Consider the following 57,671-nt stretch of genomic DNA (forward strand, 5'->3'; position numbering starts at 1 on the left):
TTCCTGGCCGCGCTCGGCGGCGACGATCTCGTCAGCTTCTTCTCGCCGCGCCGCTATCTCTCCTTCGTCGTGAAGATGGCACTCGCTTTCGGCTTGGGCTTCGAGTTCCCGATCGTCCTGATGTTCGGCCAGATCACCGGCATCATCCCGACCCGCACGCTGCAGCGGATCCGCCCCTGGGCGGCCGTGGGGATCGTCGTCGTGGCAGCCGTGATCACCCCCACGGGCGACCCGTTCACCCTCCTCATCCTCTCCGGCCCGATGTACGCGTTCTACGAGCTGTCGATCCTCTTCGGGGTGCTGAGGCAGAGGCGAAAGGACCGCGAGGAGGCCGCGGAGTCGGCGCCGACCCCGAGCGAGCCGGCCGCGGACGACACCTCGTGAGCAGCGTCGAAGCCGCCACCGGCGAGTTGACCTATCCCTTCGAGTTGGATCGCTTCCAGCTCGAGGCCATCGAGGCGATCGACGGCGGCGCCTCGGTCCTCGTCGCCGCACCCACGGGGGCCGGAAAGACGGTGGTGGCCGAGCACGCCGTGCGAGTGGCGCTCGCCACCGGGCGGCGGGTCTTCTACACCGCCCCGATCAAGGCGCTCTCCAACCAGAAGTACTCCGACCTGGCAGCCGAGCACGGCCCGAAGGTCGTCGGCCTGCTGACGGGCGACAACGCCATCAACCCCTCCGCACCGGTGGTCGTGATGACCACCGAGGTGTTGCGCAACATGATCTACGCCGATTCACCGGATCTGGAGGAGTTGGCCTGGGTCATCCTGGACGAGGTGCACTACCTGCAGGACCCCTACCGCGGCCCTGTCTGGGAGGAGGTGATCATCCACGCCCCGCCGGCGGTTCGGTTCGTCTGCCTCTCCGCCACGGTCTCCAACGTCGGCGAGATCCGCTCCTGGATCAGCGAGTTGCGAGGATCGGTCCGGGCCGTCACCGAGACGCGCCGCCCGGTCAGCCTGGACAGCCTCGTGTGCTTCGGCGACAACGAGCGCGCCAACCTGCGCTTCCTGCCGGTGCTCATCGGCGACCGTCCCAACCCCGAAGGGGAGCGCATCGACCGCGACCGCCGGCGGCGGCGCGGCGCGGGGGGACGCCGCTGGCGCGCACCCGACAGGGTCGCCGTCATCGAGGCGCTGGCACGCCGGCGGATGCTGCCCGCCATCTACTTCATCTTCAGCCGGGCCGGCTGCGACGACGCCGCCCGCCTCGTCGCCGGTGCCGGTCCGGAACTGACCACCCCGGCGGAGCGGGACCTGATCGCCGAGATCGTCGAACCCTACGTGGCCGCCCTCGGCCGTCACGACCGCCGCGCCGTGGGCTACGAGGCCTGGTCGGCGCAGATTCTCAGCGGGGTGGCCGCTCATCACGCCGGAATGCTGCCGCCTTTCAAGGAGGCGACCGAGGCCTGCTTCCGGCGCGGCCTCATCAAAGTCGTGTTCGCCACCGAGACCCTGTCGCTGGGCATCAACATGCCGGCGCGCACGGTCGTGATCGAGCGGCTCACCAAGTTCTCCGGGGACGGCCACGAGCTGCTCACGCCGCTGAGCTACACCCAGCTGACCGGGCGCGCCGGGCGGCGTGGGATCGACGACCAGGGCTACGCGGTGGTGCTGTGGAGTCCCCGTCTGCGCTTCGGCGACGTGTCGGGGCTGGTCGGCAACCGCACCTTCACCCTGGTCTCGGCCTTCCGCCCCACCTACAACATGGTGGTGAACCTGATCGCGCGCCTCGCACCGGATGAGGCGCGCAGCGTGCTGGGGCGCTCCCTCGCCCAGTACCAGGCCGATCGCGAGGTCGTCACCCTGGAGCGGCAATTGCAGGAGGGCCGCCGGGCGCTGGCGGAGATCAACGCCACGGCTCGCCGGCGGGGGAGCGCGGAGGCGCAGCGCCGCTTGCGCCGCACCGCCCGCAGAGTGGAGGACCTTCGAAACCGGCTGAGAAGCAAGAAGGACACTCTGGCCGCCGAGTTCGACGAACTCACCGAGGTGCTGCGCCGGCGCGGCCACCTCGACGGTTGGGCGCCGGCTCCGAGCGGCAGGGTGCTCGCCGGCATCTACCACGAGAGCGACCTGCTCCTCACCGAGGCCCTGGTCGGCGGCCACTTCGACGGGCTCGACGAGCCCTCGTTCGCGGCGCTGCTGGCCTGTTGCACCTACGAGCAGCGCGGCGGTGACGTACCGGTGGAGCCGCACTGGCCCACGGGGTCGCTGCGGCGCAGCTGGGCGCGCCTGGGCGAGGCGCACGAATCGCTGACCGCCACCGAGGTGACGTGCCTGGGCCGCCCGCGCACCCGCCCGCCCGACGGGGGATTCGCCGCGCTCGCCTACGGGTGGGCGGCGGGCGACCCGCTGGCGCGTGTGCTGGACGGCCACACCACCCCGGGCGACTTCGTCCGCAACGTGAAGCTCGTCTGCGATCTGGCCCGCCAGATCGGCCGAGTGGCACCCGATCCGGCCACGACGGCCACCGCGGCCGCGGTGGCGAACGCCATGTTCCGCGGCGTGGTGTCCGCCTCGGTGCTCGACGCCACCGGCTGAGGGCGCCGCCGGAGCGGGCCAGCGGGGAGGGGAGCGGGCTTTGGGCATCCGCCGCGGCGGCGACTGGGGCACGCAGGGAGCGCTCCCCGAGGGCGGCGTGGTCGTCTCCGGTGACCGCGAGGCCCGCGACGTGGTGGAGGCGGCGCGGCGGCGCGGCGAGCCGCTGCCGGTGCTCGGCCTCGCCGGCGGGGACCTCTGCCGCACCCTCGGGGGGAGCGGCGACCTGGCCAGGCTGGCAGAGGGGGGCTCGCTGCTGACCTGCGATCTGGGCTCGGTGCTGCTCGACGGCAGGATCCACTGGTTCACGGCACACCTCGTCGCCCGCCACAGCTGGCTCACCGGGCGGGTCCTGGTGGTGATGAACGCCGCCTTCCTGGGGCGCTGGAACCTCGGCCCGCGCGCCCATCCCGGCGACGGGCTGCTGGACATCAGCGACGCCGACCCGGCGCTGCGCCAGCGGTTGGCAGCCTGGCGACGCCTCCCGGCCGGCACGCACCTCCCGCACCCGGCGATCGCAACGAGCCGGCGCGCCGCGTTCAGCACGAGCTTCGATCGTCCGGTGCCGGTGCTGCTGGACGGCGCGCCCGTGGGCCGTGCCAGCACGATCACCGTGCGGGTCGAGAGCGACGCCCTCGTCGTGGTGGTCTAGGCGCATACGGTCCGAAGCCGCCGGGACGACCGGTGGTAGATTCGCCCCGTGGTTCGCTCCTCGCCCGGATCCGCCGACTTCAAGGCGCGAGCCGCGGCGGCGGTGGAGGCACGCGCCGCGCAACTCACCGAGATCTCGCACCGCATCCACGAGAACCCCGAGTTGGGATTCGAGGAGCACTTCGCCCATGACCTGCTGGCCGATGCGGCCGAGGAGGCGGGGCTGGCCGTCCAGCGGCAGGCCTACGGCGTGGCGACGGCGTTCGCGGCCCGCGCCGGGACCGAAGGACCCCTCGTGGCCTTCCTCTGCGAGTACGACGCGCTGCCCGGCATCGGCCACGCCTGCGGGCACAACATCATCGCCGCCTCGGGCCTCGGGGCAGGACTTGCGGCGGCGGAGGTCGTGGAGGAGCTGGGGGGTCGCCTGCTGATCCTCGGGACGCCGGCCGAGGAGGGCGGCGGGGGCAAGCTGCATCTCATGGACGGGGGCGCCTTCGCCGGCGTGGACGCCGCCCTCATGGTGCATCCCGCCGGGTTGGAGCTCTCCGAGATGCAGACGCTGGCGGTTCAGCAGCTGCACGCCCGCTACCGCGGCCGTCCCGCGCACGCCGCCGCCGCTCCCCAGGCCGGCCGCAACGCCCTGGACGGGGCGGTGTTGGGCTATGTCGCCGCGGCCGCCCTCCGCCAGCACATCGCGCCCGACGAACGGTTCCACGGGATCTTCACCGACGGCGGCCAGAAGCCGAACATCGTTCCGACTTTCGCCGAGACCAACTGGTACGTGCGGTCGCCCACCGTCACACGGCTGGAGTTGCTGAAGGAACGCCTGGCCGACTGCCTGAACAGCGGTGCGCTGGCCGCGGGCGTGGGTCTCGAGTTGGCGTGGGCGGAGTATTTCTTCGCCGAGGTGCGCAGCAACGGCCCCCTCCTGGAGCTCTGGAAGTCCAACGCCGCCGCCGTCGGCAGGCAGCCGCAACGGCCCGCCCCGGGCCGCACCGTGATCGGCAGCACCGACATGGGCAACGTCAGCCAGGCGGTGCCGTCGATCCACCCCATGATCGCGGTCGGCCCGCCGGATGTGGCCATCCACACCGAGGAGTTCGCCAGATGCGCCCGGGGGCCCGATGGCGACCGCGGCGTCGTCGACGGCGCCAAGACGCTGGCCGCGGTGGCGATCGACTACTGGAGCGACGCCTCGGTGCGCGCCGCGGTGACTGCCGACTTCACCGGCGGGGGCAGCGCCCCGGCGTCGGGCTGAGGGCTCGGCCCCCGCAGCCGGCGACGACAGATCATGTACGTCGCTGAGACCTTCACGGCCGCCGAGGCCGACATCCTGCGCCGCTACTTCACGAACCTCGACCAGCCCGTATTCGCCCTGGTGAACTTGCCCGAGGTCGTGAAGGGAGCGCTGTTCGCCCGGTACTCGCGGTCGGCAAAGAGCCTGCGTCGCCTCTTCCTGGACGAGTTCGTGGGCGAACTCGACGTCAGCGGTGACCTGGGCGTGGATGCCACGATCGGCCTGCGCCGCGCCGAGGAACTCTACGACCGGGTCTTCTTCGAGTACGGCGACGACTCGGTGGCGCAGCTCGGGGGCGTGCACCTGGCGTGCGAGCAGGCCTCCAACGTGCTGACCAAGGTGCTGGAGTGGGGGAGGCTGATGTCCTACCTCGAGCAATCCACGCGCTATGTGGCCTACGACGCACGTCTCGGCGGCCGCTACCGCTACTACCGGGATCCCGACATCCTGGGTTCGAGCCTCGGCGCCCGCTACATCGCCGACCTCGACGCCATGTTCGAGTCCTACAGCTCGACGCTGCCCGTGATGAACGAGCATTTCCGCCGCCGGTTCCCCATAGCCCCCGGGGACTCGGACTTCGTGCACCGTCAGGCCATCCGCGCCAAGTCCTTCGACTCGGTCCGGGGGATGCTGCCCGCCGCGGCCCTCTCGAACGTCGGGATCTACGGCAGCGGCCAGGGCTACGAGAACCTGCTCCTGCGGATGCGCGCCCACGCGCTGCCGGAGGTCCGCGCCTACGCCGACATGATGCTCGTCGAACTGCGCAAGGTCATCCCGTCGTTCCTGAAGCGGTTGGACGTCGAGGACAGGGGAGTGGCCTGGAGCCGGTACCTGCGCGCCACCGGCGACTCGATGCAGGCCCTTGCCCTCGAACTCTTCAGCGATGCCGAGAAGCCCTACGAGGAGGTCCCCGCAGTCCGGCTCGTGGACTTCGACCCCGACGCCGAGGTGAAACTCGTGAGCAGCGCCCTCTATTCCCACGTCGACGTCCCCGAGGAGCAGCTGCGCGCCCGCGTCGAGGACATGAGCGCGGAGGATCGCCTGCGCGTGCTGCTCGCCTACACCGGCGACCGCCGCAACAGGCGTCACAAGCCTGGGCGCGCCCTCGAGACGCCCTGCTACCGCTTCGACGTGCTGTGCGACTACGGGGCCTTCCGCGACCTGCAGCGTCACCGGATGCTGACGATCGAATGGCAGCGGCTGTCACCCGGCCACGGCTACAGCATGCCTGAGGCGGTCGCGGCGGCCGGCCTCGAAGGCCTGTTCACCGAGACGATGGCCCGGAGCGCCGAGCTGCACGACACGTTGCTGGAGCACTTCCCCGAGCAGGCCGCCTACGCGGTCGCCCTGGCCTACCGCATCCGTTTCGTCATGCAGATGAACGCCCGGGAGGCGATGCACCTCATCGAGCTGCGCAGCAGCACCCAGGGTCATCCCGCCTACCGCCACGTGGCTCAGGAGATGCACCGCCTCATCGAGACCACCGCAGGACACCGGGCGATCGCCGGAATGATGTCCTTCGCCGACCGCTCCCGCGGACCCGAGCTCGAACGACTCGCCTCCGAGCGTCGGGCCGCGACGCGCCGCCGCGACGCGGTCTAGCGCCGGAGGCTCCCCGGCCGCACCGCAGCACTACCGCATTTTGTGACGGCGTGTGTCTATGATCCGCCTCTCAGGTGATCGGTGCCCGCACGAGGCCGGAGAGACGCATGTCCGACGATGACAACTTGTTGGACCTCGACATCGAGGAAGAGGACGACGAGGCGTTCGACCCCGAATTCGACGAGGACATCGAGGAGGACGACGACGACGACCATCTCGCCGACGACGACGACGATGACCTCGAGGAGGACGATGAGGAGGAGGAGGTCCCCGAGCGCAACGCCAAGCGGCCGCCTCAGGCCGAGGGAGAGTTCGACGACGAGGTGGACCCGGACAATCTCGAGGCGGATCTCAACACCATCCTGCGAGACCGCATCGCCGCGGGCGACGACGTCGAGGACGACGAGGAGACCGGTGAGGTCGAGACCGGCCAGCCGGCGGAGTTGCTCGGCTCGGTGACACCCCGCCGCGACGACGAATGGCTCTGCGAGGGATGCTTCCTGCTGGTGTCGAAGAGCCAACTCGGCAGCCGGACGGAGCCTCGCTGCCCGTCAGGCGAGGAGATCTGCCCGTCGCTCGACAGGCTGGGCCCCTGAGAGTCGGCGTCGCCGCGGCCACAGCCGCCGACTGCACCGCCCTGGAGGCCCTCACCGGGACCGCACGGGAGGAAGCGGCGGGCCAGCGGGGCGGCGCCATGCTGCTGGCGATCCGCTACCCGGAGGCTCTCGATGCCGCCGGATTTCAGCGCCTCCTGGAGACGGGCGGCGTGCGGGCCTGGGTCGGCGACCTCGACGGTTCCACGGTCGGCTTCGCCGCGGCGCGGCTGGTGGAACTGGCGGACGGCACCTCGCTGGCCGAGATCGATGCGCTCTACGTCCTGCCCGAGGCTCGAGGGGTGGGTCTGGGCGAGGCGCTCATGGACGAGGTTCTGGCGTGGGCCGCCGGCGCAGGTGCCGCCGCGGTCGACGCGGTGGCCCTTCCCGGCGACCGGGTGACGAAGAACTTCTTCGAGCGCTACGGGATGACCGCCCGCGCTCTGCAGGTCCACCGACGGCTGGACCCTCCGCCCGCGGCAAGCGCCAGCTGATGCGTCCCGAGGTGTGCGTCGGCGCGATCGCCGTGCGCGACGGCTGCGTGCTGCTGGTGCGCCGGGGCCACGGGCCGGCGGCCGGCCAGTGGTCCGTGCCTGGGGGACGGGTGGAGTGGGGCGAGACGCTGGCCGCGGCCGTCGTCCGGGAGGTGGCCGAGGAGACGGGCCTGGAGGTCCTCTGTGAGGAGTTCGCCGACTGGGTGGAGCGGATCGGCGATCAGCACCACTACGTGATCGCCGACTTCTGGGTCACCGTGCTGAGCGATCACCCTCCGGTGGCCGGCGACGACGCCGCCGAAGCTCGCTGGGTGCCCCTGGAAGGCCTAGACGTCCTCGACCTCACCGCCGGGCTCAGAGACTTCTTCGCCCGCATCGGCGTCCTGGACCGGCTGGCCTGAGGCCTCGGCCGCCTCGTCGGCTGCCTCCTCCGACACCGGCTCCTCCACAGCTTCCAGCTCGGCGGTCTCCTCGCTGAGGTCCTCAGGCACCGGCTCCGCGGCTGAGTCCGGCTCGGCGACCTGCGCCGGAACATCGAAGTATTCCCCGAACTGTGCGCGCAGCGCCGGGAGGCGCTCCCCGAAGCGGCGCACCGTGCGGAGAAGACGCTCCGAGGGCTCCGGCGGCAAATCCTGCGCCACCAATACCAGGCGAATGGGGGACTGTGCAGCCGCTTCCAGCATCCTCACCCACAAATCGTCCTCGGTGCCGGCGTTCAACTGGGACGCGACGCCCTCCTGCAGGCTCGCGGCCAAGCTCTCCGGCAACGGGGTCCCCGCCTTGGGAGGACGCTGGCTGACGCGCAGGGCGGTCACCAGGCGACCCTTGCGGAGCAGCGAACCCAGGTCGGCGATCCAGGCCGAGTGTTCACGGTCGACCCGGGCGTCCAGCTTGCCGCGCAGTTCATCCGCCAGGGCGCGAGCCTCGTCGTCGGGGTACTTCTCGGGGATGCCGGCCACGACCGACCGCAGGTCGCGCAGATCCACCTCGTCGGTCACCTTGCGGGCTGCTTCGGCGCGGTCCCGCCAGTCCACGACGCGGTAGGCCGAGAACAACCTCTCCACGACCGCCAGGCGTGCGTCCCCGGCGTCGCCGGAGCGGCTCGCTTCCTGCCCCTCGCCCGGCTGGCCCTCGGATTGCAGGGCCTGGCGCACCGCCCGGATGCCCTCGTTGGCAAGTCTCTCCGCAATGGCTCTGTCGTCGGCGGACAGCGTTGCCAGCCAAGCGTCGCGGTGGCGGTTCTCCGGGCGCAGTCGCGGGGCGCGCGGGGGCCTGTCGCGCCCGCCGCGGTGCCCGGTGCCGTCTCGTCCGGACCGCCCACCCTCCCGGGCGCGGCCGCCGCCTCCCTTGCGTCGTCGCCCGTCACGGGGGGAGTCGATCTGGTCGGCCGACTTGCGTGCCAGGTTCGGAGCCATCGTCACACCCTCGGTGAAGCGCTTCGAGCCGAGATGCTCCAGGCGCGGCGAGGGCGGACGCTCGGTCTTTGTCGGCAGCACCTGGCGCACCGCGATGCCGTCCACGCTCACCTCGGCCTCCACCCGCAGCACATCACCCACCGCCGCGCCGGCGGGGACGAGACCCTCGGAGAGCACGCCCTTCGGCTGGCGAGCCCCTGCTGCCCGCCAGGTCCAGGTACCGTCGGGGCGCCGGCTGGTCAGCATGACCTCGAGGCGGTGCGACATGGCGTCAACGCTACCGGCGTGCCCGGACAAGGGGGAGCCGGCCAGAACCTTGCGGCCCGGTGGCGACACGTCGTACAGTGGACGGTGAAATCGGGGAGCTCGAATTCTCGGGCTGAGAGGGCGGGGCGACTCGCCGACCCGCAGAACCTGATCTGGGTAATTCCAGCGGAGGGAAGCAATGCGCATTTTCGCGAAGTCTCGTTTTCTTGTCGTCTTGGTGGGCTCAGTTGCGCTGGCGGCGCTCGTCATCGCCGGCTGCGGTGAGGACGGCGGCACGCCGACCGCACCGGCAGCCGAGACTGCGCCCGCTCCCGAACCGCCGCCGCCGGAGCCGCAACCGCCGGCAGCCCCCGAACCGCAGCCGGCTCCCGCCCCGGAGCCGCCGCCGGAACCCGCGCCCGAGCCACCACCGCCGCCCGAGCCGGCGGAGATCACGGTGGTCACCCATGACTCCTTCGCCGTCTCGGAGGGGATCATCGAGTCGTTCGAGGAGAGCACGGGTGTCACGGTGAACCTGCTCACCGGCGAGGACACGGGTTCGATGCTCAGCCAGGTCATCCTTACGAAGGACAATCCCATCGCGGATGTCGTATTCGGCATCGACAACACGTTCCTGCAGCGGGCGCTGGACGAGGACCTCTTCCTCCCGTACCGCTCACCGGCCGTCGAGTCCGTGTCCACTGAGCTGCAGCTCGATGCACAGGACCGGGTCACGCCCATCGACTACGGCGACGTCTGCGTCAACTACTGGATCGACGCCACCGACGGTGCCCCGCCGGAGACCCTCGAGGACCTGGCAGATCCCCGCCACGCCGGGTCGTTCGTGACCCAGAACCCGGAGACCTCCTCGCCGGGCCTGGCATTCCTGCTCGCCACGGTGGCGGCGTTCGGCGTCGACGGCTGGGAGGACTACTGGAGCGACTTGCGGGACGGGGGCGTGTCGGTGACCGCCGGCTGGAGCGAGGCGTACTTCGGGGAGTTCGTGGCCGGGGGAGGGGAGCGCGCTCTCGTGACCTCCTACGCCACCAGCCCGGTTGCGGAGGTGATCTTCGCCGATCCGCCCACGGACACTCCGCCCACCGGCGTGCTGACCGACGGCTGCTTCCGCCAGATCGAGTTCGCCGGCATCCTGGCGGGCACCGAGAACCTCCCCGGCGCGCAGGCTTTCATCGACTTCATGCTCTCCGACACCTTCCAGGAGGACATCCCGCTGAACATGTTCGTCTTCCCCGCCAGCAGCAGTGCGCAGGTGCCGGAGGTGTTCGCCACCCATGCGGTCGCGGTTCCCGAACCGCTGAGCCTCGATCCGGCACTCATCGCCGCCGAGCGCGACAACTGGACACGCCGCTGGGTCGAGATCGTCCTGCGCTAGGGGAGCGGCGCATGCCTCCGACACCGGTCGCGCACCTCATCCCAGCGAGGGCGCACCTCATTCCGGCACCGGCCGCGCACGTCTTTCCGGCGAAGGCCGGAATCCAGAGCCCGCTGACATCCTGATCTCCGCCACGCGGTCCGCTCGTCGGCTCGGCCCGATCGCCCTCGCGGCGGCGCCGGCGGCCTTCATCGGTGTCTTCTTCCTCTATCCCCTCGTGGGGGTGTTGACCCGCAGCTTCGACGCCGGAACCCTGCTGGAGACCTGGCGCAACCCGGTCACGACCGACGTCCTGTGGTTCACGACCTGGCAGGCACTGGCCTCCACCGGAGCGTGCCTGGCGGTGGCCCTGCCAACCGCGGCGGTCCTGGCGCGCCTGCGCTTCCGGGGCCGCAGGCTCGTGCACGCCCTGCTGGTGGTGCCGTTCGTGCTTCCCACGGTGGTGGTCGCCGCGGCCTTCCTTTCGCTGATGGATCGCTTCGGCCTGACCGACCGGTTCCACCACACCGTGTGGGCGATCCTGGCGGCGCATGTGTTCTTCAACTACGCGGTCATCGCCCGCTCGGTGGCGGCCTACTGGTCCCAACTCGATCCCGCTCCCGAACAGGCCGCCGCGGTCCTCGGAGCGAGTCCCCTTCGCGTCTTCGGAGCGGTCACGCTGCCGCGCCTGGCCCCGGCTATCGGTGCCGTGAGCGCCATCGTGCTCCTGTTCAACTTCACATCGTTCGGCGCGATCCTCATTCTCGGCGGGCCGCGCCGGGCGACGCTCGACACCGAGATCTGGCGCTTCGCCGTGCAGCGCCTGGAGTTCGACACGGCGGCGGCGCTGGCGCTGCTGCAGTTGTTGTGCGTGCTGATGCTCGTCGTGGGGGCGACGCTCTGGCAACGCCGCCGACACGTCGCCGAGCGTCTCCGCACCGACACCGCCCGGCGTGTGCGCGCCAGCGCCGACCGGGCGCTCTTGGCCGGAGCGCTCAGCGTGGCCGCTGTGGTCGTGGGATTGCCGCTGGCGATGCTGGTGGAGCGCTCGTTGCGCAGCGGGGGGGACTACACGCTCGAGAACTACCGGCGCCTGGGGCAGAGCGGTGAGCGCCTGCAGGCCCTGTTCGTGTCGCCGCTTGCGGCGATCCGTCACTCCCTGGAGTTCGCCGCGACCGCCACCGGCATCGCCACGATCGGCGGCCTGCTGGTCGCCCTGGCGGTCAGCGGCCGCCGCCGGCGGGGCGCGGCGACTCTGGAGGGCGCCTTCCTGATGCCGCTGGGCACTTCGGCGGTGATCCTGGGCTTCGGGATGCTGCTGGTGCTGGACCGCCCCCCGCTCGATCTGCGCCTGTCCTGGTGGCTGGTGCCGATCGCGCACGCGCTGATCGGCATGCCGTTCGTGATCCGCTCGGTCACGCCGGCCCTGGCCGCGGTGAGCCCGCGGCTGCGCGAGGCGGCCGCCACGCTGGGCGCCCGGCCGGCACGGGTGCGACGCGAGGTGGACCTGCCCCTGGCCCTGCGCGGTCTCGCCGTCGGCGCCGGGTTCGCCTTCGCGGTGTCGCTGGGTGAGTTCGGCGCCACCGCCTTCGTGGTCCGCCCGGAGCGACCCACGGTCCCGGTCGCCATCTTCCGCCTCCTGGGACGACCCGGTGAGACGGCGTTCGGGCAGGCCATGGCCATGAGCGTGATACTGCTGGCCATGACCGCCGCGGCCGTGCTGTTGATCGACCGGCTCCGCCCCGCCGGGGCGGCGGACTTCTGAGACGGGGACTTCTGAGATGGCTGGGCCCGACTCCGGCGCCGCGCGGCACAACGCCGGCGGGCGGCTGCCTCGCGGACAGGACGGCGGGGGGGGAGAGGGAGAGGCGGCTTACGATCGGACGGCGAATCCCGCAGCATCATCCCCGGAGCCTGCCCCTCCATCGTCTTTCCGGCGAAGGCCGGAATCCACCCCCAGACTCGATCCGGGGCCGGAATCCACTCCCGGAGAGGGACTGACGATCGGCGGCCTGACGGTGAGTCTCGAAGGCCACGAGATCCTGCGCGGCCTCGAACTCTCGGTGCGCCGTGGCGAGATCCTGGCCCTGCTGGGGCCGAGCGGCTGCGGCAAGACGACGCTGTTGCGCACGATCGCCGGCCTGCAGGCGCCCGACGGCGGCTCGGTCTCCTGGGCGGGGGAGGACCAGCGGTCGGTCCCCGCCCACCGCCGGCGCTTCGGGATGGTCTTCCAGGACCATGCCCTGCTGCCGCACCGCAACGTGGGCGCCAACGTGGCCTTCGGGCTCCGCATGCAGAAGGTCCCGGTGCCCGAGCGCCGCCGCCGCGTGGCCGGGATGCTGCACATGGTCGGGCTTCAGGGGTACGAGCGGCGCAGTGTGGCGACTCTCTCGGGCGGGGAGGCCCAGCGCGTCGCCCTGGCACGCGCCCTGGTGACCGAGCCCAAGCTGCTGCTGGCCGACGAACCGTTCGCGGCCCTGGACCGCCCCCTCCACGATCGCATCCTCGTCGACGTCAGGCGCATACTCACCGAACTGCACCAGACCGCGATCCACGTCACCCACGACCACACCGAAGCGTTCGCGCTCGCCGACACAGTGGCCCTCATGCGTGAAGGCCGCATCCACCGCACCGCCACCCCGCAGCAGTTCCGAGACGACCCCCAGGACGCCTGGACCGCCACGTTCCTCGGACTCGGAACCATATGGCACCCCCCGCCGGGAACACCAGCAATCGCCGACGCGACGATCCAGACCCCCTGGGGGCCGCTGCGTCCCGCCGCGGGCACGCCGGGACGGCTGCCGACAGGGCCGGACCCGCAGGTGGCCGGCGAGGGATCCTGCCTGCTGATCCGCCCCGAAGCGGTCCGCCCAGCCGGCGCTTGCGGCGTCACCGCCGCCGTCAGCGACGTCCGTGTCGTCGGCGACCGCACCGTCGCCACCTTCGAGGTCCCCGGCGCGCCACCCCTCGACGGCTACCTCCCCGCCGGGGCTGCTCCCGGCCGGGCCTGCACGATCAGCCTTGACCCCGCCGAGGTCGCACTGCTGCGGGGCGAGTAGCCGTCGCGCGAAGTCAGACGCAACACAGTGGCGCGCCGCGGGCGTCGTGTACTAGTGTGGCGAACGTGGCGAGGCTCGCTGGTTTCATCCGTCGGCTCCGCCCTGTCCGGGGGGGGGGGGTGTTGTGTTGGTTGCCGGGCGGGTCGATGCTGCGCGATCTGCTGTGGGAGCACCGGTGGTGGAACCGTCAGGCGCCGCGGCGTGACCGAATTTGGTGCGCTGTGCGCCAGGCCGTCGTGCTGGCAGCTCTGGGGGTGGGGCTTACGGCGGGCATCGCCGCTGCCAGCGACGACGAGGGCGGCACCGCGGATATCGGAATCAAGGTTGGCTGCGCCGACCAGCTGCGGCCCCCCGTTGACGTTGAGACGCGCTTCGGGGGGTCTGACATCGGTGCCGATTGGTACCTGATCTGCGCGCTCCGCAACACCGAGACCCGGTCCCGGTGGGTGTCGGTGGTCACATCGGGCAACATCACAGCGGACTCGGAGACGGTGGAGGGGGTCAGCCTCGGAACCGAGGCCGACGATTGCACCGTCTATGTGCCCACGGGCGCCAAGGCGGGACCCCCGCCGGTTCAGTGCGCCAACGTTCAGCTGCCCGCCGCCAAGCCGGGGGTTGTTTCAAAATTCCGCACCGCCGTCTACGTGGGCCTGCCCGAACTCCGCCGAGTGAGCCCATCGTTCCCCGCCGACAGTGCCTTTGCCTGCACCCATGCGCTCATCGACGAGCACTTCAAGGGCTGGAATGTGGGATGCGGATTCGACTTCGACGACGAAGCGGGCACCGTCGACGGGCGTTTCTACGTCCGCTGCGACACCCGCACCCTTGAGGCTTTCGACCCCGGTATCTGGACTTGCGGCACCGACGGGCTCGTGTATGGAACGCCGCTTCCGCAGGCTGCGCTAGTCCATATCCCGCTGTACTGCGACGCTGCGGTGCAGGGGACTTTCACCCTTTCGGTCACTGCCCACTCCCCTGTGCAGCGCACCGACTACAACGCGGCGTACAGCGTCACCAGCGACGTATGCCGCGTGGCGAAGGACACCAAGCGGGCCGCCGAGTTGAACGTCGCCAACGCCGTGCTCGACGCGCGGATCGACGGGCTCGAGGCCGAACTCCGAAGCAACTGCTCCGAGATCAAGCGTCTGGGCCACACTCCCGACAGCGGCCGCTGCTGAGGGCCACGGAGCCGGTTCACAGACGCCTGCGCCTCCGCGAGGCGACAGATTGTCCACCTAGCCTCGGTGGATTATCATTTGCGACATGCTGGATTGTCCACTGCAGCGTCTCGTAGGCCCGAGCCTGCGGTCTCGCCTCTCGGTGATGCCCGCGGTGGTGGTAACCGGCGCGCGGCAGACGGGCAAGAGCACCCTGGTTCAGGAACTCATGCCCGGGCCGCGCCGCTACTTCTCCTTCGACGACTTGGATGTGGTCGACGCGGCCCGCCGCGACCCTGAGGTCCTAGTGGGGGGAAGCGAGCCGGTGACGCTCGACGAGGTGCAGCGCGAACCCGGCGTCCTGAGCGCGGTGAAGCGGGCCATCGACCGTGAGCGCACACCGGGGCGGTTCCTGCTGACGGGGTCGGCCAACCTGCTGTTGATGCGGCGCGTCTCGGAGTCGCTCGCTGGCCGGGCGAGCTATCTCCTGCTCTCTCCGATGACCAGGCGCGAGCAGCGGGGGAGGGGACGGGGCGGCATCTGGAGTGAACTTCTGGACGCCGACGAGCGGCATTGGTCCGAGATCGTGGCGATGCAGCCTGAGGAACCCGAGGATTGGAAAGAACTCGCGGTCCGGGGTGGATTCCCAGTGCCAGCGTTGGAACTCGGGACGCCGGATCAGCGGGCGATCTGGTTCGGCGGCTACGTGACGACGTACCTGGAGCGCGATCTGCAGAACCTCTCGGCCGTCTCAGCGCTCCCGGACTTCCGGCGGTTGATGCGGGCCGTGTGCCTGCGACTGGGCGGGTTGGTCAACAAGACCGAGTTGGGGCGCGACGTCGCGCTGCCGCAGACGACGGTGCATCGCTACCTCAACCTGCTCGAGACGTCGCTGCTCCTAGTACGCGTCCCCGCCTACGCGGTCAACCGCACCAAGCGTCTCATCAAGTCGCCGAAGCTCTACTGTGCCGACATCGGCCTGGCGTTGCATCTGGCGCAGGTCGCCCCCAATGGCGCGCACTTGGAGAACCTCGTTCTGGCTGACCTGCTGGCCTGGCGCGCCACCCGCACCGATCACGCAGAGGTCTGCTACTGGCGCACCACGGCTGGAGAAGAGGTCGACTTCGTCGTGGAGGTGGGCGGCCGCCTGCTCCCGATCGAGGTCAAGACGACGCAACGTCCCACCCTTCGCGACATCAGGCACCTTCGGTCCTTCCGGGCGGAATACCCCGAAGCGGCGCGACCCGGCTTGCTGCTCCACACCGGCACCGCAGTCGAGTGGCTGGCCCCCGACGTCCTCGCCGCACCCTGGTGGCGGATTCTGTAGCCCGCCACCTGTGAGGTCGAGCCCCGAAGGGCCCTCCTCCCTTGGCAATTCTTGCCAACGCACTACAATCGGCGCGCATGACGACGATGAACGTCTCACTTCCCGACGAACTCAAGACATTCGTCGACTCCCAAGTCAACCTTGGCCACTACGGCTCGACGAGTGAGTATGTGCGTGATCTGATCCGACGGGACCACGACCGCCGCCGGCTCCGAGCCGCGCTCCTCGAAGGAGTTCGCACCCTCGTCGTCGGCACCGCAGACGCCGCCTACTTCGAGTCACTCCGACACCAAGCCCAGGTCGAGGCCTGAACTCAATCGGTGCAGGTCGACCTTCGCGCCCTCGCCGCCGCCGACATTGAGGCCGCGGTCGATCACTACCGAGACGAAGCCGGCCCGCAGGTAGCTCTCGACTTCGTGGACGCGCTCGCGGCCGCCATCAACCATCTCCGCAACCATCCGAACAGCGGCTCCCTCCGGTTTGCGTTCGAACTCGAGATCCCGGAGTTGCGGAGTTGGCCTCTCCCGAAGTTTCCCTACCTCATCTTCTACGTGCCTGAGGACGGCCGCGTCGACATCTGGCGCGTCCTGCATGCCAGGCGAGACATCCCGGGCCTACCTGTCGTCTGATCCTCTCCGATGAACCGGGTGCCGACAGGGGCTGGAGGCGCATGCGCCAAGGCGTGTCCCTCAGAGTGTACGATTCGTACATGAATGAGGTGGCGGTAAGCGAGGCGCGAAACCGGCTGGCCGAGGTGATCGAGGAGACCCGCCGCTCAGGCGAGCCGATCTCGGTGACGCGGCGCGGTCGGCGGGTCGCCGTGATCCTGGACTCCGACGCATTCGACCGGCTCGTCGACAGTGCGGACGACGCCGCTGATCGCCGCGAGCTCGAGGCCGCGCGGCGCGACGACGACTACGTGCCCTGGGATGAGGTGAAGGCTGCGCTGGGACTCGAGTGAGCCGCTACACCGTCGAGATCGCCCGCCGGGCGGTCAAGGCGATCGCCCAGCTTCCGCGCGTCGAGCAGCAGCGGGTTCGAGCAGCGATTGACCTGCTGGCCGACGAGCCGCGGCCTTCGGGCTGCGTCGCGCTGGCAGGCGAGGAGTCCGTGTACCGGGTACGCGTCGGCGACTACCGGATCCTCTACGAGGTCATCGACGCCCGCCTGCTGATTCACGTCGTCCGCGTCGCCCATCGCCGCGAGGCCTACCGGCGCCGCTGAACCCAATCAGAAGGCCGACGACGACTCCGAGGCCGGAGGTGCAGCCGATCGCTTCGGCCCTCAGTGTCCGGCGCAGTCGCTGGACGAGAGTTCTCCACCACGGTGGGGAACGATTCTGCGGACCGCTGGACGGGTTCAAGATCTCGCTGCTCGCGTCGGCCTGGGCGACTGCGCGGAAATCCGGCGAGGCCGCGGCCAGGCATTTCAGCACCGGCCCGAACGAGCCGTGACCCGCTTTCCGGTCACCCTTGCCGATGATGTTGGAAACGCCAGTCAGCTTCCCCTGCCGTGCAGTGGGGGAGAGGTGAGGCCCGTGTCGGCGGTTCCTGCCTCGGCGGCGGTGGAGCCCGGTCCGCACCGTCGCAGCCGCCTCTCCGCGGGCGGGGTCCTGCGGGGGCGTAGAGTGGGGTTGTGACAGTTGTAGCGCCACCGGTCGGGGGGCCTTCGCTGCGGGACGCGGGGAGGGCGGCTGAGGTGTTGGCGGACGCGGGGGTCGCGGTGGTGTTGCTGTACGGGTCGGTGGCCCGCGGCGATCAGCACGCCGACAGCGACATCGACTTGGTGGCGGTGCTCGACGATCTGGACTACTCCACGCGTTGGCAGCGGCGGTGCGAGCTGGAGGGGTTGGCGACCGGGGCCGCGGGGCGGCGGGTGGAGGTGTTCGTCACCGACCGCCCGGAGTGGGAGCACCGAACGAGCCGGGTGGCCACCTCGTTCGAGGCGGGCATCGCGGACGACGCCGTCGTGTTGTGCGACCGCCCGCCCGACGGCGTGAGGTGGACCAAGGAGATCGGCATGCCGGCCAGCGACTTCGACGAGGCCGTGGCCTCACTGCGCAACACGAACCAGGCCCTGGGCGAACTTCGCGACGACCTTGAGCCCGGTGGGAACGAACGGGATGAGCGCGCCGCCGGCGACGCGTTCGAGTATTCGGTTGCCGTGGCCATTCGCCTCCGGGGCGTGTGTTCCCGTTCGCAGTCGGCGTTGGAGAACGCTTTGAAGGCGCTGATCCACCTCTTCGGAGACGATGCGCCGGGGAAACTCCACGCCCTTGACGAACTGTTGGCGAAACTGCCCGATCCCCCCCAGCGGGCCGCCGCGGCCATCCTGGAGGGGCTGGACCTGCCGGTGGTCTCCGAGTGGCGCAAGCGGGGCACCTACCCGGCCGACTACCCGGAGATCAGCCTGCCGGACCTGGTGCTCGCCGCCGGTGCCTTCGCCTCGGTGGCCTGCGCCCTCAGCAGGCTGACTGCTCGGCACGTAGCCGAGACGGCCCCCGCCGCCGAGGCCGGCGCGTTGCCCGCTCCCGGTACCCCGGCCCGAGAGGCCGCGAGGGCGGCGAGGCGTTGCGCGGGCATCGAGCAGATCCTGGCGGGCTGGGACTTCACACGGGAGACGCCGACCGCGCAGATGGGCATCCCCGAGCCGCCCGAACTGCCTGATCCGCGGGGCTGATCCCCGCCCCCGGAGTCGACGCCGGAACTCTGACGCCGCGGGCGGCAGCCACCTCGGCGGCGACCGTGATGGCGGCCACCCGCTCCTATCGCCGGAAATGTCCGTTATGTAAACTAGGGGGCGGAAACACACACGCCGCCGGCCGGCACGTGCGGCAGCTAGTGGCCGGTAGCCGGCGGCGGGGGGAGGCCCGGACCCTGCCGCACCGCCCGCAGCGCCCGCGGCGTGCCGCGGCGTGCCCCTTTCTCACGCACATCGAGGCGGCCCTAGACTGACGCCATGGCAGTCGTTGCGCCGGTCGCCGCGCCGACGAGGGCTGATGCTGCCGTGGCGGCGGCGGTCCTGGTCGACAAGGGGGTAGCCGAGGTGCTGCTGTTCGGGTCGGTGGCCCGCGGCGTCGCCGCCGCCGACAGCGACATCGACCTGGTGGCGATCTTCGCGGATCTGGACTACTCCGAACGCGCCGCCCGCCGCCGCGAGTTGGAGGCAGCGGCCCGGGCGGTGGTCCCCTGGCCCGTGCAGGTGCATGTGACGGATCGCCCGGAGTGGCGTGCACGCGTCGAACAGGTGTCGACGTCCTTCGAGCGCCACGCCTCCAGCGAGTCGGTTTGGGTGGCGGGCGCGACCAGCGAGGGCCCTGTGGATTGGGGCAAGGAGATGGTGTTGCCCATGAGTGACCACCAAGAAGCGCTCCGCTACTTCGATGCCAGCGTCTTGCCGTGCTTGCAGGGAGTGGCAACAGCGTGCATCCGCCCCGCCATCGAGGACGTCCCGCATGAGTCGTCGGTTCCGGTGGAAAAACGCCGGCTCAATCGGATGGTGAAACTCTGCGCCGACGCCGCTCTCGCTGCGGAGACGTCGGTGAAGACCATGGCGAAGCTCTACAGCAGCCCGACGCCGACCGACAAGGAGCTAAAGCGCAACGGGCACACCATCGGCGAGGTCCTCCAGCGCCACGTTCCTGAGCCACACTGCGGCGAGATGCAGGCGGCGTTCGAGCGCCTCGGCGTCGATCTGGAGGAACTGTCGTCGTGGCGCAGCAAGGCGGCCTATGCCGACGACGCCGACGTGGTGCGCGCCGAAGCGGACCGTTTCGCCCCCTCCTACGCGTCCATGGCGTCAGAGATCACCGGCCTGGTCGCTGCGCACCTGCGCCGCTCGCTCGGCCGCGCCGCCGAGGCGGCCGTGACTGAACGAGACTCCCTGGCCGAGGTGATCGCAGGCCACGATGTACGTCTCGGCCTCCCGGCCCCAGTCGGTCTCGACATCTAGTGGGGCTCTGTCTCAACAGCCGCCGTCGGCGAACGGATTGGAGTTTCTGGGCGGCGTGAGGCTCGGATTCATGAGGAAGTCGCTCCGGCACAGGCCGCCGAACTCTCCCATCAGATTCGACATGAGTGTGAGATTCCCCACGTTGAACAGCAGATGCCAAAGCGACGCCCCGTCGGTGACGTTGTCGGTGTACCAGGCGGGCACCTCCCCGGCCAGCCCACTGCGCAGGATGCTCTTCTCCTGCTCGGTGGGCGCATCGGGAGTGCCCGCGCAGGAGGACCCCGGTCCGTAGTACGTCAAAGGGGCTTCGGGAAAACGAGGTGCATCATCGTGTCGGCGATGACCTCCTCGCCGCCTGCCCGGCAGCCGGGATAGTTGACGGCGAAGTACAGCTGAGTCGCCCCCCAGGCCCTGTTCGGTGTTAATGCGGTGGCCTGGTCGTACACGTGAGCCAACTCGTGGACGCCGACGTGCAGCAACTGTTGCATGGTGCGCTCGCCCAGGTCGGTACCGAGTGCTACCTGCGATGTCCGGCACTCGAACGTACCCGCATCGAAGAACCCACAACTGACACTGGCGACCCCACCGGATGCCGCCTCGAAAAGTCGGACATCGTCGCGGACGTGGTCCCAGGCGATGCGCAACCACGGGAACTCCCCCTCGTTCCGGCGCACGACATCATCCATGGCCTCGCGGAACGGACCGGGGTCGATCCTCCATTCCTCGCTGCTCCAGTCGGGCACGGTGAGAGTGGGGATCACCGTCGGCCGGCCATCCAGCCCCTTCGCTCCCGGTGCCAGGACTTCCGCAGGCGTCAAACGTTGCTCGGTGTCGCCGACGCCGAGTTGCCCGTAACGATTGTCGCCCCAGCACAGAACCTCGCGCTCCGCCGTGACTGCGCAGGCATGCGAGCCGTCCCAGAAAGTGCGGCTGCCGACGCTGATCGCGACCACATCGCTGACGTTTCGCAGCTGCTCAGCCCGCGATCTCTGCTCCCTCGTGCCGATGCCCAGTTCGCCCGCGGCGTTCGCTCCCCAGCAGGAGACCGTCCCGTCCCGGTGCAGCGCGCAGGAGCTGTAGTGGCCCGTGTCCACGGCCACCGCGTCGGTGATGCCGAGCACCGCGGTTGGCGAGAGTCCTCGTGCCGTCCGCCTTCCTGCACCGAGCAGTCCACTCCGGGAGACCACCGTGGCGCCCCCGTGGAAGTACGCCCTGTCGCTCCCCCAGCAGGAAATCCCGCCCGACCTCTGCACAGCACAAGTGAAAGTACTGCTCGGTGACACCGAGACCGCATCGTCGATACGGCGCACCTTCACCGGCGAGAGACGCTCCGACCTCGTTCCGTCGCCGAGTTGTCCGTCGTCGTTGTAACCCCAGCAGGAGGTGGAAGCTGCCCGCCGCGACCAGAGCAGCGCCGGGTTCCGGCGGAGGTACCTGCGGCGTCTCGGACGGACTCGCGGCGGGCGCAGGGACGGTCACCGTCAGGGTTGAACTCGCCAGCCAGGGCCCCACGCCGGCGGTGGCGGGGAAGAACCGGCGCGACGGCAACAGCCGCTCGCCCCACGAGCCGTCGGCGTCGCGCTGCTGCAAGCCGAACTCGACGCGACCATCATCCAGGCGCCGCGCCACGATGCGCACGTCCACCTCCGACGCCCCGCCGGCCGACTCCTCAACGCCCTCCTGCGCCGAACCAGCCGAAGGGATCGCACTGACGGTCAGCACGGCGATCAACACCGCGGCCGCCGGGCGGACGAACCGCTGAGCGATTGACGACCTCCGCATGCTCAGTAACCCCCTCTCGGTGCTGCAGGCAAGGGCATCGCCTGATCGACGATTGCTTCCGTGACCTCCGCCGGCTTGCCTATTGACCCTTCCGGCGGTTGGTCCAGTAGTGCTTGCGGATGTGTACGGCGACGTTGCGGGGGTTGTCGCGCCAGCACTGCAGCGGGTCGTAGCCGTCGTGCGCCAGGCACATGTTGCACGAGACGCACGCGACTCCTCCGGTGCGGCCGGCCTCCAGCTTGCGCACCAGGTCCGGTTCCCTGATGAAAGGCCGTGCTATCGCCAGGAAGTCGGCGTCGCCTGAGGCGAGGATGTCCGTCATCGTCTCTGTCGTCCGCACGCCTCCCACGAGAATTACCGGCAGCCCCGACGCCTCCTTGACGGCGCGGGCGAACGGTCGGTAGTAGGCCTCGGCGCCCGCCGGCTGCCTGGCGCGCTGGACCAGCAGGTTGCGCCACGCCTGGGCGCGGTCCACCGCCACATAGGGACGGATGTTCTCGAAGTAGCTGCGCATCACGCCGTAGGTGGTCTCGAAGCCGTCGATGCCTCGCTCGGCCAGGCCGCGGGCCCGCGCGAGCGACTCGTCGCGCTGCAGGCCCCCTGCCACCGAGTCCTCCACGCTCAGGCGGGCGGTCACGGGGAGGTCGCTGCCGACCGCGGAACGCACCGCTTCGGCCACCTCGAAGAAGAACCGGCTGCGCCGCTCGGCGTCGCCGCCCCAGCGGTCGTCGCGGGTGTTGGCGTGCGGCGAGCAGAACTCCGAGATGAGGTAGCCGTTGCCGCCGTGGATGTGGATGCCGTCGAATCCCGCCTCCGCGGCCCGACGGGCGGCCGCCCCGAACGCCTCCACGAGACTGCGGATCTCCCCGTCGCTCAACTCTTCGGGCTGGATGGTGTACATGGCGTTGGGCACCGGCGACGGCGCCACCGGCACAATGGCCGACATCATCGTCTGGCTCCCGCAGTGGCCGATCTGGGCGAAGATCCGCCCGCCGGCCTCGTGGACCGCCTCGGTCGCCCGCCGGAGGGCGGGGATGACCCGATCGTCGTGGATCCCCGTCTGGTTGGCGCTGGCCTGCCCGCGGGGGTCCACGTACATGTGCCCGGTCAGCGCCAGCCCCGCTCCCCCCTCGGCCAAGCGCCGGTACAACTCCACGAAGGAGTCGTAGATCACCCCGCTCGGCGAGGCCATCGTCTCCGAGGTGGCCCCGCGCACGATCCGGTTGGGAATATCCAAGGACCCGATCCGGCCCGGTCGGAGGTAAAGGGGCGCGGAGGTCAACGCCGTCTCAGGAGTGTGAGAAGCTTGGCATGAAGGCTGTCTATCAGTTCGTCCAGCGCCGGGCTGTTCGGGGCGATGAGCTGAGTTCGACGCATGTTCGCCCAGTCGCCGCTCAGCACATCGAGGTGGGTGTAAGTGCTGTCCAACAGGGATTCCAAGAGGTTCTCAGGCTGCGAGGCAATATCCGGAAGGTCTGAATCCGATGCCAGGAAGGAACCAAGGGCTGCCATGCAGTCGACGTCGGGTGAGTCCAATAGCCGGTCGAGGTCGTAGAGGTCGCGGGCCGCGAGCCTGCTGGGGTGGGCCAGACATGCCAGTTTGGCGGCGGTGATCGCCTCCAGGGTGATTCCCGTAACCCGGATGTCATCGCCGAGTCCGGGATACCGAGGCTGAAGCCTCCAGAGCCGGACGCCATCCCCCGGCGGAGCGTCGGGCACAGTGATGTCGATGCGCAGGCGGTGGCGCGTGTCTGCGGGCGCTTCCCACAGAATGTCCAGACGGCCAGAGCGGTCGCGGGCCCGCAGTGACCGCCCCGAGGCTCGCGACGCCTCGTCCAGGACGTTCTCAATGGTGTGGACAATCTCGTGGCGCTCCGCGGACGAGTGCCCCGACCAGTCGAAATCCAGGTCCTCCGAGTAGCGATAATCCATCTTCCAGCAGGTGCGCAACAGCGTGCCGCCTTTCAGGACAAGGCGATGCCGTCGGCGCTCCCGGGCCGCCAGAGCGGCGAGGAGAAAATGCTGAATGCGGTCGCGTTCGACCGCGCACGTTGGCGAGTCCATCCGCGGGCTAGGTAAGCAGTTCCGACGCCAACGCGTCAGGACCGTACGGCCACACGACTCTCCGGGCCGTGTCGTACCACGCCCAGCGATTCGCCCGGCGGGGACGGAAGCCGCTGAGCTGGATCCATCGATCGCCGCGGCCGGCGCGGGGTACGAGTTCGGCCCACTGCGGCGGCGGGCTGCCTTCGAGCTGTCCGCGCACGCTGCTGGCCGCCAGCCCCGCCGCAACCGAAGCCACCCTGCGCAACCCGGCCCGCAGACACAGCTCCTCGGACAGCGCAGCCACCGAATCGGGGTCGAATTCTGGAGCGCCCAGCAGGACCGCATCAGCGATGTACTCCACGGCACGGGGGACCCGGTGAGGGAACTGCGCGCACTCCAACAGCGCACGCGCCGGACTCGACATCCAGGTCCGTCGGGTGATCCGCCGCGAGCCCGCCTCGACGACATGCTCCGGTTCTGTGATCACCCGAAGCCCCGTCGGCAGCGGCCCCTTCAGTACCCGCTTCGACGACGCCACGGTGGTGCCGTGGATCAGCGCGACGCCTGCCTCACACAAGGCCGTGTCGTAGGAGATTCGCCTCGATCCCGGCCCGAGCAGGTTGTCGAGTCGCTCCTCGAGCGCCGGGCTCCAATGCATGGACGACACCTGCCGGGCCGCATCCGGAGGGCCGCCCGCAACGGGCAGGGCCGCTGCCCGCATGGTAGCCAGCGGGGCGACCGAGACCGGAACGACACTCCCCACAGTCCAAGGCTAACCCAATCCCGCCGCCGCACTCCGAACCCGGGGCACCCTGCGAGGCTCACCCCCGCGGGCAGCGACCCGTAGTCCGCGGCCAGCCACCGCGCCCGAACGGCTCGGAGGATTTTACTCTGGACGCTCGTCCTGTGTTAGCCTGCCTGGCCGCTGCGCTGCTTCTTGCGTCTTGCAGCGCTCCCCGACACTTATGGAGGATTCGATGTTCGATAAGACGAGGCGCGCGGTGACCGCGCCTGGATCGGCGGCTGCCCCCCCCCCCCCCGTTAGCTGAACGAGCGCGGCGGCGCCGTGGGGGCGTTGCTGCTGCAATCGCGCTCGCGGCGTTGATCGGCGGGCTGATCGTCCTCACTTCGCCCGCGGCGGCACAGGAGCCGACGACCGCCGAGGAGGGTTCCGAGGTCCGCATCGCGGCGCGCCGACTGGACGACGGTCGAATCGAGTTCGCGCTGCAGCAACGCCAGGGCTCATCCTGGGGACAGCGAGAGTTGCCGCGCTCGCGGTTCTTCCCCACCGACGCCGCTGCGGGCCGCTGGCTGTCCAGCACGCCGCTGGAGGTCGGCGGCACCGAGGTCCGCATCGCGGCGCGCCGACTGGACGACGGTCGAATCGAGTTCGCGCTGCAGCAACGCCAGGGCTCATCCTGGGGACAGCGAGAGTTGCCGCGCTCGCGGTTCTTCCCCACCGACGCCGCTGCGGGCCGCTGGCTGTCCAGCACGCCGCTGCGCCTCGGTGCTGCCAGCGCCGCCGACGCCCGCTTCACCGCCATCAGCATCGGCGCGCATTATTCGTGCGGGTTGCGCTCCGACGGCGCCGTCGTCTGCGTCGATGATCGCGGCTTCAAGATCGACGTGCCCGACGGGCGCTACACCGCCGTCGAGGTCCACCGCGAACTCGATGCGATGTGCGCGCTCGCCGCCGACGGCACCGCCACCTGCTGGGACCACCTCGGCGAACAGGTCGACGCGCCCGCGCCAGAGGGGGGGTTCACCGACATCAGCCTGAGCGAGGCGGTCGGCTTGTGGTCCTTCGATGACTTCGCGTGCGGACTCCGCGCCGACGGTACCGCTACCTGCTGGGAACTCGGAGAGCACGGCCAATACCACGGCCAATACGACGTCTCTGGCGGCCCGTACACGTCCATCGACGCAACTGGAAGCTGCGGGCTGGAACGCGAGGGCGCGATCTCCTGCTGGACCCCCAGCGGGGAAGTCGACTACACGGTCGAAGGGCCGTTCACCGAAGGGCCGTTCACGGTTCGCGCCGGCGAGGGCTGCGGGCTCCGCAGCGACGGCACGCTCGCCTGCTGGTCGCAAGCCTACGGCGACGGCAGGCTACCGGGCGACGACACGGAACCGCCTGAAGGATCTGAAGGGCGCTTCAGCGCCGTCAGCAGCGGTGAGGGCAGTTCCTGCGGCCTACGCCTCGACGGCACAGTCAGGTGCTGGGGCCGCTCCCGAATGGCACCCTCGGGGCGGTTCAGCGCCGTGGACGTGGGCTACCAGAACTCCTGCGGACTGCGGACCGACGGCTCAGTGGCCTGCTGGGGCTCTGACGCGGGCGGCCTCGTGAGCGACGCGCCCGAGGGCCGGTTCACCGCCATAGCCGTACACGGCGACGAGCCGAATCCTCGCGACGTCCACGGACACGGAGAGGAACACAGGGACGACCGTGCCTGCGCGCTGGCGACCAACGGCACCATCTCCTGCTGGGGCCGCATCGACAGGGGGCCATCGGACGCCGTGACCGGCCAATTCACCGAACTCGTGACTCTTGCATTCGCTAGCTGCGCTCTGAGCGTCGACGGCGAAATCGGCTGCTGGGGAACGCGCCCTGCATTATGGGCCGGGGGCGACACGCCCGTTCATGCACCTGCCGGGCGGTTCGTCGCAATCAGCATCTCAGGCGGGTTCAACGTGGACGTTCCACGGGGGCTCGGCGGCGGATCGCGCGGGATAATTGAGATTTGCGGCGTGCGCGTCGACGGGACCATCGCCTGCGAGCACGGGTTGCCTCTGGGGCTCACCAGCGACCCGCCCGACCGCAGATTCACCGACATCAACGGCGATTGCGGCCTGCGCGCCGACGGCACCGTCACCTGCTGGAACTACGGGAGCGTGAAGTCCGAGTTCGACCTGAGCGACGTCCGGCTCACGACCATCGACGGCGACTGCGGCCTGCGCGCCGACGGCACCATCATCTGCTGGGACTCCACCGGCGTGCAGCGCGACGGGCCCGCCGAAGGGCGCTTCACCGCCATCGATGGCAGCTGCGGCCTGCGCGCCGACGGCGCCATCATCTGCTGGCGATACGACGACGAGGAGACCTACGGACCGGAAGGGCGCTTCACCGCCATCGATGGCAGCTGCGGCCTGCGCGCCGACGGCGCCATCATCTGCTGGCGATACGACGACGAGGAGACCTACGGACCGGAAGGGCGCTTCACCGCCATCGATGGCAGCTGCGGCCTGCGCGCCGACGGCGCCATCATCTGCTGGCGATACGACGACGAGGAGACCTACGGACCGGAAGGGCGCTTCACCGCCATAAGCGGTAGCTGCGGCCTGCGCGCCGACGGCACCGTATCCTGCTACGACCTCGAGGCGCCCGACGGGCTGTACAGCAGCCTGACCGGTTATGGTTCCCAGGCGTGCGCCATTCGATCCGACGGGGGTGTCAGGTGCTGGGGAAGCGTCCAGGTGCTCGTCCCGGGGAGATGACAGGGAACCGGCCGGCCCGCCACCGCACTCCGACGCCGAGACCGCTCACCGAGCCGGCCGGCGTGTGCTGACGGTGGCTGAGCGTTCCCGGCCGCCGGCGACGTGCCACAGCCGCTGGCGGCGACGCGGGGCCCGCCCTGATCTGCGGCCCGCTCCCCCCTCGGCCAGCCGCCGGTACAACTCCACGTACGAGTCGTAGACCGCGCCGCTCGGCGAGCAACCGGCCCCGACACTGCCACGCCAGAGCCACTCAACAAGGTAAAGGGGTCGAATTGCGAAACGAGCGCTCAGCAGCCCCCGTCTCTGAACGGGTTGGACCTCCGCTGGGGCACCAGGGTCCAGTTCATGAGGAAGTCCGTGCGGCACAGGCCGCCGAACTCGCCCATCAGGTTCGCCAGCAGGGAAAGATTCGTCGGCAGGCCCCGGAACGTCCACCAGAACGCGGCGCCGTCGGTGAAGGTGCGCGTGTACCAGGCCGGCACCTCGCCCGCCAGGCCGCTGCGGAGGACCTCCAGGTCCTCCTCGGCCGGCGTCGGCGGTGTCCCCAGGCACGCCGATGCGGATCCGTAGTACGTCAAAGGAGCATCGGGCAACACCAAGTGCAGCATCGCGTCGGCGATGGCCTCCTCGCCGCCGGCCAGGCAGTCCGGGTAGTTCACCGCGAAGTACATCTGGGTCGCGCCCCACGGCCGATTCGGCGTCAAGGCCGTCGCTTGATCGTACACATGGGCCAACTCGTGGACCCCGACGTGCAGAAGCTCCTGCATGCTCCTCTCGCCCAGGCCGGTGCCGATCGCCATGCTGGACGTGTCGCAGCCGTATTCGCCCGGCGCTGTGAACCCGCAGCTCACGGTCGCGGTGCCTCCATCGGCCAGGTCGAACACTCGAACGTCGTCGCGTGCATGGTTCCAGGCGATCCGCAACCAGGGGAAGGCAGCCTCGTTGGCCGCGACGAGCTCGTCCATGGCGGCGCGGAACGGGCCGGCGTCTACCTGCGCATCCTCGTCGTTCCAATCGGGCACGCCGATGGCGGGAATCACCGTTCGGGGATCGTCGTCGGTGGCGGCCGGCGCGACTCGCGTCGGCTCCAAGCGCGCCTCGGTGTCGCCGACGCCCAGCTGCCCGTAGCGGTTGTCGCCCCAGCAGGCGACCTCGCTGGTCACCGTGAGGACACAGGCGTGCGAGCGCTGATAGGGGTTCTGACTGCTGACCGTCAGCGCCACCACGTCGCTCACCCCCCGGAGCCTGCGGGGTTCCCGCCGGTGCTCGGTCGTGCCGATCCCGACTTCGCCCGCCGGGTTCGCACCCCAGCAGGAGACGTCCCCGTCACGGTGCAACGCGCAGGAGCTCCATGCGCCCGTCGCGACGGCCACCGCATCGGTGATGCCGACGACCGGGGTGGGACGCGACAACGTCGAATCGCGCTTTCCGGCGCCCAGAGTGCCGAAGACGAACACCGTGTCGCCGGCCTCGTAGAAGGCGGCGTAGTTGGACCCCCAGCACGAGACTGCGCCAGAGCGCCGCACGGCGCACGAGAAACTGTGCCCGGCCGACACCGAAGCGGCGTCTTCGAGTCCGCGCACACGGACGGGCGCAAGCCGCTCGGTGCTCGTGCCGTCGCCGAGTTCCCGGTGGTCGTTGTTCCCCCAGCACGACACCGCGCCGTCGGCGTGCACGGCGCACGTGTGCCAGGCGCCGGCGCCTATCGACGTCACGTCGCCCAATCCGGAGACCCGCGCGGCTCGGGGGCGGGACTCTCCGGTGCCGTCGCCGAGCTGCCCGACCTCGTTGTCGCCCCAGCAGGAGGCGCCGCCGTCGGCATGCACCGCGCAGGCGTGCCGCGCCCCGACCGAGACGTCGACGGCATCGTTCACGCCCCGCACCCTCACCGGCGACGGGCGATCGGTCCACGTTCCGTCACCGATTCCTCCGAAGTAGTTGTCACCCCAGCACGACACGGTCCGATCACTGTGAAGGACGCACGTCGGGCCGTCCGCGGAGCCGGCGGCGGAGTCGCCGACGCTGATGGCCACGACATCGTCGAGGCCTTGCACCGGTACCGGTACGAGAGCCCGGTGCAAGGACGGATCGCCCAGCCGCAGCGACGCGCTGTTGTCGCCCCAGCAGTCCACGCCGCCGTCGGCGTTGACCGCACAAGTGTGGTAGCCGCCGGCCGCGATCAGGGCGGCGCCTCGTTCGGCCGCAATGGGCGCGTCGCCGCGTCGGGGGGCCTCGCCCGCCGAGTCGCCCCCGGCCTGCAGCCGCAGGGCCGAACTGGAAAGCCAGCGCCCCTCGGCGGCGTCGGCCGGGAAGTACCGCCGCGACGGCAACAGGCGCTCGCCCCAGTCGCTGCCGGAGCCCCGCTGCTGCAACCCGAACTCCACCCGCCCGTCGCCCAGGCGCCGAGCCACGACCCGCACCACAGTGTCCGCCGGGAGCCCTGACACCCGCAGGGCCGAACTGGAGAGCCAGCGCCCCTCGGCGGCGTCGGCCGGGAAGTACCGCCGCGACGGCAACAGGCGCTCGCCCCAGTCGCTGCCGGAGCCCCGCTGCTGCAACCCGAACTCCACCCGCCCGTCGCCCAGGCGCCGAGCCACGACCCGCACCACAGTGTCCGCCGGGAGCCCTGACACCCGCAGGGCCGAACTGGAGAGCCAGCGCCCCTCGGCGGCGTCGGCCGGGAAGTACCGCCGCGACGGCAACAGGCGCTCGCCCCAGTCGCTGCCGGAGCCCCGCTGCTGCAACCCGAACTCCACCCGCCCGTCGCCCAGGCGCCGAGCCACGACCCGCACCACAGCGTCCGCCTCCTGGCCGACCGCCGCCGAGGGAACTGCCGCGCCCAACACCGCGACGACCGACGCCGCGACCAGAGCCTTGCCGATCCGCCTCACGGCGATGGTCGCCTCCGGGTGTCACGCCGCCGGTGATCCTCACCGGGGACCGACATTGTCCGAGGACACAGGGACGCAGTGCTCACCGCTGCGAAGCTAGCGCTCAGCAGCCCCCGTCGCGGAACGGATTCGCTCCCTGCGGCGGTTGGCTCTGGCCATCGAACGGACGGCGGAGCCACTCCGCCGAACACAGGCCGCCGAACTCGTGCCGCAAGTTGGCCAAGGCCGGTGAACTCGGGGCGCTCCGCAGCACCGCCCACAGGTCGGCGCCGCTCTTGATGTGCTCCGTGTACCACTGAGGAACTTCGCCTGCAAGGCCGCTGGCAATGACCGACTCCGGCCCCCCCGCCTGCTCGGGGCCGCCGAAGAAGCACCCCGACGGGTCGTGAACAGGCGGACCGGCGGTGCGCGGCTGGTACTCCGGAATGGCGATGACCTCCATGCCATAGGTCAGGAACTCACTCGGCGGGTCGTACCACCCTTTTTCTTCGATGCAGTGTGCGTAGCGCGCGATGAAATAGACCTGAACGGCGCCCCATGCTCGATCCGGAGTCAGCCATGTGGTGACGTCGTACACATGCGCCAATTGATGCACCGCCGTCTTCAGAGTCATCGTTCCGAGCAGCATGCTCCGCGCGCGGCAGGCCAAGTCTCCCCCCGGCGTGCCGCATTCGACGCTCACGGAGCTGACCTTGTGCGAAGGGTCCTCGGACGGTTCGAAGGCTGACCGGTCCCGGATGTGGTCCCATGCGGCGCGCAGCCAAGGGGAGTCCGCCTCGAGGTCCGCGACCACCGAGTCCAGCCAGAACCGCAGGAACGAGGTCGTATCGGTCGGAACCTGTTCGACGGCGTAGGCGTCGAACCGCTCGATGTGCACGGGGTGCGGGCTCGCCTCGCCTGCGCCTCCGCCGAGTTGACCGAATCCGTTGCCCCCCCAACACGACACCGAGCCGTCGCCCTGCACGGCACATGCGTGCGCATGGCCTTCGCGGAACACCGAACTGACGGCGATCGCGACCGCGTCGGTGATCCCCCGAACGCGCGCAGGGCGCGAGCGAGGACTCGTCGTCCCGTCGCCGAGCTGGCCGGTGGACTTGGCCTCTCCCCAACAGGAAACCTCGCCGTCGCGATGAACGACACAGGCACTCCCCCGACCCGCTGACACGGCCACGGCGTCGTTGATGCCAGCGACGCGCCGCGGCGCCGGTGTCGTGTGGAGGCTGTGGGTGAAACTCCAGCAATGCACCCGCCCGCGTCTGTCCACAACGCAGGCCCTGTCATAGCCGACCGCCACCGAGTCGACGGCGGGAAGCCCTGTGACCTTCCTGGGCGACAGGTGATCCCCCGGCATCCCGTCGGGAGTCATGCCCATACCGCTCCATCCCCAACACGACACAGACCCGTCGTCGTGCAGTGCACAGTTGGTGTGGCCGGACGACGCGACGGCGGCGACCCCCCTGAGACCTGGGACTCTCTGCGGGCGACTGCTCGATTCCACGGTGCCGTCTCCCAGCTGGCCGAGTCCATTCGCTCCCCAGCACGAGACCCCGCCGTCGCCATGCACCGCGCACGTGTGCTGGATGCCTGCCGAAATGCTCACGACATCCGTGAGGCCCGGCACTTCGACCGGCACCCAGTGTTCCAGATCATCTCCCTGACCGAGCAGGCCGCCGTACCCTGCACCCCAACACGACACCCTGCCGTTCGCGTGCAATGCGCAGCTGTGGGGCTCGACGTCGGGCTGCTGACCGAGGGCTACCGCCGCGACGCCGTCCAACAGGGAGGCGCTGAGGTTGTCGCGCCGACCGTGGCGGCCCCAACACAGCAAGTCGCCGGCCGGCCGCACAACACATGTGCGGCCGTTCGAGACCGCTGCCAGGGATCGACCGCCTCGTCGTCCCTCGGTGCTACTGAACCCGCCCCCGACTGTCAAGACTGAACTCGCCAGCCAGCGCCCGACGGTGGCATCGCTCGGGAGGAAACGCCGTCGAGGCAACTGCTGCTCACCCCACTCGCCGTCGGCGCCGCGCCGCTCCAACCCGAACTCGAGGCCCCCGCTCTGGAGGCGCCGTGCCACGATCCGCAGTTCGGTCGCCGGTGTCGTGTCGATGCTCAGTGAAGAGCTGTGCAGCCAGCGCCCCACTCTCGCGGTGGTCGGGAAGAAGCGCCGCGACGGCGACATCCGCTCGCCCCACTCGCCGTCGGCGTCGCGTTGCTGCACGGCGAATTCGACGCGCTCGCTCTCGAGGCGCCGCGCCACGATTCGCACTTCTGGTTCATCGGCTACGGCTGCGGTCTGCTGGGCGGCGAGGTCGGCGGGGATCGCCACGGCACAAACGGCGACGACGAGCACCGCGGCCAAGCTCCGAGAGACGAGCCCCATCGATCCTTCCCCCTCCCGAGTCCCGAGACTAGCCGGACCGTCGAGCGGGCCGCCGATGCCCGTCAAGCCGCAGCGGCCCTGCTCGCGGTCGAGGAGGCATCCGCTGTTCTGTGACTGCTTGACGGCGAACTACGGGGATATCGTCGCGACGCCCATGCCGACACCGAAAGCCGATGTTCGAAATGGCCGCTAGCGGGGATCATCCCTCCTCACCTCCCTCGGAGACCTCCCCGACAGACGAGAAACCGCCTCGGCTGGAGGAGATGCTCGACACCGCGCACGACCCGGCCTACGGCGAGGCCGTGCAGGTGGCGCCGCTCGTGCAGCGGGTCACGGCGGCAAATCCCAGCCCGTTCACCTTCGCCGGCACCGGCACCTACATCGTGGGCAGGCAGCGGGTTGCGGTCATCGACCCCGGACCCGAAGATGCCGCGCACGTGGGGGCGTTGCTGCGGGCTCTGGAAGGCCGCACCGTGACCCACGTCTGCGTGACCCACACCCACAGCGACCACTCCCCCGCCTCGCGGGCCCTGGCGGCGGCCACAGGCGCAACGGTCTTCGGGTTCGGCCCGCATCCGGCGAGCGACGCCCGTCGGGGCGACGGTGCGCCGGCGGTCACCGAGGAGCCCGGCGACTGGGACTTCATCCCCGACGTCACGCTCGCGCACGGCGACGTCCTGGCGGACGAAGGCTGGACGCTGGAGTGCCTGCACACCCCCGGACACATCTCCAACCACCTGTGCTTCGCGCTCCCCGAGGGGCGGGCCGTGTTCACCGGCGACCACGTCATGGGCTGGTCCTCGACGATCATCCCGCCGCCCGACGGCAACCTGGGCGACTACCTGCGCAGCCTCGAACTCCTGATCGACCGGGGCGACCGAGACGAGGTGTACTGGCCCACGCACGGGCCGCCCATCACCTCACCGGCGCGGTACGCCCGGGCACTCCTGGCGCACCGCCATCGCCGCACCGCGGAGATCCTGGAGTGCCTGCGCGACGGCTCGGCGACGATTCCGGAAATGGTCGCCCGCATGTACACGGACACTCCGAAGATGCTGCACCCCGCAGCCGAGCGCTCCGTGCTGGCACACCTGATACACCTCACCGAGCAGGGCCGCGTCCGCAGCGAACCTGCAGCCGACGAGCGGGCCACGCGCTACGCCCTTCCCTGAGGCCCCGCGCGACGGATGGACCAGGCCCGGGCCGGCACAGGACCGGGCGTTGCCCGGCCGATCAGCAGCCGCCGTCGCGGAACGGGTTGGTGCGCGGCGGCGGAACCAGGTTCGGCTCCAGCGGGTACCGGAACCAGTCGGTGGAGCAGAACCCGCCGAACTCGTTGCCCAGATTGGCTAGAAGCTGGGGAGCCAGGACGCGCCGCAGCACTCGCCACAGCTCGGCACCGTCAGTGATGTTCTCGATGTACCAGTCGGGCGTTTCGCCGGCCAGACCGGCGAGCACGACCCGCTCCGCCTCGCGGTCCGGCTCGCCCCCCACGCCGGGACAGCCCGCCCCGTAGTAGGCGAGGCGGGCCGACGGCACAACGAGGTGCGCCATCGTGTCGGCGAGGATCTCGGCGCCGGACCGCTGCCCGTAGTCCCGGAAGCAGTCCGGGTAGGTCCAAGCGAAGTAGAGCTGCACCGCACCCCAGGCCGGTCCGGCCGACAGGCTGGTCGTGCTGTCGTAGACGTGCGCCAACTCGTGGACCGCGACCCCGAGGGTCATCTCGGCGACTTCCATGTGTTCCGACCAGCAGCCGTACAACCCGGCGACGAGCTCGCAGTACGAGCGAACCGCCCCGCGGAAGTCCTCGATCCGCCCGGCGACGGTTCGCTCCCGGATCCTGTTCCAGGCCAGGCGCAGCCAGGGGAACTCGGCCTCGCGCGCCGCGACGGCCTCGTCCAGCCAGCTTCGCAGTAGATCGGTCTCGTCGGCGGGGATCCGGTTCGCGGGGATTGCCCGCGCCGCCAGAACCGGAACGGGAACCAGCCCGCGTGCGAGGCTGCCGTCGCCCAACTGCCCGGCGCCGTTCCCGCCCCAGCAGGAGTAGGAGCCGTCGGTGTGGGCCGCGCAGGCATGCGGGGCGAGGCGGGTGGAGCCGGCGCTCATCGTGACCGCCACCGCGTCGACGACGCCGGCGACGCGGGCCGGCCGCTGCTGGGGCGCCGTGGTGCCGTTGCCGAGCTGGCCGGCGGCGTTCTTCTCACCCCAGCACGACACACCGCCGTCGCCGTGTACCACGCAGACCCCGCCGTCACCCACCGCCACCGAGGCGGCGCCGCCGACCCCGTCGACCCGCTGGGGACTGGCCACGTCGGCGACCGGCCAGCAATAGACCTCGCCGGCGACGGTGACCGCGCAGGTGCGGTCGGCTCCGGTCGACACGGAGACCACGGCGGGGAGACCCTCCACGGGCGCGGGGCGGAAGGCGCCGCGGTTGCCGGCCCCGCCCCCGTAGCCCCAGCACGTCAAGGCGCCGCCGGTATGGATCACGCAGTTGGAGGAGGGGCCGGCGTCAATCCATGCGGCGTCGGTGATGTCGGGGACAGGCTCGGGGACATCGACCGAGGCGAGCGTTGCGCCGCCCAACTGGCCCAGCGCGCCGGAACCCCAGCAGGAGACCTGCCCGCGGGCATGCACGACGCAGGTGTGGTCGGACCCTGCTGCGAGCGCCACCGCGTCGGAAATGCCGGGCACCTTCTCGGGCAGGTAGCCGCTGAACGGCTCTCCCCGCCCGAGTTGCCCCTCGCGGCCCGCTCCCCAGCACGACACGGTCCCGTCGCCACCCAGCGCGCACAGGTGAAGCTCCTGGTGGGGATGATCGCCGCTGGTGACGCTCACGACATTCCGCAGGCCAGCGGCGCTGAACCGCTCCCGGATGCCGTCGTACCCCCAGCAGGTCACGCGCGCGTCGCGGCGCACCGCGCAGGTGCGGCCGCGGGAGGCGGCGATGAGGCTGTCGCCGCTGCGTGCCGCGCCCCGCACGAACTCCGGGCGCCGCAGCACCGTCGCCTCGTCGGGCGCGCCGGAGGCCGGTCCCGGTTGCTCGGGTCCGAACTCCTCCGGCGGCAGCACGACCCGCGGCGGCGCAGGACCCGCGGCGGCGGCTGTCACGCCGGTCGTGAACACAACAGGGGCCGCAACGCTCACGAGGCAGAACACCAGGAGGCACGTTGCCGGCCCGGATCGCCGCGACCGGGTCCGTGCCCGGCCGCCTCCGGGCACCCGAGGGCCGGCCGGGACGGGGCTCAGCGGCTCCAGCGGTTCCAGCTGATCACATCCTCGATCCCGCCGCGGTTGGCGGGCTTGAAGTCCACGCCGTGCGTGTAGGCGACAGGGATCAGGGCGAACTGACGGACCTTGTCGTAGGGGATGTCGAGAACATCCGCCGTCTCGCGCTCGTACGCGAGATGGAGGGTGGTCCAGCAGGTGCCGAGGCCGCGCTCACGGGCCGCCAGCATGAAGCTCCAGGCCGCCTGGATCACCGACCCTCCCTCGGCAACCACATCGGTGGGACGCTCGGACCGGGTCGCCACGCAGGGGATGAGCAGCACGGGGCTGCGGTGCATGTTCTCCGCCAGGTAGACCGCGGAATCGACGACCCGTCGCTGCTGGGCCACCCACGTCCTGTCGTGGCCCGCGAATCTCCCGCCGACGGACCGGCCATCCTCCGCCGCCCGGTCGGCGAGCGTGGGCCCCCGCACATACGCCTCGAACCCGCGGCGGTAGAGCCCGGCGATCGCCTCGACCTTGTCGCGCTCGGTCACGAACACGAAATGCCAGGTCTGCGTGTTGGAGGCGGTCGGCGCCTGCACCGCCAGTTCGACGCACTCACGCAGCACAGACTCGGGCACAGGCCGCTCGAAGTCCAGCCGCCTGCGCACCGCCCGAGTGGTCGACAGCAACTCGTCGGTCGACAACCCAAGCCTCGTCACACCACGAAGCGTACGCCTTCACCTCCGGCGGCCGACGAACCACCTCGCCCCCCGGCCGCCGATACGCCGCTGCGCACGACTGACCGGTGCTCTCCTAAGACGGCTCGTACAGACCCCCGAGGGTCGGAACGAGCGGTGCCGAGCGGCTCCAAGTGTTGAAGCTCAGCACACCGTCGAGGTCGCGAGCGGCGGGCTCGAAGTCGGTGCCGACCGTGTAGGCCACCGGGATGAGGGCGTACTGCCGGACCTCGGTGTACGGGATGCCCAGGATCTCGGCGACCTCCTCCTCCCACATCAGGTGGATGGTGGTCCAGCAAGTGCCGAGGCCGCGGGCGCGGGCGGCCAGCATGAAGCTCCAGGCGCCCTGGATAACCGAGCCGGCGCCCTCGACCACGTGGCGGGGATCCTCCGACCGGCCGGCGGCGCACGGGATCAGCATCGCCGGGACGCGGTGCATGTTCTCGACCAGGTGGATCCCCGAATCGATGACCCGCTCCTGCTGCGCGCCCCAGCCGGGGTCGCGCTCCGCCCTCGCCCGGGAGGACTCGACGAACCTGGCTCTGTTCAGATCCGAGCCGCGCCGGTAGACGGCGGCCAGGGCCTCGATCTTGGCTCGCTCGGTCACGAAGACGAAGTGCCATGCCTGGCCGTTGGAGGACGTGGGCGCCTGCACGGCGAAGCGGGCGCACTCCCGCAGCAGCGATTCCGGCACGGGGCGGTCGAAGTCCAGCCGCCTGCGCACCGCCCGGGTGGTGAGCAGCACCTCGTCCGCGCTGAGTCCGAGTGTGGTGGTCATGTCCCGAAGCGTACGCACGCGGGATCGCCGGAGACTGGATTCCGGCCTCCGCCGGAATGACACTCGCGGGAGCGGGCCGGCAGCACGACCCCGCGAGCTGCTCAGGAGTTGGCCGTGACGAGGAGCGGCGCATCAGCCTCGAGGCGAGCGAGGAGAGCACGACCCCGCGGGGTGCTCAGGAGTTGGCCGTGACCGTCTCGAGGATGTCGCCGAAGCGCTCCAGCGCGGCGGCCCGGCGCGTGGGCACGTGCTCGCTGGGCCAACCCTCGACGGCCTCGTAGCCCCGCAGCACATGGCGGCTGATGGTCACCTTGTGCACCTCGTCGGCGCCGTCCACCAGCCGCGAGGCCCGCGCCTGGCGGTACATGCCCTCCAGCGGCAGGTCGGCGCTGAACCCCAGCGCCCCGTGCACCTGGATCGCCCGGTCGATGGCGTTGTAAAGCATCCGGGTGCCGTACACCTTGATCATGGCGATCTGGGTGCGCGAGGCCGAGGCCCCGTGGCGGTCCATGTGCCAGGCGGCGTGCATGCACAGCAGCTTGGTGGCCTCGATCTCCATCTTGGTCTCGGCGATCATGTCCTGGATCATCTGCTTGTCCGCCAGCAGGGAGCCGTGGGCGGACCGCGACAGCGCCCGCTCGCACATCATGTCGAAGGCCCGGCGGGCCTGGCCGATCCAGCGCATGGCGTGATGGATGCGCCCGGGCCCCAGCCGCTTCTGCGCCAGCACGAAGCCGTCGCCCGGCTCGCCGATGATGTTCGTGGCCGGCACCCGCACGTTGTCGTAGACGATCTCGGCGTGGCCGCCGGGCCGGGGCGGCCCCTCGATGTGCGGCTCCCCCATGTTCGGGACGTCGCGCACGATCCGCACGCCCGGGGCGTCCGCCGGCACGAGGATCATCGAACAGCCCTGGTAGGGGTGCACGTCCGGGTCAGTGACCACCATCACGATCAGGAAGTCGGCCACCGAGCCGTTGGTGGTGAACCACTTGTGGCCATTGATCACGTATTCGTCACCGTCGAGCGTCGCCCGGGTGCGGATCAGGCGCGGGTCCGAGCCGGCTACGTCGGGCTCGGTCATCGAGAAGGCGCTGCGCATCTCGCCGGCCAGAAGCGGCTCCAGCCAGCGGCGACGCAGGTCCGCGCTGGCGCCGATGGCAAGGAGCTCGGCGTTGCCCGAGTCGGGGGCGTTGTTGCCGAAGATCATCGGCGCGAACTCGCAGCGCCCCAGAATCTCGTGCATGAGCGCCAGGCGCACCTGCCCCCAGCCCTGGCCGCCGAGGTCGGGGCCCAGGTGGCAGGCCCAGAGCCCCTGCTGGCGCACCTGCTCCTTCAACGGGTCGGTGAGCACCCGCCACTGCTCGGGCGTGCAGTCACCGGCGATCGCCTCCAGCGGCAGGATCTCGGCGTCCAGGAACTCCCGCATCCAGTCCAGCTTCGGCTGGAAGTCCTCGTCGGTGGCGAAATCCCAGGCCATGTTCTCCTCCGGACGTCTTGGTGCCGTCAGGCTAGGAGGCCGCCGACCGGTTCTGCGGACCGTCTCCCTTGTCGTTCCGGCGCAGGCCGGAACCCATGCCCCGGCGGCCCGTCCGCGCCTCCGTTGGACGCCCGGCACGCCCCTCGACGCCAGCGCGTCCGGCCCCTGGCGGGGCAGCGACGCGCCGAGTGCCCCGCTGAGCGCGCGGTAGCGTGGCCGGCGCCGCAGCATGACGAGGAGACGGCATGGTCACAGTCGACAGGGACAGCGTCGTCGCCGCCCTCGCGGCCGAGTGGCGGGCCATCGCCGAACTGTGCGCGGCACTGAGCGACGCCGAGTGGGCGGCGCCCACCGACTGCCCCGGCTGGAGCGTGCAGGACAACGTGAGCCACATCACCGGCACCGAGCGGATGCTGCTGGGCGACCCGGTGCCCGAGGTCGACATCGGTGAGGCTCCCCACGTCCACAACGAGATCGGTCGGATCAACGAACTGTGGATCGCGGCGCGCCGAGCGTCGTCGCCTGCCGCCGTGCTGGAGGAGTTCCGCGAGGTGACCGCACGACGACTGGCGGCGCTCGCCGCCATGACGCAGGCCGACTTCGACGCCGAGTCCTGGACCCCGGCCGGCACCGACACGTACGGGCGGTTCATGCGCATCAGGACATTGGACTGCTGGGTGCACGAGCAGGACATCCGCGGCGCCGTGGACCGGCCGGGCCATGTGAGCGGCCCGGTAGTGGAGATGGTCCTCGACGAGTTCGCCTTCGCGGTGGGCTTCGCGGTCGCCAAGCTGGGTCGGGCCCCCGACGGGTCTCGGGTGCTGATCGACCTGACCGGTCCGGCCGCCCGCTCCTGGCATGTGCAGGTCACCGACCGTCGCGGCCGGCTGGTGGAGAGCTTCGATGGCGCCGCCGGGCCCACGATCACCTTGCGCACCGATGCCCACACCTACCCCCGGCTGGCCGGCGGCCGCATCGCCGGCGACGCAGCACTCAGCGCCGGCCTCGTCAGCCTGGAGGGCGACCTGGAGGCAGCGGAGCGAATCCTCGCCGGCCTCGGCTACATGCCCTGACCAGGGGCGGTCCACCCGACTGGATTCCGGCTTTCGCCGGAATGACGAATCGGGTCGGACGACGGGCGAGGACCGGACGGTTACCGACGGGGCGGGGCGCTACTCGCCGGCCAGGAGGGCGGCGAAGCGGCGGCGCCACTCCACCGACGGCTTGTCGGACTGCACGCTGACGGTTCCGGCCAGTTCGAGCGGCAGCACGCCGTCGAGTCTCTCCAGCATCGTCTTGTCCTCGGCCCCGATGGCCAGATCGAAGCGGATCACCTCGTCGGACGGCACCGAGAAGTCGTCGTTGCGCCACACCACGAAGATGAAGTACGAGGTGACGTCGTCGATCGGCGTCGACAGCAGCAGCAGGATGTGCTCGAGACCTGTCTCGTACGCGATGGTGCTCCGGCAGGCGAACGGCAGGGCGAACCCGCTGGACATCCTGCGGGTGACCGCCCCGGTGCCCGGCACGCCCGAGGTGGCGGCGGCGATCTCGGGATTGCTGACGGTCACGTCGTAGGCGTAGCCGAAGAAGCTGTCGTCCAGCTGCTCCAACTCCAGCCGCGGCACCACCTCGTCGGTCTCGCCGCCGATCGTGCCGGCGTGCACGAACGGGAAATGGGTGATGTCCAGGAAGTTGTCGACCATGCGCGTGGCCGACGTCGTCCAGATCTCCACGTCGGGGTTGATTCGGCGGAACGCCGGGTCGTCCTCCTGGACGATCTTCGGGACGTCCTCGCGCGGGACTCCCGGGCACAGCCACACGAGGCCGTAGCGCTCCTGCACCCCCACCGGGTCCAGGTGGGCTCGGGGAGGGACGGGCACGCCCGGCTGCGCGGAGGGCACCAGCACGCAGCGGCCCCCGACGCCGAAGCGCCAGCCGTGATAGCAGCACTGCAGGCAGCCGTCGATGACCGTGCCCGCCGAGAGGGGCGCCTCGCGGTGGGGGCAGCGGTCGGCCGACGCCACCGGCACCCCGTCCGGGTCTCGCCAGACGACGTAGGACCTTCCCAGAACGCGGACCCCCAGGGGCCCCGGGGCGACGTCACCGCTGCGGGCCACCGCATACCAGGCGTCCGCCAGGACGGGATTCTCCGAGAAGACGTGCGTCGTGCTCATGGTGCCGGCGAGACCGCGCCGCCGCTCGCACACGCCGGCCGGCGTGCCTGATGCTGGATTCCGGCCTGCGCCGGAATGGCGATACGGGTGATCCCCAGCACAGTTCAGCAGTCTCCCAGGGTGCGCCGGTGCTGTCCTGGTGGAACCTTACGACATGAGCGGCCCAGAGCGAAGCCCACCGCTCCGCTCACCTGCCGGTTTCCCACACCGGAGAACCGTCGGGGAAACGTCGCGAGGGCCATCCTGCTAGCTTGGCGGCGGCGCGGCCGAGCCGCGAACCCGAAGACCTGGAAGGTGCTCCAATGGGATACCCGAACACGCTGATCTTCGTCGACTTCCCCAGTGACGACCCCGAGGCTTCGGCCCGTTTCTACGAGCAGGTCTTCGGCTGGGAGGTCGAGGGGCGACCCGCGGGTACCTTCCACCGCATCGTGCCGGGCAACGAGTTCCTGAAGGACGGCGAGCCCTCCGGGGTCGGCAACCTGCACATGGGCATCCACAACATCGCCAACGCCCGCCCGCACCCGGATCCCGCCGGTGTCGAGCCCCGGACCCTGCGCACCGAGGGCCGCTGCCAGCGCATGTGGATCCTGGTCAGCCCCGACGACAGCGCCGACCGCATTCTCGACACGGCCCTGAGCCTCGGCGCCACCGAGCTGTGGCGCAACCATTACTGGGCGGAGTTCAACGGCTTCAACTGCGCCTTCGAGGATCCGTGGGGCAACACGTTCGTCCTCTGGACCCAGGGGGGCGACGACCCGCAGATCCCCGAGGGCTGGACCAGCGAGTAGCCGCCGGAGCACACAAGGGAGGACAATCCATGAGCGAAGAGCAGTCCGGGTTCGCCCGCGGCGCCGCCGAGACCCGCGCGGCGGTCGGGATGACCGGCGCCGTGGACGCGGCGAGCCGCCCGGACGTCTATTCCGACCATCCCACCACGGCGCGCTGGACCCACGTGGCCCTGCCGTGCGCCGACATCGACGCCTCCATCGACTTCTACACGAAGTTCACGCCGATGGAGCTGTTGGACAAGCGCACCGACGCCCTGGGCCACGGCGCCTGGCTGGGCCATTCCGACGCCGCCGAGCGGCCCTTCATCCTGGTGCTCATCGAGTTCTTCGCCAGCAGCGGCCAGGAGGGGCTCGGCCTGCTGAAGCCGTTCGCCCACCTCGGCATCGAGCTCCCCACCCTCGAAGCCGTCGACGAGATCGCCGCCCGCGGCGAGGCCGCTGGCTGCCTGAACATGGCCCCCACCGAGATGCCCCCGCCCGTCGGCTACATCTGCGCCCTCAACGACCCCGACGGCAACGTCATCGAGTACTCCTACGACCAGGGCGTCTACTCCACCGCCAAGACCGTCTGGGGCAACGGCGACTGAAGCGATCGGCGGCGATGTCGGACGGGATAGTCCTTGTGGCTGGTGAGAGATACGTCGATTTACTCATGTAGTTCTTGATCTATACTGCTCGGCCGCGTGGACGGGGATGCTGTCTTGCGGACGTTTGTGGCCGGTTCGACGGGAGGGGTTCTGATGATCGCGCGGTTCGTTCGGGTCCTGTGGAGTAGGTCGGTATGGGCGGTCGGGTCGCCTCGGGGGACGAGGAGTTCTGGTCCGCAGGCAGTCTCGATCCGGCGCGGATTGTCCTTGGCGGCGGCATGCGTGTTGGTGCTGGCCGTTGTGGTGGGTTCGGTGACGGTCGCCGCAGCCGATCCGGTCGGGGCGCAGGACGGTACCGGTGAGGTACGGATCGTGGCTCGACGCCTGACCGATGGTCGGGTGGAGTTCGGTTTGCAGGCGCGCACCGCGGGCGATTCATGGGGTGAGCGGTTGCTGCCGTCGCAGCGGTTCTTCCCGACCTCGGCGTCGGTCGGTCGCTGGTTGGTCTCCTCGCCGCTGGATGTGGCGCCCGGAGAGGTGCGCATCGTGGCGCGCCGCTTGGCGGATGGTCGGGTGGAGTTCGGTTTGCAGGCGCGCACCGCGGGCGATTCGTGGGGTGAGCGGTTGTTGCCGTCGCGGCGGTTCTTCCCGACCTCGGCGTCGGTGGGTCGCTGGTTGGTCTCCTCGCCGCTGCGGCCGGGCGCGGCACCCGCGCAATGCCCCACCGGAACGACCGAGGAGACCTGGATCGGCGAGGCCTTCTGGCGTGCGGCGAACGTTGCGCGGGTACGCCTCGAGTTGCGCTGCGGTGCCGACCCCAACGCGGTGAAGGTCTACGACCCTTCGGACTATGACCCTCCGGCCGGATGCGGCGACAATTGCGTCGAGCCCCCCTATGAGTTGGAGTACTCGGTTCTGCACTCGGCGGCGGTGTACAACGCGGATCCGGCGGTGATCCAGGTTCTACTGGACGCCGGCGCCAACATCTGGGCGGATTCAGTCCTTGGGTCGCCTCTGCATCTTGCGGCCGCACACGGCAATCTGGTGACGGTTCGTGCGCTGCTGGACGCCAGCGCCGATTTCGAGGAGCCGCGCGGCTTCTACCACTGGATGCCTCTGCACAGCGCGGCGGCAAGCAGTCACGATCCGGCGGTGATCCAGGTGCTGCTGGACGCCGGCGCAAATATCGAAGCGAGGGGCGTCGGCAGCTGGACGCCGCTGCACTGGGCGGCCTCATACAACCAGAATCCGGCGGTGATCCAGGTGCTGCTGGACGCCGGCGCTGACCTCGAGGCGAGGGACGCTGAAAACTGGACGCCTCTTGATCTGGCGCGGCAAAGAGGCGGCGCCGCAACCATCCGGGTGCTTGAGGAGGCGGCCGGTTCCTGAGCGGCCGGCGCTGCGCGGCTACGCCGTTGCTGCCGTGCCGCAGTGGGGTTCGGGACAAAGCCTTCGCCATGGCTGTCTCCTCACATCGAACTCGAACCGCGGACTGAGCTTCCCCCCACCCCCATCATCGCGGACTCAGCCCGCTCAAGTCCGAAGAGCCACTATTCCTCGATAAGTCTTCGCATCGCGTCCTTGACGCTGCGCATCTCCCGGAGACTGTGGAGACCAGTCAGCGCACCCACCATGGTGGTCCCGAACACGGACAGGCGGAGCGTTTGCAGCAGGCCGATGGAGAAAGTGGCCATCATCCCCCACGGACCGCTGGCGGCGAGATTGTCTCCCAACTCCCTGAGTCGTCTCATGACGCTGCAAGCGTCCAACATTCCCTGATCGAGGAGGCTCCAATCTCCGCCGAGATCGCCCTCCGGATCGAGCATCCGATCGATCATCGGCTCGATCAGGTCGTCCTGATTCCAGCAATCCTCCAGTTCCTCCCGGAGTTGCCTCCTCAATTCCTGCCGCAGTTCCCGATCGAGGCGCTCGAACTCCGCCTCACCGTCGAACCTGCAATCGGCCGCTCCCCTGGTCTCGCAGTGTGCCTCCAGGTCTCCGACCAGGACGGCCTCACCGCAGACCTCGGCATAGCCCGAGACCGTCGCGTCGCCCGCGGCGCCGCCGAGACCCGCGCGGCGGTCGGGATGACCGGCACCGTGGACGCGGCGACGCGCCCGGACGTCTATTCCGACCATCCCACCACGGCGCGCTGGACCCACGTGGCCCTGCCGTGCGCCGACATCGACGCCTCCATCGACTTCTACACGAAGTTCACGCCGATGGAGCTGTTGGACAAGCGCACCGACGCCCTGGGCCACGGCGCCTGGCTGGGCCATTCCGACGCCGCCGAGCGGCCCTTCATCCTGGTGCTCATCGAGTTCTTCGCCAGCAGCGGCCAGGAGGGGCTCGGCCTGCTGAAGCCGTTCGCCCACCTCGGCATCGAGCTCCCCACCCTCGAAGCCGTCGACGAGATCGCCGCCCGCGGCGAGGCCGCTGGCTGCCTGAACATGGCCCCCACCGAGATGCCCCCGCCCGTCGGCTACATCTGCGCCCTCAACGACCCCGACGGCAACGTCATCGAGTACTCCTACGACCAGGGCGTCTACTCCACCGCCAAGACCGTCTGGGGCAACGGCGACTGACGGCGCCCTGCGGCTGCGCCGAGCCCTCAACTCGGGCCGAAGCGGGTGTTTCCCTGCCCCCAGCAGACGAGGGTCGCGTCGGTGCGCAGCGCGCACGAATGTCTCACGCCGGCGGCGATGGCGGTGTAGGAGCCGTCGGGCGCGTCGGCCTGCCCGTGGCCGTTCAGACCCCAGCAGACGACAGAGCCGTCGGCGCGCAGAGCGCACGAATGTCGCCCACCCGCGGCGATGGCCGTGTAGGAGCCGTCAGGCGGATCGGCCTGACCCGAGTCGTTCTCCCCCCAGCAGACGGCCGAACCATCAGTCCGCAGAGCGCACGAATGAACGTCGCCAGCGGCGATGGCGGTGTAGGAACCGTCGGGTGGATCGGCCTGACCCGAACCGTCGTCCCCCCAGCAGACGGCCGAACCATCAGTCCGCAGAGCGCACGAATGACTGCCCGAATAATCGCCGCCGGCGGCTATGGCGGTATAGGAACCGTCGGGCGCGTCGGCCGTCTGACCCGAGTAGTTGTCGCCCCAGCAGACGGCCGCACCATCGGTGCCCAACGCGCACGAATGCCGATAGCCGGCGGCGACGACGGTGTAGGCGCCCTCGGGAGCGCTGGATTGCCAAAGGTTGTCCAGGCCCCAGCAGACGATCGAGCCGTCGTCCCCCAAGGCGCACGAATGCCACCTGCCGGCGGCGATTGCGGCATAGGCGCCATCGGGAGCGTCGGTTTGTCCGCTGCTGTTCAGACCCCAGCAGACGATCGAGCCGTCGGCCCTCAAGGCGCACGAATGCCATCCGCTGGCAGCGACGGCGGTGTAGGCGCCGCTGGGCGGCAATGCCTGCCCGTACGTGTCGAGGCCCCAGCACTCGACACGGCCGTCGGTGTCCAGCGCGCACGAATGGTCAAAGCCGGCGGCAATGGCGGCGTACGTGCCGTCGGGCGGGAATTCGTGCCCGAAGGTGTATTGACCCCAGCACACGAGTGCGGCGTCGGTGCGCAGCGCGCACGAATGGTCAAAGCCGGCGGCGATAGCGGTATACGTGCCGTCGGGCGCGTCGGTCTGCCCGAACCCGCCATAGCCCCAGCAGACAACGGAGCCGTCGGCGCCCAGCGCGCACGAGTGCGACCTGCCAGCGGCGACGGCGGTATAGGCGCCGTCGGGCGCGTCGGTCAGCCCTTCGCTGTTCTGACCCCAGCAGACGACAGAGCCGTCGGCGCCCAATGCGCACGAATGCCACCCACCCGCGGCGACGGCGGTATAGGCGCCGCCGGGCGCGTCGGTCTGCCCGAACCCGCCATAGCCCCAGCAGACGACAGAGCCGTCGGCGCGCAGAGCGCACGAATGTCGACCACCCGCGGCGATGGCCGTGTAGGGGCCGTCAGGCGGGTCGGCCTGACCCGAGTCGTTCTCCCCCCAGCAGACAGCCGAACCATCAGTCCGCAGCGCGCACGAATGAACGTCGCCGGCGGCGATGGCGGTGTAGGAGCCGTCGGGCGCGTCGGTCTGCCCTTCGTCGTTCTCCCCCCAGCAGACGACAGAGCCGTCGGCGCGCAACGCACAGAAGTGCCGAGCGCCGGCGATAGCTGTGTAGTAGTCGGCGGGGTCGGTGGGCTGGTCCAGGTCGGCGGATCCCGGGAGTCCGGCGGAGGCTAGATCGGCAGATGGAACACAGACCGCCAATCCCTCGGCGAGCGCTTCTGGCACAGTGGTCTCGGCACCGACGGTGTCCAGAACGGCCCAGTCGAAGTTGATCGACCAATCCAACAAGCAGGACCGGGCGCCCGCACTCAAGTCTTCTGGTGACCCGCCAGCCTCCATGAACAACATGTCCAGGAACAGGTCCGGGGCGCACTGGCCGAGACTGGAAGCCAGGGCCGCGAACGCGCCGGCGTGGGAGGAGATTGATTGGGCGGCAAGGTCGAGGCCGATGGTCCAGATGCGCAAGCAAGTCCAGTCCTCATCGGCCAGCGCGTCGGGATCCACACCGAGCACCTCGAGCAGGACAGGCAGGACGGGGTCCGGAATGCAGCCGAATATGCCGGCCAGGAAGGCCAGATACTCATCGGCGGCAGCGACGTCATCGGACATCCCGCCAGAGGGAGTCCAGCCGAGGTCAGCAAACCATTCCCGGATGCAGGCACGCTCCTCGTCTTCCACTTGTTCCCACTCGACTCCCAACAGGAAAAGCGTCGCGATCACTTCCAGGTCCGGGATGCAGTCCGTCGGGTCCGGAGTCAACGCCTCGATCGCCCCGGGCTCGTCGCCGGCGGCAGCCAAAGCAGCCCAGTCGAAACCGGCCATTCTCTCTTGCAGGCAGGTTCTCTCGTCGCTGCTCGGCTGATAACCCAGATACACCTCGAGGCTTGCAATGGAGCCGGCGAGAAGCACCGATGTCGCGACTTCAGGCTCGAAACAAGCGAACAGCGCGACATCGTCTGGCCAGAGTTCGATGCTCACAACTCTCTGTCGCAGCAGCGACTGCAACGGTCCGTCGTCCAGAACGCGCCGAACGCAGGATTGCTCCTCGAACGAAAGTTCGTCGAACACGTCCTGCCAGACGGTGTCGCCGTCTATCTCGATGCTGCCGGTCGCACCGGCCTCGGTCGTCTCCGGCACCGTGCCCGCGGGAGAGGGGAGTCGGTCCGGGGACGGAGCGGCCAGGGTCGCAGGCGTCGTCGCAGCAGCAGTCGCCGGCGGGGGCGACTCGTCCACTGACTGTGTGGGGGGCGACGCCGTAGCGGCCTGCGTTGGCGGACGGCGGGGCCGCGTGGATGGCGACTCGTCCACTGACTGTGTGGGGGGCGACGCCGTAGCCCCACCGACGTCCTGCCGTCTGCCGTCTCCGCATGTCACAAGCACCGCGACTACTCCCAGGCACACCAGAATGAGAGTCGAGAGTCGCCGGCTCCTCGACCGGGCGCTGAACCGCCGAGAGCGGCGCGACATCCACGCGGCGCGGGGAGGGTCGCCCACAGGCTCAGGACAGGTGGTCCAGCAGCAGGTTGACCAGGTCGCTCTCGAACTGGACGGCGCCGAGGATGCGCCGGCCGGTGGTGTCGAGCAGCCAGAAGCTGGACCAGGCGGGCGCCGGGAAGTGGTAGTAGTTCGTCGGCACCCGGGAGTCGCTCAACAGCATCGTGAAGGTGATCCCGTAGGTGTCGACGAAGGCCTGGTTCGTCGCCAGGTCACCGGTCGAGCCGATGCCGACGACCCGGAGCCGGTGGGAGTTCTCTCGAGCGAACTGCTCGATGGCCGGAGCATGGCTCTGGCAGGTGCCTCAATAGGGGCTCCACAGCCAGAACAGCAGCGGCGTCCGGCCGGTCACGACCGAGCGGATGTTCGCTGTCTCGCCGGTACTCACGTCGACCATGTCGAAGTCGAGCACGTCCTCGGAGACCTGCACCACGCCCAGGTCGCTTCCGGCGGTCCTCGCGGCGAGCGTCACGGTGACCGGCGCACTGGCCAGCCAGCGGCCCGCCTCCGCGTCTGCGGGGAAGAACCGCCGCGCCGGCAGGAGCCGCTCGCCCCAGGTCTCACCGGGAAGGCGTTTCTGCAGCGCGAACTCGATGCGATCATCGGCCAACCGCTGCACGACCACGCGCACCTCCCCCGCCACGTAGGCGGAGGTGGTGCCCGCGTCGGCGGTGATCGTCAACGCAGAGCCGGCTAACCAGACGTCGGCCTCTGCTCCCGGAGGCAGGAACCGCCGCGGCGGCTCCGCCGACGCGCTCCACGGCTCACCATCCTCGCGGAACTGCACGACGAACTCGACTCGGCCGTCCTCGTGGCGCTGCGCCAGGATCCGGGCCTCGAGTTCGTGCGCGGCCGGCTGCTCGGTCACCTCTTGGGCGCGGACGGCGACGGGAAGCCCGGCCACGCCCAGCCAGGCCAGCAGGCCCACCATGACGGCCCGCCAGAGTCGTCCCCGGAGCGGGCGGGACCTCATGTCGAATCCACCGACAACTGCGCCACCACCGCCGGAGCGTACGGCAGATGAGAGCCGCCGGCGCGGTTATCGCCGCTCCCGCTCGTGCTAGAGTCCAAGGCGAGCAGGAGCGGCGGTGAAGGGCCGAGTCCAGGCTAACCGCCGCCCCTGCTCTACGTCGGGCGCTACCCCGACGCCCCCGCAACGCTAACTGCCCCAGTCCTCCGGCCGCGTCGCTCTGCCGCCGGGGATCGGATTCCGGGCTCGGCCGCAATGACGATTCGGTGTCCCCGGCGACCGGTCACGATGGGTAGACCGGCGCTAGACCATCGGGAACTTGGCTTTGTCGGGCAGGCCGGAGCGGGCGCAGATGGCCTCGCCGGCGGCCTGGCAGTCCGCCCACAGCCGCTCCTCGTCGATGGTGGTCATACAGCCAGCGTCGACTACCTGGTTGCCGTCCACCCAGACGCTGTGCACGCCGCGCCCGTCTGCCGACCAGACGAGTTGGCTCATGACGTTCAGCAGCGGGCGCCACTCGGGCCGGTCGGTGTCGTGCAGCACGATGTCGGCCTTCTTGCCGGCCTCCAGCGAGCCGATCTGCTCCTGCGCCTGCACGGCCCGGGCGCCGCCGAGGGTGGCCATCTCGTAGGCCATCTCGGCGGGGAACATCTGCGGATCGCAGCGGGCGTCCTTGAACAGTCCGGCCACGAGATAGGTGGCGCGCATCAGGTCGGAGTAGTTGGAGGCGTTGTTGCCGTCGGTGCCGATGGCCACGTTCACCCCGGCGGCCATCATCTCGGGCATCTTGCCGACCTGGGTCACGCCGTAGGCCACCTTCAGCGCCGTCGTGGGGCAGTGCGCCACCGAGGCCCCGGTCTCGGCCAGGATCCGCACTTCACCGTCATCGACCCGCACGCAGTGGGTGATGGCCACGTCGTCGTCCAGGACGCCCAACTCGGCGAGGTGCACGATCGGGCGCTGACCGAACTCGGTCAGGAAGGCGTCGGGGTCCAGTTGCGCGGGCGACATGTGGAAGCTGAACCCGGCCCCGGCCTCGGTGGCCAGTTCCCGGGCGGCCCGCCACAGCGGGTCCGAGGCGGTGTTGTGGCCCACCAGCACGACATGGCCTCGAATGCGCCCCCCGGCCACCGAGCCGTGGCGCTCCAGCACGGCCTGCAGGTTGCCGATGGCCTCGTCGGTGTTCTGGCGGTACACGTCGGGCTCGGGCGGCAGGTCCCACACCCAGCGGCCCACCCTTCCCCGGATACCCGCCTCGACGAGCCCGTCTACCACGTCGTCCAGGAACCGGACCGTGCCGGCCTCCAGGAAGCAGGTGGTGCCCGAGCGCAGCATCTCGGTGGCCGCCAGCTGCGCCGAGATGCGCTCGTCGGCGGCGGTGTAGCTGGCGTAGAGCGGGCAGAGCCAGCCGAAGACGTTCTCCGCGAAGTCGATGTCGTCGGGCACGTAGCCGCGGGTGAGAGGCTCGCCGGTGATGTGGATGTGGCTGTTGACCATGCCGGGCGTGGCCACGAAGCGGTCGCCCCCAGCCTTGGTCGCCGCCTCGTACCGGGCGCGCAGGTCGGCTTCGGGGCCGACCGCCACGATCTCGCTGCCGCGCACCGCCACCGCGCCGCGGCGGACGATGTCCCGCCGCGGGTTCATGGTGACGACGTGACCGGCCCGGATCAGGAGGTCGACCGGTTCGGGACGGCCGGAGCCGTTGCTGTCGTTGGAGGATGTCACGTTCCCGCCTCTCGGTCTTGTTGGGGATGCGTTCGGTCGCTCATTCGCAGCACCTGCGTCACGCCGGACTCTGGATTCCGGCATTCGCTGGAATGACGGAGTTGTGGATCGACACTACTCAGCCGACTGGCGGGAGTTCGGCTGTGGCCTGGGCATCGCGCCGGACCCTGGATTCCGGCCCCGGATCGAGTCCGGGGCGGGCTCTTCGCCGGAATGTCGGAGCGGTGAATCGACACTACTCAGCAAAGCCCGTGCGCCGGAGCGTCACGTCGCCGGTTTGGTCGCCACGAAGATCTGCTGGGCCTCTATCGGCTCGATCAGGCGGATCTCGGTGAAGCCTGACTCCCGCAACCAGCTTGACATCTCCTCGTAGGTGAAGGCGGTGCCGCGCCGGGTGCAGGCCGCCATCGTGGCCGCCATGAACACCCCTTGCGGGCTGCGGCTCGGATCGTCGCTGCGGAAATAGTCCGACACCAGCACGCGCCCGCCGGGGCGCAAGCCGTCGGCGGCCCGCCCCAGCAGCGCCCGGGTACCGTCGGCCCCCTCGGTGCGGCAGACGTGCCCGAGAATCACCAGGTCGAACGCCCCGTCCTCGAGCCCGACCGTGTGATAGTCGCCGGGGCGCAGCTCGCAGCGCTCTTCCACTCCGGCCTCGGCGAGGCGCGCCCGGGCAACCTCCAGCACCTCGGGCAGGTCGTTCACGACGGCGTGACCGTCGGGGCAGGCGCGCAGCACGGCGATGCTCCAGGGCGCCCCGCCGGCGCCGAGGTCGGCTACCCGCGGCGCCGTGAGGTGGCTGTAGGAGATCCAGGCGTCGGCGCGCGTTGCGGCGCGCAGCACCGTGCCGAACGTACCCTCCACCAGCGGCACCCAGAATCCCGCCACGTCGCCGTCCACCGGGCGCGCGGGCTCGCCCCGGCGGATCGTGGCAGCCAAATCGGTCCAGTTCTCGGCCGGACCGGGGGCGACCGACACCAGGTCGGCCATCGGAGCGGGGCTCTGTTGGCAGAGGTAGCGCCGCGAGCAGTCGTTCAGGTCGAACCGTCCGCCGTGGCGGTCCAGCAAACCGAGCACGACCAACGCGTCGGCCAACGCGGCGGTGTGCGACGCCGAGGCGCCCAGGTCGTTCGCCAACTCTTCGGGCCTCCGCGGTCCGTGATCCCAGAGCGCGTCGAAGAGCCCGAGTTCGATCGCCCCGGCCAGCATCCAGTAGGCCCCGAGGCCGAAGATCACGTTCCACACCGGCGCCGACGGGGCGGGTTTCACGTCGGTCCAGGGGCGGCCCGTGCGGGCCATCGTGTGGGTCTTCTTCAGCTCCGGGTAGGGGGAGTCGGCCACGGCGCGACCCTAGGAACGCGTCCAAGGATCGGCTGCAGGTACGAGGTGAGCCGCTGGACGCTGGATTCCGGCCCCGGATCGAGTCCGGGGCAGGCTCTCCGCCGGACTGACGGAGGACGCGGTCTGCCACATGACTCGGTTGTGCTTCAGGGCCGCAGGACGATCTTGCCGAAGAGATCGCTGGCGAGCATCCGCTCCTGGGCGGCGGCCGCCTCGGAGAGGGGCATCACCGAATCCACCGGCGCTGTGAAGTCACCCCCGCAGTACTGCGCCCAGACGGGGCCGAACTCCTCCGGGCGGTACGGGTCCGAGCCGATGATGTGCAGGCCCATGTGGAACAGGTGCCCCAGCGACGGGATCGTTACGGAGTCGCCGGTGGTGTTGCCGCAGTTCACGAGCCGGCCGCGGACGCCGAGGGAGAACATGGAGGCCTCCCACAGGGCCGGACCGACGTGTTCGAAGACCATGTCCACGCCAGCGCCATCGGTTTGCGCACGCGCCCAGCCCGCGATGTCGGTGGTGCGGTTGTTGGCGGCCGCCGCCGCCCCCAACTCCTCGGCCCGGGCGCACTTCTCGTCGGTGCCGGCGGTCGCAAGGACCCGCGCGCCGGCATCGACAGCCAGCTGGATCCCTGCCGTGGACACGCCGCTTCCGGCCGCGTGGATGAGGACCGTCTCGCCGGCCTGCAGCTTGCCCACGTCGAACAGGGCGTGCGCCGCGGTCATCCAGCAGGTGGGGAACACGACCGCCTCGTCGAAGCTCATGCCGTCGGGAATCGGGAAGACGTGGCTGGCGGGCGCGAGGCACAGCTCGGCGTAGCCACCGTCGGCGGTGGCGCCGATGATCCCCAGCTCGCCATAGAGGTCGCCGCGCCCGGCGAGGCGCGAGTCCTCCCGCACCCCCGCCATCGACGGGTCCACCAGGACCCGGTCGCCGACCGACACGTCGTCGACGGCCTCGCCCACGCGGGCGACCACCCCCGCCACGTCCATGCCCGAAATGTGCGGGAGCGCGAACCCCGGCATGGTGAAGTAGCCCGCCCGCTGCACGATGTCGAGACGGTTCAGGGCCGTGGCGGCGACCTGCACCACCACGTCCCCCGGCCCCGGCTCGGGGTCGGCCACGTCGGCATAGCGGAGCACCTCCGGGCCGCCGTGGCTGTCGTGGAGGACGGCCTTCATCGCAGGCCCCGGATGAACGGGCGAGCCAGGGACTGCGGCTCGCGGGTGCGGTGCGCGAAGAGCGCCATGACGCAGATGGTTAGCACAAACGGCAGCGACGACAGCAGCTCCGAGTTCAGCGGATGACCCACGACCGGCAGGCTCAATCTGAAGGAATTGGCGCTGCCGAACAGCAGGCAGCCCAGCATCGCCCCCCGCAGCGTCCAGCCGCCGAAGATCACCGCGGCGATGGCGATGAACCCCTGCCCGCCCACTATGGCGTCCTCGAACCACCCCACCTGGCCCAGCAGCAGGTAGCCGCCGCCGAGGCCCGATGTGACGCCGGCGATGTAGATGGCCTGGCGCCGCCGGGCGTTCACGTCGATGGACGACACGTCGGCCGCCTGGGGGTTCTCCCCCACCGCCCGCACCTCGAGGCCCCAACGCGTGCGGTAGACGAGCCACCAGGCCAGCGGCACCAGCGGGTACAGCAAGTACAGCGGCCAGGGCTGGCCGAACAGCGCCGGCCCCAGCAGCGGGATCTCCACCAGGCCGGGAACCTCGAAGACGTGCGCCGTGGCCGTGGTGGGCTTGAGGCTGCTGTTGAGGAAGCTGGCGAGGCCGAGCACCAGGATGTTGAGCGTCAGGCCCACCACGAACTGGTTGGCCGTGAGATTGTGGCTGAAGTGGGCCTGCACGGCGCCCACCAGCAGGCCGGCCGCCGCGCTGATCAACAGGCCGACCGCCACCGATCCGGAGGCGTCGTAACCCATGGCCGCGGCGAAGGCGCCGGCCAGCATCGCCCCCTCCACGGAGATGTTGATGGTGCCGGCCCGCTCGGCGATCCACTCCCCCACCGCCACGAACGCCAGCGCCACCGCCAGGCGCCAGCCGCTGCTGTAGGTGGTCTCGCTGGAGAGCACGTCCCCGACCGCGGAGAAGAAGTCGCCGACCATGACCTAGGAGCGTGCTGAGTAGTCCATGGGCCGCGGCGGTCGGGTGGCCGGGCTCTGGATTCCGGCCTTCACCGGAATGACGTGTCGGGGTGTCGGGAGCATTGCTCAGCAGTCTCCTAGACCCTGTCGGCGGCCGCGGCGAGCGTTCGCCGCCGGTCCCGGACGAACAGGATGGCGGGTGGCACCAGCAGGGCCAGCACCAGCAGTGCCTGCACGACCTTCGTGATGTCGCGGTCCACACCGGTCGCCGCCAGGAATCCCGACCCGGTGCGCAACGCGGCGAAGACGAACGCAACCGGGACCACCGCGAGCGGGTGATTCCGGCCCACGAGCGCCACGAGCAGTCCCTCCCAGCCGATGTTCACCGGGTAGTTGGGGGTGAGCCGGTAGTTCCCGAAGTCGCCGCCCGCCAGCATGAACGCCCCCGCCAGCCCGCAGAAGGCCCCGGAGACCACCAGCGCCAGGCCGCCGTAGCGCGCCTCGCTGACACCGGCCCGGTGCGCCGTGCGCGGGCCGCGGCCCAGCATTTGCAGGCGGAAACCCACGATCGTCCAGCGCAGCACGAGTGCCACGAGGATCGCCAGCAACAGCGCGACGAAAGCGGTCATGGGGAACTCGTTGCCGAACCAGTCGAGGCGGGGTATCCGTGTGTCCGGGCGCAACCGTTCACTGATCAGGTTCCGGTTGGCCTGGTCCGGAGTCGGATCCAGCAGGAGATTCTTGTTCTTCAGGCCGTAGCCCACCGCCTGCGCCGCGACGAACACCAGCAGAAGCGTGGTCAGCACCTCGGGCATGCGCCGCTGATAGCGCAGGACCGCGGCGATGCCCGCCCAGATCGCCCCGCCGGCCACGCCGGCCAACATGATGAGGAACAGCACGCCTGGACCGCCCACGCCGATGTGGGTCGCGACGTAGGTTCCGAGCGCAGCACCGACGAACAGTTGCCCCTCTTGGCCAAGGTTCACTAGCCCGGCTCTGGCGTTGATGATCGTGCCGAGGGCCACCAGCAGCAGCGGAATGGCCACGCCGATCGTGGTGCCCCAGCGCCCCGGGCCGCGCACGCTGCCGTCCAGCAGCGCCGACAGCACGCTCGTCCACGAACCCCCGGTGGCGAGCAGCACCAGCGCAGCCACCACGAGTGCGACGGCGATGCTGCCGAGATAGATGCCCAGCACCGTGGCGCCCTCACGGGCACGGTCGTAGCGCGCGTTGCCGGCACGCGCGGCGGCGTCCACGGAACTCACGAGGCCGCCTCCTCCTGTGCGCCGCTCATCAGCAGCCCGAGCCGTTCGACATCGAGGTTGGCGCGATCCATCTCACCGACGATCCGCCCCCGGAAGATCACGACGATCCGATCGGCGAGGTCCAGCACCTCCTCCAGTTCCGTGGAGATGAGGAGCACGCCCACGCCGCCTGCCGCTGCCTCCCGGAGGCGCTCGGAGACGTACTCGATGGCCCCGACGTCGAGTCCCCGCGTCGGCTGGGCCGCCACCAGGATCGCGGGGTCGCCGCTGAGCTCACGTGCCAGCACGACACGTTGTTGGTTCCCGCCCGACAGCGACCACATCGGGGCATCCGCTCCGGGCGTCTGGATCCCGAACTGCTCGATGAGCCGCTCGGCGTGTACCTGGCGGCCGGCGCGGTCCAGCAAGGCGCGGCCGGCGCGGTCGAGCAGGGCCCGGCCCGTTCGGGCTCGCGGCGGCGAGACGAGCGTCAGGTTCTCGGCCACGGTCATGTCCAGCACGCACCCGGACTCGTGGCGATCCGCCGGCACCACCGCCACCCCGGCAGCGGCCATCGCGCCGGCACGACCGGTCGGCGGCTCGGTGTCACCAACCTGCACCGTGCCGCTCTCGAGCGGGAGCAGGCTGGACAGCAGATCGCTGAGCGCGGCCTGGCCGTTCCCCTCCACGCCGGCGACCCCCACGATCTCTCCCGGGTACACCTCGAGAGACAGTCCGTCCAGCAGCGTGCGCCCGTCGCGGCCGCGGGCCGTCGCACCGCGGACCTGTAGCACCGGCGGGGATCCGGCGGCTCCGGCCGTGCTGCCGCTCGCCGTTCCCTGCGCCGCCGCGCCGTCCTCGAAGCCCTCGATGTGACCCAGGGCCGCGCCTTCCGAGCGCAGCGACACCGGACGCCCCACCATCGCCCGCGCCAGACCCGGAGCGTCGGCGTCGGCGGTCTCCCGGCGATCCACCACGGCGCCGGCACGCATAATCGTGATTCGGTCGGTTGCGGCCAGCACCTCGTCCAGCTTGTGGCTGACCAGGGCGACCGCCTTGTTCTCCTGTTCCACAACGCGGCGAAGCACCGCGAACAACTGTTCGGACTCCCCCGGCGTGAGAACCGACGTGGGCTCGTCGAGGATGACGATCGCCGGATCGCGCCGCAGGCACTTGATGATCTCCACGCGCTGGCGCAGGCCGGCGCTCAGGTCGCTGATTCGCTCGTCGGGGTCGATCGCCAGGCCGTAGCGCTCGCTGATCTCGCCGACTCGCCGCTTCGCCGCCGCCGAGTCGAGGCGGACGCGCTCGCCAAGGATGACGTTCTCCCAGACCGTGAGCGGCTCCACCAGGCTGAAGTGCTGGTGAACCATGCCGATGCCCAACTCGGCGGCCTCAGCGGGATCGGTGATGCGACACTGGTCGCCATTGATGCGGATCGCGCCGGCGTCGGGCAGCACGAGGCCGATCAGCACCTTCATGAGCGTCGACTTGCCGGCACCGTTCTCGCCGAGGATCCCGTGGATCTCGCCGCGCTCCAGCGCCAGATCCACGCTGTCGCAGGCAACCACCGCGCCGAAGCGCTTGGTGATGCTCTGCACCTCAGCCGCGGGTGAGGTCATCGAGCGAGGAGTTTCCTGCGCGTGCGGCAGGCCCGCCTTGGGAGTCCCATCCCCCGGTGGCGGGCCTGCCGTCTCGTCTGTTCGACTGCTGCGGTGTCTAGAAGCCGTACGCCTCGGCCTTGATGGCGAAGAACGCCTCGGCGTAGGTGCCAGCGGCGATCCGTGCCAACTCGGCGTCGAACTCCGCCTGCTGCTCGGGCGTGGCGTCACACATCTTGGCGCCCACGAACGGGAACGCCCCCACGCTGAACAGGAAGCTCTCGCCCTCGCCGAATGCGCCGTCGGCGATGAGTTCGAGCAGCGTGGCGATGTAGTCGCCCGCGTCGAACTGCACGGCGATGTCGTAGTGCAGGTCGGTGCGCTCGCAGACGTCGGATGCACCGGCGGACATCGTGATGATGCCCTCTTCGTTGGCCAGCGCGACCACCGGCTCGTGCGCACCGCCGAGATACGGATAGACGGCGTCGGCACCCTCGGCAGCGGAGCTGTTGAAGGCCTCGGTCGCCCCGGCGATGTTGTCGAAGTCGAACGGGTACCTGCCGGTCGGCACGTAGGTCGCCGTGAAGCTCTCGTCCACCGCCTTGAGGCCCATCTCGAAGGTCAGGTAGGACTCCACCTCGAAGGGCAGGTCGCAGCAGCCGATGAAGTGGGCGCTGTCGCCGCCGCTATCGCGCAGCAGCAGGCCCGTGGCGTAGCCGGCGCTGTAGCCTATCTGCGCGCCGTCGTCCTGGGACTGGGCGAGGCCCGGAAGCTCCTGGTAGCCCGCGCCGCAGTTGCAGTACCAGAAGATCTCCGGGTACTCCTCGGTAAGGGTCGCAAGAGGCTCGGCAATCTCACCCGCGCCGACGGCCAGGACGTCCACATTCTGTTCGGCCAGGTTGCGGAGCTCGGTTGCGGCGTCGGCTGGCTGGATGTTGTCGACGATGATCGGGGCGGAGAACCCGTTGGCGGCGGAGAAGTCCTCGACGGTCTCGACGAGGGCCTGGTAGTAGGCGCCGTCGTCGCGCGGCCCGGCGGTCGCCACACCGAAGAGCACGTCACCGTCGCCGTTCATGTCGAGCGCCGCGA

Annotated in this window: 50 protein-coding genes and 1 riboswitch (2 of these 51 cut by a window edge); of the genes, 26 read left to right on the forward strand and 24 right to left on the reverse strand. The window is 70.2% G+C overall.

Annotation, left to right across the window (positions count from 1 at the left end):
* From tatC to OXG55_11845, 8 genes are all read left to right on the forward strand, one after another.
* Nucleotides 1–384, forward strand: the final stretch of a protein-coding gene (gene tatC / locus OXG55_11810; protein ID MCY4103923.1) for a twin-arginine translocase subunit TatC. 453 nt of this gene lie to the left of the window's left edge; the window shows 384 of its 837 coding nt (coding positions 454–837); the start codon falls outside the window, past its left edge; its stop codon occupies nucleotides 382–384.
* On the forward strand, nucleotides 381–2,540 hold the full coding sequence (locus tag OXG55_11815) for a DEAD/DEAH box helicase (GenBank protein MCY4103924.1): 2,160 nt from the start codon (nucleotides 381–383) through the stop codon (nucleotides 2,538–2,540). Before tatC ends, OXG55_11815 begins: the two co-directional genes overlap by 4 nt.
* A 40-nt stretch (nucleotides 2,541–2,580) precedes the next feature.
* Nucleotides 2,581–3,189: a hypothetical protein gene (locus OXG55_11820; GenBank protein MCY4103925.1), complete on the forward strand. Its 609-nt coding sequence runs from the start codon at nucleotides 2,581–2,583 to the stop codon at nucleotides 3,187–3,189.
* Nucleotides 3,190–3,237: 48 nt separating this feature from the next.
* Entirely contained in the window at nucleotides 3,238–4,446 is a 1,209-nt protein-coding gene (locus OXG55_11825; GenBank protein MCY4103926.1) for a M20 family metallopeptidase, read from the forward strand.
* Between the two features lie 33 nt (nucleotides 4,447–4,479).
* Entirely contained in the window at nucleotides 4,480–6,087 is a 1,608-nt protein-coding gene (locus OXG55_11830; protein ID MCY4103927.1) for an FAD-dependent thymidylate synthase, read from the forward strand.
* A 107-nt stretch (nucleotides 6,088–6,194) separates the two neighbouring features.
* Nucleotides 6,195–6,683: a DUF4193 family protein gene (locus tag OXG55_11835; GenBank protein ID MCY4103928.1), complete on the forward strand. Its 489-nt coding sequence runs from the start codon at nucleotides 6,195–6,197 to the stop codon at nucleotides 6,681–6,683.
* Nucleotides 6,684–6,781: 98 nt separating this feature from the next.
* Entirely contained in the window at nucleotides 6,782–7,174 is a 393-nt protein-coding gene (locus tag OXG55_11840; protein ID MCY4103929.1) for a GNAT family N-acetyltransferase, read from the forward strand.
* Nucleotides 7,174–7,575 (forward strand): NUDIX hydrolase, encoded by a 402-nt coding sequence (locus tag OXG55_11845; GenBank protein ID MCY4103930.1) that lies wholly within the window; start codon nucleotides 7,174–7,176, stop codon nucleotides 7,573–7,575. The genes OXG55_11840 and OXG55_11845 overlap by 1 nt, the downstream gene beginning before the upstream one ends.
* On the opposite strand, the gene OXG55_11850 is transcribed toward OXG55_11845, so the two are convergent.
* Nucleotides 7,501–8,856 carry a hypothetical protein gene (locus OXG55_11850; protein ID MCY4103931.1) on the reverse strand — a complete coding sequence of 452 codons (1,356 nt, stop codon included), beginning with the start codon at nucleotides 8,854–8,856 and terminating at the stop codon, nucleotides 7,501–7,503. The two genes, OXG55_11845 and OXG55_11850, sit on opposite strands and share 75 nt — an antisense overlap.
* Nucleotides 8,857–8,937: 81 nt before the next feature.
* A riboswitch (TPP riboswitch) is annotated at nucleotides 8,938–9,050 on the forward strand.
* Between OXG55_11850 and OXG55_11855 the strand changes: the two genes are divergently transcribed.
* The 11 genes from OXG55_11855 (at nucleotide 9,035) to OXG55_11905 (ending at nucleotide 19,701) form a co-directional block, all read left to right on the forward strand.
* Nucleotides 9,035–10,228 (forward strand): thiamine ABC transporter substrate-binding protein, encoded by a 1,194-nt coding sequence (locus OXG55_11855; GenBank protein ID MCY4103932.1) that lies wholly within the window; start codon nucleotides 9,035–9,037, stop codon nucleotides 10,226–10,228. (Overlaps the previous riboswitch by 16 nt.)
* 217 nt (nucleotides 10,229–10,445) lie before the next feature.
* Nucleotides 10,446–11,972 carry an iron ABC transporter permease gene (locus OXG55_11860; protein MCY4103933.1) on the forward strand — a complete coding sequence of 509 codons (1,527 nt, stop codon included), beginning with the start codon at nucleotides 10,446–10,448 and terminating at the stop codon, nucleotides 11,970–11,972.
* Between the two features lie 253 nt (nucleotides 11,973–12,225).
* Nucleotides 12,226–13,266, forward strand: coding sequence for an ABC transporter ATP-binding protein (locus tag OXG55_11865; protein ID MCY4103934.1), 1,041 nt, complete (start codon nucleotides 12,226–12,228; stop codon nucleotides 13,264–13,266).
* 221 nt (nucleotides 13,267–13,487) lie between these two features.
* Nucleotides 13,488–14,444 carry a hypothetical protein gene (locus tag OXG55_11870; GenBank protein ID MCY4103935.1) on the forward strand — a complete coding sequence of 319 codons (957 nt, stop codon included), beginning with the start codon at nucleotides 13,488–13,490 and terminating at the stop codon, nucleotides 14,442–14,444.
* An 85-nt stretch (nucleotides 14,445–14,529) separates the two neighbouring features.
* On the forward strand, nucleotides 14,530–15,750 hold the full coding sequence (locus OXG55_11875; protein MCY4103936.1) for an ATP-binding protein: 1,221 nt from the start codon (nucleotides 14,530–14,532) through the stop codon (nucleotides 15,748–15,750).
* Between the two features lie 77 nt (nucleotides 15,751–15,827).
* A complete protein-coding gene (locus OXG55_11880; protein ID MCY4103937.1) occupies nucleotides 15,828–16,061 on the forward strand; it encodes a type II toxin-antitoxin system ParD family antitoxin in 234 nt (77 codons plus the stop codon).
* 9 nt (nucleotides 16,062–16,070) lie between these two features.
* Nucleotides 16,071–16,379, forward strand: a complete 309-nt coding sequence (locus OXG55_11885) for a type II toxin-antitoxin system RelE/ParE family toxin (protein ID MCY4103938.1) — start codon at nucleotides 16,071–16,073, stop codon at nucleotides 16,377–16,379.
* An 80-nt stretch (nucleotides 16,380–16,459) separates the two neighbouring features.
* Entirely contained in the window at nucleotides 16,460–16,711 is a 252-nt protein-coding gene (locus tag OXG55_11890) for a type II toxin-antitoxin system Phd/YefM family antitoxin (GenBank protein ID MCY4103939.1), read from the forward strand.
* Nucleotides 16,708–16,974, forward strand: a complete 267-nt coding sequence (locus tag OXG55_11895) for a type II toxin-antitoxin system RelE/ParE family toxin (GenBank protein MCY4103940.1) — start codon at nucleotides 16,708–16,710, stop codon at nucleotides 16,972–16,974. The genes OXG55_11890 and OXG55_11895 overlap by 4 nt, the downstream gene beginning before the upstream one ends.
* Before the next feature lie 411 nt (nucleotides 16,975–17,385).
* Nucleotides 17,386–18,429: a nucleotidyltransferase domain-containing protein gene (locus OXG55_11900; GenBank protein ID MCY4103941.1), complete on the forward strand. Its 1,044-nt coding sequence runs from the start codon at nucleotides 17,386–17,388 to the stop codon at nucleotides 18,427–18,429.
* 279 nt (nucleotides 18,430–18,708) lie between these two features.
* Complete coding sequence (locus tag OXG55_11905) at nucleotides 18,709–19,701, forward strand: nucleotidyltransferase domain-containing protein (GenBank protein ID MCY4103942.1); 993 nt, start codon at nucleotides 18,709–18,711, stop codon at nucleotides 19,699–19,701.
* Nucleotides 19,702–19,713: 12 nt separating this feature from the next.
* Here the strand turns inward: OXG55_11905 and OXG55_11910 are convergent, their stop codons facing one another.
* The 5 genes from OXG55_11910 to OXG55_11930 form a co-directional block, all read right to left on the reverse strand.
* Nucleotides 19,714–20,001: a hypothetical protein gene (locus OXG55_11910; protein ID MCY4103943.1), complete on the reverse strand. Its 288-nt coding sequence runs from the start codon at nucleotides 19,999–20,001 to the stop codon at nucleotides 19,714–19,716.
* On the reverse strand, nucleotides 19,998–21,113 hold the full coding sequence (locus tag OXG55_11915; GenBank protein ID MCY4103944.1) for a hypothetical protein: 1,116 nt from the start codon (nucleotides 21,111–21,113) through the stop codon (nucleotides 19,998–20,000). Before OXG55_11915 ends, OXG55_11910 begins: the two co-directional genes overlap by 4 nt.
* A 449-nt stretch (nucleotides 21,114–21,562) precedes the next feature.
* Nucleotides 21,563–22,765, reverse strand: a complete 1,203-nt coding sequence (locus tag OXG55_11920; GenBank protein ID MCY4103945.1) for an NADH:flavin oxidoreductase — start codon at nucleotides 22,763–22,765, stop codon at nucleotides 21,563–21,565.
* Entirely contained in the window at nucleotides 22,762–23,547 is a 786-nt protein-coding gene (locus OXG55_11925; GenBank protein MCY4103946.1) for a nucleotidyl transferase AbiEii/AbiGii toxin family protein, read from the reverse strand. The genes OXG55_11920 and OXG55_11925 overlap by 4 nt, the downstream gene beginning before the upstream one ends.
* Before the next feature lie 7 nt (nucleotides 23,548–23,554).
* Nucleotides 23,555–24,187, reverse strand: a complete 633-nt coding sequence (locus tag OXG55_11930) for a hypothetical protein (protein MCY4103947.1) — start codon at nucleotides 24,185–24,187, stop codon at nucleotides 23,555–23,557.
* Between the two features lie 443 nt (nucleotides 24,188–24,630).
* Here OXG55_11930 and OXG55_11935 point away from each other — a divergent pair, with 443 nt between their 5' ends.
* The gene (locus OXG55_11935; GenBank protein MCY4103948.1) at nucleotides 24,631–27,024 is read left to right on the forward strand and encodes a hypothetical protein; all 2,394 of its coding nucleotides are present in this window, start codon (nucleotides 24,631–24,633) and stop codon (nucleotides 27,022–27,024) included.
* A 287-nt stretch (nucleotides 27,025–27,311) separates the two neighbouring features.
* Here OXG55_11935 and OXG55_11940 read toward each other — a convergent pair whose 3' ends face one another.
* Nucleotides 27,312–29,915, reverse strand: coding sequence for a hypothetical protein (locus OXG55_11940; GenBank protein ID MCY4103949.1), 2,604 nt, complete (start codon nucleotides 29,913–29,915; stop codon nucleotides 27,312–27,314).
* Nucleotides 29,916–30,018: 103 nt separating this feature from the next.
* Nucleotides 30,019–32,298: a hypothetical protein gene (locus OXG55_11945; protein MCY4103950.1), complete on the reverse strand. Its 2,280-nt coding sequence runs from the start codon at nucleotides 32,296–32,298 to the stop codon at nucleotides 30,019–30,021.
* Nucleotides 32,299–32,561: 263 nt separating this feature from the next.
* Between OXG55_11945 and OXG55_11950 the strand changes: the two genes are divergently transcribed.
* Nucleotides 32,562–33,470: an MBL fold metallo-hydrolase gene (locus OXG55_11950; GenBank protein ID MCY4103951.1), complete on the forward strand. Its 909-nt coding sequence runs from the start codon at nucleotides 32,562–32,564 to the stop codon at nucleotides 33,468–33,470.
* A gap of 61 nt (nucleotides 33,471–33,531) precedes the next feature.
* Here the strand turns inward: OXG55_11950 and OXG55_11955 are convergent, their stop codons facing one another.
* The 4 genes from OXG55_11955 to OXG55_11970 all read right to left on the reverse strand — a co-directional run bounded on the left by OXG55_11955 (nucleotide 33,532) and on the right by OXG55_11970 (nucleotide 38,503).
* Entirely contained in the window at nucleotides 33,532–35,445 is a 1,914-nt protein-coding gene (locus OXG55_11955; GenBank protein MCY4103952.1) for a hypothetical protein, read from the reverse strand.
* Between the two features lie 98 nt (nucleotides 35,446–35,543).
* Nucleotides 35,544–36,230: a nitroreductase family protein gene (locus OXG55_11960; protein ID MCY4103953.1), complete on the reverse strand. Its 687-nt coding sequence runs from the start codon at nucleotides 36,228–36,230 to the stop codon at nucleotides 35,544–35,546.
* Nucleotides 36,231–36,324: 94 nt separating this feature from the next.
* Entirely contained in the window at nucleotides 36,325–37,026 is a 702-nt protein-coding gene (locus OXG55_11965) for a nitroreductase family protein (protein ID MCY4103954.1), read from the reverse strand.
* 175 nt (nucleotides 37,027–37,201) lie between these two features.
* On the reverse strand, nucleotides 37,202–38,503 hold the full coding sequence (locus OXG55_11970; GenBank protein ID MCY4103955.1) for an acyl-CoA dehydrogenase family protein: 1,302 nt from the start codon (nucleotides 38,501–38,503) through the stop codon (nucleotides 37,202–37,204).
* 245 nt (nucleotides 38,504–38,748) lie between these two features.
* Here OXG55_11970 and OXG55_11975 point away from each other — a divergent pair, with 245 nt between their 5' ends.
* A complete protein-coding gene (locus tag OXG55_11975; protein ID MCY4103956.1) occupies nucleotides 38,749–39,576 on the forward strand; it encodes a maleylpyruvate isomerase family mycothiol-dependent enzyme in 828 nt (275 codons plus the stop codon).
* A gap of 99 nt (nucleotides 39,577–39,675) precedes the next feature.
* Here the strand turns inward: OXG55_11975 and OXG55_11980 are convergent, their stop codons facing one another.
* Nucleotides 39,676–40,680, reverse strand: coding sequence for an aromatic ring-hydroxylating dioxygenase subunit alpha (locus OXG55_11980; GenBank protein MCY4103957.1), 1,005 nt, complete (start codon nucleotides 40,678–40,680; stop codon nucleotides 39,676–39,678).
* 302 nt (nucleotides 40,681–40,982) lie between these two features.
* On the opposite strand from OXG55_11980, the gene OXG55_11985 reads away from it, so the two are divergent.
* The 3 genes from OXG55_11985 to OXG55_11995 all read left to right on the forward strand — a co-directional run bounded on the left by OXG55_11985 (nucleotide 40,983) and on the right by OXG55_11995 (nucleotide 43,447).
* A complete protein-coding gene (locus OXG55_11985) occupies nucleotides 40,983–41,471 on the forward strand; it encodes a VOC family protein (protein MCY4103958.1) in 489 nt (162 codons plus the stop codon).
* A 29-nt stretch (nucleotides 41,472–41,500) separates the two neighbouring features.
* Nucleotides 41,501–42,058, forward strand: coding sequence for a VOC family protein (locus OXG55_11990; GenBank protein ID MCY4103959.1), 558 nt, complete (start codon nucleotides 41,501–41,503; stop codon nucleotides 42,056–42,058).
* A 267-nt stretch (nucleotides 42,059–42,325) separates the two neighbouring features.
* Entirely contained in the window at nucleotides 42,326–43,447 is a 1,122-nt protein-coding gene (locus tag OXG55_11995) for an ankyrin repeat domain-containing protein (GenBank protein ID MCY4103960.1), read from the forward strand.
* A 161-nt stretch (nucleotides 43,448–43,608) separates the two neighbouring features.
* Here the strand turns inward: OXG55_11995 and OXG55_12000 are convergent, their stop codons facing one another.
* Nucleotides 43,609–44,196: a hypothetical protein gene (locus tag OXG55_12000; protein MCY4103961.1), complete on the reverse strand. Its 588-nt coding sequence runs from the start codon at nucleotides 44,194–44,196 to the stop codon at nucleotides 43,609–43,611.
* Here OXG55_12000 and OXG55_12005 point away from each other — a divergent pair.
* Nucleotides 44,158–44,643, forward strand: coding sequence for a VOC family protein (locus tag OXG55_12005; GenBank protein MCY4103962.1), 486 nt, complete (start codon nucleotides 44,158–44,160; stop codon nucleotides 44,641–44,643). The two genes, OXG55_12000 and OXG55_12005, sit on opposite strands and share 39 nt — an antisense overlap.
* Nucleotides 44,644–44,669: 26 nt before the next feature.
* On the opposite strand, the gene OXG55_12010 is transcribed toward OXG55_12005, so the two are convergent.
* The 10 genes from OXG55_12010 to OXG55_12055 form a co-directional block, all read right to left on the reverse strand.
* The gene (locus OXG55_12010) at nucleotides 44,670–47,252 is read right to left on the reverse strand and encodes a hypothetical protein (protein ID MCY4103963.1); all 2,583 of its coding nucleotides are present in this window, start codon (nucleotides 47,250–47,252) and stop codon (nucleotides 44,670–44,672) included.
* A gap of 361 nt (nucleotides 47,253–47,613) precedes the next feature.
* A complete protein-coding gene (locus OXG55_12015; protein ID MCY4103964.1) occupies nucleotides 47,614–47,766 on the reverse strand; it encodes a hypothetical protein in 153 nt (50 codons plus the stop codon).
* 147 nt (nucleotides 47,767–47,913) lie between these two features.
* Complete coding sequence (locus tag OXG55_12020; protein ID MCY4103965.1) at nucleotides 47,914–48,582, reverse strand: hypothetical protein; 669 nt, start codon at nucleotides 48,580–48,582, stop codon at nucleotides 47,914–47,916.
* Between the two features lie 300 nt (nucleotides 48,583–48,882).
* Nucleotides 48,883–50,223 (reverse strand): amidohydrolase family protein, encoded by a 1,341-nt coding sequence (locus OXG55_12025; protein MCY4103966.1) that lies wholly within the window; start codon nucleotides 50,221–50,223, stop codon nucleotides 48,883–48,885.
* A 345-nt stretch (nucleotides 50,224–50,568) separates the two neighbouring features.
* Nucleotides 50,569–51,642, reverse strand: coding sequence for a class I SAM-dependent methyltransferase (locus OXG55_12030; protein ID MCY4103967.1), 1,074 nt, complete (start codon nucleotides 51,640–51,642; stop codon nucleotides 50,569–50,571).
* A gap of 146 nt (nucleotides 51,643–51,788) precedes the next feature.
* A complete protein-coding gene (locus OXG55_12035; GenBank protein ID MCY4103968.1) occupies nucleotides 51,789–52,823 on the reverse strand; it encodes a zinc-binding dehydrogenase in 1,035 nt (344 codons plus the stop codon).
* Complete coding sequence (locus tag OXG55_12040) at nucleotides 52,820–53,758, reverse strand: ABC transporter permease (protein ID MCY4103969.1); 939 nt, start codon at nucleotides 53,756–53,758, stop codon at nucleotides 52,820–52,822. The genes OXG55_12035 and OXG55_12040 overlap by 4 nt, the downstream gene beginning before the upstream one ends.
* A gap of 116 nt (nucleotides 53,759–53,874) precedes the next feature.
* Nucleotides 53,875–55,002 carry an ABC transporter permease gene (locus tag OXG55_12045; protein MCY4103970.1) on the reverse strand — a complete coding sequence of 376 codons (1,128 nt, stop codon included), beginning with the start codon at nucleotides 55,000–55,002 and terminating at the stop codon, nucleotides 53,875–53,877.
* Complete coding sequence (locus OXG55_12050) at nucleotides 54,999–56,603, reverse strand: ABC transporter ATP-binding protein (GenBank protein ID MCY4103971.1); 1,605 nt, start codon at nucleotides 56,601–56,603, stop codon at nucleotides 54,999–55,001. Before OXG55_12050 ends, OXG55_12045 begins: the two co-directional genes overlap by 4 nt.
* 97 nt (nucleotides 56,604–56,700) lie before the next feature.
* Nucleotides 56,701–57,671 carry the 3' portion of a hypothetical protein gene (locus OXG55_12055; GenBank protein ID MCY4103972.1) on the reverse strand. It continues 661 nt past the right edge of the window, so 971 of the gene's 1,632 nt are visible here — the last part of the coding sequence; the start codon falls outside the window, past its right edge; its stop codon occupies nucleotides 56,701–56,703.

The organism is bacterium, from assembly GCA_026708055.1.
GTDB lineage: Bacteria > Actinomycetota > Acidimicrobiia > Acidimicrobiales > CATQHL01 > VXNF01.

Coding starts and splice junctions, on each gene's coding strand:
- OXG55_11980 (MCY4103957.1), bottom strand. CDS start 40,680: ATGAGCACGACGCACGTCTTCTCGGAGAATCCCGTCCTGGCGGACGCC.
- OXG55_11840 (MCY4103929.1), top strand. CDS start 6,782: ATGCTGCTGGCGATCCGCTACCCGGAGGCTCTCGATGCCGCCGGATTT.
- OXG55_12000 (MCY4103961.1), bottom strand. CDS start 44,196: ATGGTCGGAATAGACGTCCGGGCGCGTCGCCGCGTCCACGGTGCCGGT.
- OXG55_11845 (MCY4103930.1), top strand. CDS start 7,174: ATGCGTCCCGAGGTGTGCGTCGGCGCGATCGCCGTGCGCGACGGCTGC.
- OXG55_11985 (MCY4103958.1), top strand. CDS start 40,983: ATGGGATACCCGAACACGCTGATCTTCGTCGACTTCCCCAGTGACGAC.
- OXG55_11905 (MCY4103942.1), top strand. CDS start 18,709: ATGGCAGTCGTTGCGCCGGTCGCCGCGCCGACGAGGGCTGATGCTGCC.
- OXG55_11830 (MCY4103927.1), top strand. CDS start 4,480: ATGTACGTCGCTGAGACCTTCACGGCCGCCGAGGCCGACATCCTGCGC.
- OXG55_11965 (MCY4103954.1), bottom strand. CDS start 37,026: ATGACCACCACACTCGGACTCAGCGCGGACGAGGTGCTGCTCACCACC.
- OXG55_11850 (MCY4103931.1), bottom strand. CDS start 8,856: ATGTCGCACCGCCTCGAGGTCATGCTGACCAGCCGGCGCCCCGACGGT.
- OXG55_11950 (MCY4103951.1), top strand. CDS start 32,562: ATGCTCGACACCGCGCACGACCCGGCCTACGGCGAGGCCGTGCAGGTG.
- OXG55_11970 (MCY4103955.1), bottom strand. CDS start 38,503: ATGGCCTGGGATTTCGCCACCGACGAGGACTTCCAGCCGAAGCTGGAC.
- OXG55_11855 (MCY4103932.1), top strand. CDS start 9,035: ATGCGCATTTTCGCGAAGTCTCGTTTTCTTGTCGTCTTGGTGGGCTCA.
- OXG55_11975 (MCY4103956.1), top strand. CDS start 38,749: ATGGTCACAGTCGACAGGGACAGCGTCGTCGCCGCCCTCGCGGCCGAG.
- OXG55_11925 (MCY4103946.1), bottom strand. CDS start 23,547: ATGGACTCGCCAACGTGCGCGGTCGAACGCGACCGCATTCAGCATTTT.
- OXG55_11890 (MCY4103939.1), top strand. CDS start 16,460: ATGAATGAGGTGGCGGTAAGCGAGGCGCGAAACCGGCTGGCCGAGGTG.
- OXG55_11880 (MCY4103937.1), top strand. CDS start 15,828: ATGACGACGATGAACGTCTCACTTCCCGACGAACTCAAGACATTCGTC.
- OXG55_11930 (MCY4103947.1), bottom strand. CDS start 24,187: ATGCATTGGAGCCCGGCGCTCGAGGAGCGACTCGACAACCTGCTCGGG.
- OXG55_11875 (MCY4103936.1), top strand. CDS start 14,530: ATGCTGGATTGTCCACTGCAGCGTCTCGTAGGCCCGAGCCTGCGGTCT.
- OXG55_11945 (MCY4103950.1), bottom strand. CDS start 32,298: ATGGGGCTCGTCTCTCGGAGCTTGGCCGCGGTGCTCGTCGTCGCCGTT.
- OXG55_12025 (MCY4103966.1), bottom strand. CDS start 50,223: ATGAACCCGCGGCGGGACATCGTCCGCCGCGGCGCGGTGGCGGTGCGC.
- OXG55_12040 (MCY4103969.1), bottom strand. CDS start 53,758: ATGGTCGGCGACTTCTTCTCCGCGGTCGGGGACGTGCTCTCCAGCGAG.
- OXG55_12020 (MCY4103965.1), bottom strand. CDS start 48,582: ATGAGGTCCCGCCCGCTCCGGGGACGACTCTGGCGGGCCGTCATGGTG.
- OXG55_11990 (MCY4103959.1), top strand. CDS start 41,501: ATGAGCGAAGAGCAGTCCGGGTTCGCCCGCGGCGCCGCCGAGACCCGC.
- OXG55_12035 (MCY4103968.1), bottom strand. CDS start 52,823: ATGAAGGCCGTCCTCCACGACAGCCACGGCGGCCCGGAGGTGCTCCGC.
- OXG55_12050 (MCY4103971.1), bottom strand. CDS start 56,603: ATGACCTCACCCGCGGCTGAGGTGCAGAGCATCACCAAGCGCTTCGGC.
- OXG55_11835 (MCY4103928.1), top strand. CDS start 6,195: ATGTCCGACGATGACAACTTGTTGGACCTCGACATCGAGGAAGAGGAC.